Origin of the sequence: Bradyrhizobium yuanmingense (genome assembly GCF_029167105.1) — a bacterium.
Taxonomy (GTDB): Bacteria; Pseudomonadota; Alphaproteobacteria; order Rhizobiales; family Xanthobacteraceae; genus Bradyrhizobium; species Bradyrhizobium yuanmingense_A.
Genome location: NZ_JARFML010000006.1, coordinates 229,584 through 281,394, shown reverse-complemented (window position 1 = coordinate 281,394; position 51,811 = coordinate 229,584). Strand labels below are relative to the sequence as shown.

Annotated in this window: 55 protein-coding genes (1 of these 55 running past the window's edge); 18 read left to right on the top strand and 37 right to left on the bottom strand. The window is 64.8% G+C overall.

All coding sequences use genetic code 11. The features are described 5' to 3' along the window. Nucleotides 1–198 precede the first annotated feature (198 nt). From P0R31_RS10860 to P0R31_RS10840, 5 genes are all read right to left on the bottom strand, one after another. A complete protein-coding gene (locus P0R31_RS10860) occupies nucleotides 199–1,107 on the bottom strand; it encodes an amino acid ABC transporter substrate-binding protein (protein ID WP_275514061.1) in 909 nt (302 codons plus the stop codon). Between the two features lie 136 nt (nucleotides 1,108–1,243). After that, nucleotides 1,244–2,677, bottom strand: a complete 1,434-nt coding sequence (locus tag P0R31_RS10855; RefSeq protein WP_275514060.1) for an amidohydrolase family protein — start codon at nucleotides 2,675–2,677, stop codon at nucleotides 1,244–1,246. A gap of 16 nt (nucleotides 2,678–2,693) precedes the next feature. Next, nucleotides 2,694–3,719, bottom strand: a complete 1,026-nt coding sequence (locus tag P0R31_RS10850; RefSeq protein WP_275514059.1) for an ABC transporter substrate-binding protein — start codon at nucleotides 3,717–3,719, stop codon at nucleotides 2,694–2,696. A gap of 39 nt (nucleotides 3,720–3,758) precedes the next feature. Further along, nucleotides 3,759–4,535: an ABC transporter permease gene (locus tag P0R31_RS10845; RefSeq protein WP_036001283.1), complete on the bottom strand. Its 777-nt coding sequence runs from the start codon at nucleotides 4,533–4,535 to the stop codon at nucleotides 3,759–3,761. Further along, nucleotides 4,535–5,398, bottom strand: coding sequence for an ABC transporter ATP-binding protein (locus tag P0R31_RS10840; RefSeq protein ID WP_430516820.1), 864 nt, complete (start codon nucleotides 5,396–5,398; stop codon nucleotides 4,535–4,537). Before P0R31_RS10840 ends, P0R31_RS10845 begins: the two co-directional genes overlap by 1 nt. A gap of 187 nt (nucleotides 5,399–5,585) precedes the next feature. Between P0R31_RS10840 and P0R31_RS10835 the strand changes: the two genes are divergently transcribed. Further along, nucleotides 5,586–6,344: a GntR family transcriptional regulator gene (locus P0R31_RS10835; RefSeq protein ID WP_275514057.1), complete on the top strand. Its 759-nt coding sequence runs from the start codon at nucleotides 5,586–5,588 to the stop codon at nucleotides 6,342–6,344. Here the strand turns inward: P0R31_RS10835 and P0R31_RS10830 are convergent. Continuing rightward, nucleotides 6,341–6,757: a nuclear transport factor 2 family protein gene (locus tag P0R31_RS10830; RefSeq protein ID WP_275514056.1), complete on the bottom strand. Its 417-nt coding sequence runs from the start codon at nucleotides 6,755–6,757 to the stop codon at nucleotides 6,341–6,343. The genes P0R31_RS10835 and P0R31_RS10830 overlap by 4 nt on opposite strands. A 149-nt stretch (nucleotides 6,758–6,906) precedes the next feature. Here P0R31_RS10830 and P0R31_RS10825 point away from each other — a divergent pair, with 149 nt between their 5' ends. Next, nucleotides 6,907–8,142, top strand: a complete 1,236-nt coding sequence (locus P0R31_RS10825; protein ID WP_275514055.1) for an amidohydrolase family protein — start codon at nucleotides 6,907–6,909, stop codon at nucleotides 8,140–8,142. A gap of 196 nt (nucleotides 8,143–8,338) precedes the next feature. Continuing rightward, on the top strand, nucleotides 8,339–8,662 hold the full coding sequence (locus tag P0R31_RS10820) for a hypothetical protein (protein WP_343299306.1): 324 nt from the start codon (nucleotides 8,339–8,341) through the stop codon (nucleotides 8,660–8,662). On the opposite strand, the gene P0R31_RS10815 is transcribed toward P0R31_RS10820, so the two are convergent. From P0R31_RS10815 to P0R31_RS10790, 6 genes are all read right to left on the bottom strand, one after another. Further along, on the bottom strand, nucleotides 8,663–9,586 hold the full coding sequence (locus tag P0R31_RS10815) for a DUF1932 domain-containing protein (protein WP_275514054.1): 924 nt from the start codon (nucleotides 9,584–9,586) through the stop codon (nucleotides 8,663–8,665). Further along, nucleotides 9,586–10,464: a hypothetical protein gene (locus tag P0R31_RS10810; RefSeq protein WP_275514053.1), complete on the bottom strand. Its 879-nt coding sequence runs from the start codon at nucleotides 10,462–10,464 to the stop codon at nucleotides 9,586–9,588. Before P0R31_RS10810 ends, P0R31_RS10815 begins: the two co-directional genes overlap by 1 nt. Continuing rightward, nucleotides 10,461–11,174 carry a PIG-L deacetylase family protein gene (locus P0R31_RS10805; protein ID WP_275514052.1) on the bottom strand — a complete coding sequence of 238 codons (714 nt, stop codon included), beginning with the start codon at nucleotides 11,172–11,174 and terminating at the stop codon, nucleotides 10,461–10,463. The genes P0R31_RS10810 and P0R31_RS10805 overlap by 4 nt, the downstream gene beginning before the upstream one ends. Nucleotides 11,175–11,253: 79 nt before the next feature. After that, the gene (locus P0R31_RS10800) at nucleotides 11,254–12,138 is read right to left on the bottom strand and encodes an amidohydrolase family protein (RefSeq protein ID WP_275514051.1); all 885 of its coding nucleotides are present in this window, start codon (nucleotides 12,136–12,138) and stop codon (nucleotides 11,254–11,256) included. 31 nt (nucleotides 12,139–12,169) lie between these two features. Continuing rightward, nucleotides 12,170–12,880, bottom strand: coding sequence for a TetR/AcrR family transcriptional regulator (locus P0R31_RS10795; RefSeq protein ID WP_275514050.1), 711 nt, complete (start codon nucleotides 12,878–12,880; stop codon nucleotides 12,170–12,172). 84 nt (nucleotides 12,881–12,964) lie between these two features. Next, the gene (locus tag P0R31_RS10790) at nucleotides 12,965–14,107 is read right to left on the bottom strand and encodes a mechanosensitive ion channel family protein (protein ID WP_275514049.1); all 1,143 of its coding nucleotides are present in this window, start codon (nucleotides 14,105–14,107) and stop codon (nucleotides 12,965–12,967) included. Between the two features lie 128 nt (nucleotides 14,108–14,235). On the opposite strand from P0R31_RS10790, the gene P0R31_RS10785 reads away from it, so the two are divergent. Further along, a complete protein-coding gene (locus P0R31_RS10785) occupies nucleotides 14,236–15,486 on the top strand; it encodes a DUF763 domain-containing protein (protein ID WP_275514048.1) in 1,251 nt (416 codons plus the stop codon). A gap of 35 nt (nucleotides 15,487–15,521) precedes the next feature. Here P0R31_RS10785 and P0R31_RS10780 read toward each other — a convergent pair whose 3' ends face one another. The 7 genes from P0R31_RS10780 to P0R31_RS10750 form a co-directional block, all read right to left on the bottom strand. After that, the gene (locus P0R31_RS10780) at nucleotides 15,522–15,764 is read right to left on the bottom strand and encodes a hypothetical protein (RefSeq protein ID WP_036001316.1); all 243 of its coding nucleotides are present in this window, start codon (nucleotides 15,762–15,764) and stop codon (nucleotides 15,522–15,524) included. A gap of 33 nt (nucleotides 15,765–15,797) precedes the next feature. Continuing rightward, nucleotides 15,798–16,061 carry a hypothetical protein gene (locus P0R31_RS10775; RefSeq protein ID WP_275514047.1) on the bottom strand — a complete coding sequence of 88 codons (264 nt, stop codon included), beginning with the start codon at nucleotides 16,059–16,061 and terminating at the stop codon, nucleotides 15,798–15,800. 15 nt (nucleotides 16,062–16,076) lie between these two features. Beyond that, entirely contained in the window at nucleotides 16,077–16,277 is a 201-nt protein-coding gene (locus P0R31_RS10770) for a hypothetical protein (protein ID WP_025035632.1), read from the bottom strand. Between the two features lie 14 nt (nucleotides 16,278–16,291). Next, nucleotides 16,292–16,477 carry a hypothetical protein gene (locus P0R31_RS10765; protein ID WP_275514072.1) on the bottom strand — a complete coding sequence of 62 codons (186 nt, stop codon included), beginning with the start codon at nucleotides 16,475–16,477 and terminating at the stop codon, nucleotides 16,292–16,294. A 148-nt stretch (nucleotides 16,478–16,625) separates the two neighbouring features. After that, nucleotides 16,626–17,897, bottom strand: coding sequence for a cytochrome P450 (locus tag P0R31_RS10760; protein WP_275514046.1), 1,272 nt, complete (start codon nucleotides 17,895–17,897; stop codon nucleotides 16,626–16,628). A gap of 99 nt (nucleotides 17,898–17,996) precedes the next feature. Then, nucleotides 17,997–18,317 (bottom strand): hypothetical protein, encoded by a 321-nt coding sequence (locus P0R31_RS10755; protein WP_275514045.1) that lies wholly within the window; start codon nucleotides 18,315–18,317, stop codon nucleotides 17,997–17,999. A 189-nt stretch (nucleotides 18,318–18,506) separates the two neighbouring features. Continuing rightward, nucleotides 18,507–19,280, bottom strand: a complete 774-nt coding sequence (locus P0R31_RS10750) for a ferredoxin--NADP reductase (protein WP_275514044.1) — start codon at nucleotides 19,278–19,280, stop codon at nucleotides 18,507–18,509. Between the two features lie 153 nt (nucleotides 19,281–19,433). Between P0R31_RS10750 and P0R31_RS10745 the strand changes: the two genes are divergently transcribed. Together P0R31_RS10745 and P0R31_RS10740 are read left to right on the top strand one after the other, a co-directional pair. Next, nucleotides 19,434–20,630, top strand: coding sequence for an amidohydrolase family protein (locus P0R31_RS10745; protein ID WP_197946970.1), 1,197 nt, complete (start codon nucleotides 19,434–19,436; stop codon nucleotides 20,628–20,630). A gap of 124 nt (nucleotides 20,631–20,754) precedes the next feature. Continuing rightward, nucleotides 20,755–21,456, top strand: coding sequence for a hypothetical protein (locus P0R31_RS10740; protein WP_275514043.1), 702 nt, complete (start codon nucleotides 20,755–20,757; stop codon nucleotides 21,454–21,456). 4 nt (nucleotides 21,457–21,460) lie between these two features. Here P0R31_RS10740 and P0R31_RS10735 read toward each other — a convergent pair whose 3' ends face one another. From P0R31_RS10735 to P0R31_RS10695, 9 genes are all read right to left on the bottom strand, one after another. Next, complete coding sequence (locus P0R31_RS10735; protein ID WP_275514071.1) at nucleotides 21,461–21,850, bottom strand: hypothetical protein; 390 nt, start codon at nucleotides 21,848–21,850, stop codon at nucleotides 21,461–21,463. A 162-nt stretch (nucleotides 21,851–22,012) separates the two neighbouring features. Further along, complete coding sequence (locus tag P0R31_RS10730) at nucleotides 22,013–22,468, bottom strand: MarR family winged helix-turn-helix transcriptional regulator (RefSeq protein WP_036001344.1); 456 nt, start codon at nucleotides 22,466–22,468, stop codon at nucleotides 22,013–22,015. Nucleotides 22,469–22,492: 24 nt separating this feature from the next. Then, nucleotides 22,493–23,197: an ABC transporter ATP-binding protein gene (locus P0R31_RS10725; RefSeq protein ID WP_057028850.1), complete on the bottom strand. Its 705-nt coding sequence runs from the start codon at nucleotides 23,195–23,197 to the stop codon at nucleotides 22,493–22,495. Beyond that, nucleotides 23,194–23,985 (bottom strand): ABC transporter ATP-binding protein, encoded by a 792-nt coding sequence (locus P0R31_RS10720; RefSeq protein WP_275514042.1) that lies wholly within the window; start codon nucleotides 23,983–23,985, stop codon nucleotides 23,194–23,196. Before P0R31_RS10720 ends, P0R31_RS10725 begins: the two co-directional genes overlap by 4 nt. Further along, entirely contained in the window at nucleotides 23,982–25,871 is a 1,890-nt protein-coding gene (locus P0R31_RS10715) for an ABC transporter permease (protein ID WP_275514041.1), read from the bottom strand. Before P0R31_RS10715 ends, P0R31_RS10720 begins: the two co-directional genes overlap by 4 nt. A gap of 171 nt (nucleotides 25,872–26,042) precedes the next feature. After that, nucleotides 26,043–27,245 (bottom strand): ABC transporter substrate-binding protein, encoded by a 1,203-nt coding sequence (locus tag P0R31_RS10710; RefSeq protein ID WP_275514040.1) that lies wholly within the window; start codon nucleotides 27,243–27,245, stop codon nucleotides 26,043–26,045. A 32-nt stretch (nucleotides 27,246–27,277) separates the two neighbouring features. Beyond that, complete coding sequence (locus P0R31_RS10705; RefSeq protein ID WP_275514039.1) at nucleotides 27,278–27,862, bottom strand: amino acid synthesis family protein; 585 nt, start codon at nucleotides 27,860–27,862, stop codon at nucleotides 27,278–27,280. 15 nt (nucleotides 27,863–27,877) lie between these two features. Then, complete coding sequence (locus tag P0R31_RS10700; protein WP_275514038.1) at nucleotides 27,878–28,774, bottom strand: UPF0280 family protein; 897 nt, start codon at nucleotides 28,772–28,774, stop codon at nucleotides 27,878–27,880. Then, nucleotides 28,771–30,228, bottom strand: a complete 1,458-nt coding sequence (locus tag P0R31_RS10695; protein WP_275514070.1) for a 6-hydroxynicotinate reductase — start codon at nucleotides 30,226–30,228, stop codon at nucleotides 28,771–28,773. The genes P0R31_RS10700 and P0R31_RS10695 overlap by 4 nt, the downstream gene beginning before the upstream one ends. Nucleotides 30,229–30,493: 265 nt before the next feature. On the opposite strand from P0R31_RS10695, the gene P0R31_RS10690 reads away from it, so the two are divergent. Further along, on the top strand, nucleotides 30,494–30,976 hold the full coding sequence (locus tag P0R31_RS10690; RefSeq protein ID WP_275514037.1) for a (2Fe-2S)-binding protein: 483 nt from the start codon (nucleotides 30,494–30,496) through the stop codon (nucleotides 30,974–30,976). Then, nucleotides 30,976–34,503, top strand: coding sequence for a molybdopterin cofactor-binding domain-containing protein (locus tag P0R31_RS10685; RefSeq protein ID WP_275514036.1), 3,528 nt, complete (start codon nucleotides 30,976–30,978; stop codon nucleotides 34,501–34,503). Before P0R31_RS10690 ends, P0R31_RS10685 begins: the two co-directional genes overlap by 1 nt. A gap of 137 nt (nucleotides 34,504–34,640) precedes the next feature. On the opposite strand, the gene P0R31_RS10680 is transcribed toward P0R31_RS10685, so the two are convergent. After that, on the bottom strand, nucleotides 34,641–35,609 hold the full coding sequence (locus P0R31_RS10680; RefSeq protein ID WP_275514035.1) for a catechol 2,3-dioxygenase: 969 nt from the start codon (nucleotides 35,607–35,609) through the stop codon (nucleotides 34,641–34,643). 365 nt (nucleotides 35,610–35,974) lie between these two features. On the opposite strand from P0R31_RS10680, the gene P0R31_RS10675 reads away from it, so the two are divergent. The 3 genes from P0R31_RS10675 to P0R31_RS10665 all read left to right on the top strand — a co-directional run bounded on the left by P0R31_RS10675 (nucleotide 35,975) and on the right by P0R31_RS10665 (nucleotide 39,024). After that, nucleotides 35,975–37,714: an ATP-binding protein gene (locus P0R31_RS10675; protein ID WP_271547203.1), complete on the top strand. Its 1,740-nt coding sequence runs from the start codon at nucleotides 35,975–35,977 to the stop codon at nucleotides 37,712–37,714. A 214-nt stretch (nucleotides 37,715–37,928) separates the two neighbouring features. Then, nucleotides 37,929–38,510, top strand: a complete 582-nt coding sequence (locus tag P0R31_RS10670; RefSeq protein ID WP_275514034.1) for a peroxidase-related enzyme — start codon at nucleotides 37,929–37,931, stop codon at nucleotides 38,508–38,510. 10 nt (nucleotides 38,511–38,520) lie between these two features. Continuing rightward, nucleotides 38,521–39,024 (top strand): MgtC/SapB family protein, encoded by a 504-nt coding sequence (locus P0R31_RS10665; RefSeq protein ID WP_275514033.1) that lies wholly within the window; start codon nucleotides 38,521–38,523, stop codon nucleotides 39,022–39,024. On the opposite strand, the gene P0R31_RS10660 is transcribed toward P0R31_RS10665, so the two are convergent. The 3 genes from P0R31_RS10660 to P0R31_RS10650 form a co-directional block, all read right to left on the bottom strand. Then, nucleotides 39,021–41,573: a cation-translocating P-type ATPase gene (locus tag P0R31_RS10660; RefSeq protein ID WP_275514032.1), complete on the bottom strand. Its 2,553-nt coding sequence runs from the start codon at nucleotides 41,571–41,573 to the stop codon at nucleotides 39,021–39,023. The genes P0R31_RS10665 and P0R31_RS10660 overlap by 4 nt on opposite strands. Beyond that, nucleotides 41,570–41,737, bottom strand: a complete 168-nt coding sequence (locus tag P0R31_RS10655; RefSeq protein ID WP_167361653.1) for a hypothetical protein — start codon at nucleotides 41,735–41,737, stop codon at nucleotides 41,570–41,572. The genes P0R31_RS10660 and P0R31_RS10655 overlap by 4 nt, the downstream gene beginning before the upstream one ends. Before the next feature lie 234 nt (nucleotides 41,738–41,971). Beyond that, entirely contained in the window at nucleotides 41,972–42,115 is a 144-nt protein-coding gene (locus P0R31_RS10650) for a hypothetical protein (RefSeq protein ID WP_167361652.1), read from the bottom strand. Between the two features lie 262 nt (nucleotides 42,116–42,377). Between P0R31_RS10650 and P0R31_RS10645 the strand changes: the two genes are divergently transcribed. Further along, on the top strand, nucleotides 42,378–42,533 hold the full coding sequence (locus tag P0R31_RS10645; RefSeq protein ID WP_165637160.1) for a hypothetical protein: 156 nt from the start codon (nucleotides 42,378–42,380) through the stop codon (nucleotides 42,531–42,533). Nucleotides 42,534–42,544: 11 nt separating this feature from the next. Here P0R31_RS10645 and P0R31_RS10640 read toward each other — a convergent pair whose 3' ends face one another. Beyond that, complete coding sequence (locus P0R31_RS10640) at nucleotides 42,545–43,174, bottom strand: ParB-like protein (RefSeq protein ID WP_275514031.1); 630 nt, start codon at nucleotides 43,172–43,174, stop codon at nucleotides 42,545–42,547. Between the two features lie 324 nt (nucleotides 43,175–43,498). Between P0R31_RS10640 and P0R31_RS10635 the strand changes: the two genes are divergently transcribed. From P0R31_RS10635 to P0R31_RS10610, 6 genes are all read left to right on the top strand, one after another. Continuing rightward, the gene (locus tag P0R31_RS10635) at nucleotides 43,499–43,840 is read left to right on the top strand and encodes a hypothetical protein (protein WP_275514030.1); all 342 of its coding nucleotides are present in this window, start codon (nucleotides 43,499–43,501) and stop codon (nucleotides 43,838–43,840) included. Between the two features lie 234 nt (nucleotides 43,841–44,074). Then, nucleotides 44,075–44,362 carry an acyl carrier protein gene (locus P0R31_RS10630; RefSeq protein WP_007592476.1) on the top strand — a complete coding sequence of 96 codons (288 nt, stop codon included), beginning with the start codon at nucleotides 44,075–44,077 and terminating at the stop codon, nucleotides 44,360–44,362. 10 nt (nucleotides 44,363–44,372) lie between these two features. Then, the gene (locus tag P0R31_RS10625) at nucleotides 44,373–44,843 is read left to right on the top strand and encodes a 3-hydroxyacyl-ACP dehydratase FabZ family protein (protein ID WP_275500172.1); all 471 of its coding nucleotides are present in this window, start codon (nucleotides 44,373–44,375) and stop codon (nucleotides 44,841–44,843) included. Beyond that, complete coding sequence (locus P0R31_RS10620; RefSeq protein WP_275514029.1) at nucleotides 44,840–46,045, top strand: beta-ketoacyl-ACP synthase; 1,206 nt, start codon at nucleotides 44,840–44,842, stop codon at nucleotides 46,043–46,045. Before P0R31_RS10625 ends, P0R31_RS10620 begins: the two co-directional genes overlap by 4 nt. Before the next feature lie 21 nt (nucleotides 46,046–46,066). Next, nucleotides 46,067–47,344 (top strand): beta-ketoacyl-ACP synthase, encoded by a 1,278-nt coding sequence (locus P0R31_RS10615; protein ID WP_036001392.1) that lies wholly within the window; start codon nucleotides 46,067–46,069, stop codon nucleotides 47,342–47,344. Between the two features lie 8 nt (nucleotides 47,345–47,352). Further along, nucleotides 47,353–48,285, top strand: a complete 933-nt coding sequence (locus P0R31_RS10610; protein ID WP_275514028.1) for a lipid A biosynthesis lauroyl acyltransferase — start codon at nucleotides 47,353–47,355, stop codon at nucleotides 48,283–48,285. A gap of 99 nt (nucleotides 48,286–48,384) precedes the next feature. Here P0R31_RS10610 and P0R31_RS10605 read toward each other — a convergent pair whose 3' ends face one another. The 4 genes from P0R31_RS10605 to P0R31_RS10590 form a co-directional block, all read right to left on the bottom strand. Beyond that, entirely contained in the window at nucleotides 48,385–49,491 is a 1,107-nt protein-coding gene (locus tag P0R31_RS10605) for a polyamine ABC transporter substrate-binding protein (RefSeq protein ID WP_275514027.1), read from the bottom strand. 6 nt (nucleotides 49,492–49,497) lie between these two features. Beyond that, nucleotides 49,498–50,679, bottom strand: a complete 1,182-nt coding sequence (locus P0R31_RS10600) for an aminotransferase (protein WP_275514026.1) — start codon at nucleotides 50,677–50,679, stop codon at nucleotides 49,498–49,500. Nucleotides 50,680–50,686: 7 nt separating this feature from the next. Then, entirely contained in the window at nucleotides 50,687–51,013 is a 327-nt protein-coding gene (locus P0R31_RS10595) for a rhodanese-like domain-containing protein (RefSeq protein WP_275514025.1), read from the bottom strand. Nucleotides 51,014–51,171: 158 nt separating this feature from the next. Further along, nucleotides 51,172–51,811, bottom strand: the 3' end of a protein-coding gene (locus tag P0R31_RS10590) for a potassium transporter Kup (RefSeq protein WP_275514024.1). The gene runs 1,295 nt beyond the window's last position; only the last 640 of its 1,935 coding nucleotides appear in the window; its start codon lies off the right edge, out of view — the gene reads right to left on this strand; its stop codon occupies nucleotides 51,172–51,174.

Sequence of the window (51,811 nt, the reverse complement as noted above, 5' to 3'; positions counted from 1 at the left end):
GCCTCCATCGCGTTCAATATGAGGCGGTGGGCCACGATCACCGCCTGAACTGCCCGCCGAGGGTGGCAATTACAAACTCGGACCGCAATCCACGCGACTGCGGCCCTCTATCCTGACGTCTTCGGCCTCAAAAAGCAGTAGCGCAACAGGCCCACAGGGGGAGAGGGCGAAGAAACGCGCAGCGCAGGCGACCTCGCCTCAGTTCACCACATAGACATCAGGATCGGCGCTGGAGCTCGGCTTCTTGAAGGCGTTGCGCAAGGCTGATGACATCGGGACGTTGTAGTTGAGGCCGTTCGGCGGCGTCGGCGATTGCAGCCATTTCTTGTAGAGCACCTCGATCTCGGGGCTGGCATAAAGCTCCGCGGTGGCGCGATCGACGAGCGCCTTGAACGGCGCATCCTCTCGCCGCAGCATGATGCCGTAGGGCTCGGGCTTGGAGAACGCCTCGTCGCTGATCATGTAAGCTTGCGGTTCCTTCGACCGCGCGATCGCCACCGCGAGCTGGACGTCGTCGAGCGCGTAGGCCTGGGCGCGGTCGGTCTCCAGCAGCAGGAACGCCTCGGCCTGGTCCTTGGCCGGCATGATGTTGATGCCGAGATTGCGCTCGGTGTTGACCTTGGCGAGCTGCGTCAGGTTCACAGATCCCGCGACCGCCGTGACCGCCTTGCCCTTGAGATCGTCGATGGTCTTGATGCTCGCTGCCTTCCTGGCCGCGAACCGCGTCGCGCTGAGGAAATGCGTGTTGGTGAAGGCGACCTGCTTCTGGCGGTCGGCATTGTTGGTGGTCGCCGAGCAATGCAGGTCGAGCGTGCCGTTGACCATCAAGGGAATCCGGTTCGACGACGTCACCGCGAGCGTCTCGACTGAAATGTCTGATATGCCGAGTTGCTTCTTCACGGCTTCGACGATACGGAGGCAGATGTCCATGGCAAAGCCGACCGGCTTCTGGTTGCCGTCGAGATAGCTGAACGGGACGGAGGCCTCCTGATAGCCCAGCGTGATCTTCTTGGTCTCCTTGACCTTCTGAAGCGTGCCCGTGAGCTCTTCGGCCGAAGCTGTGCCGGCAAGACATGTCAGGGCCAGGAGAATGGTCGGTAGGCGCATCAGGGGCTCCTCGAAGGGGATTGGTGTCGAGCTGTCGAGGAGCTGATAGCCTAGAGGTCGGTCATGCGCCAGACGAGGCTGCGTCTACCAGCTATCGCTGTTTGATATACATTCCGTCGCGACGCCCATCGGCGCGTCACTCGCAGGTCAGCTGCTGCTCGAACCAGCCGCTCAGCCGATCCGACAGGGACGGCCACATCCGCCGAAAGCTGTCGAGCTTGCCGACATTGGCGCGGTACATCGCCCGCAATTCCCGCTCGACGGCCGGCAGGTCGACGCCCGTGCAGACCCCGTCCCGCGCGATCGTCCTGCCGGCGACGACCACCTCCTTCACCAGCGACGCATTGCCGCGCGCAAACAGCAGCGCCATGGGATCGACCGGCATGATCTGGTCTCGATCGAGCCGGTCAAGATCGATCGCGACGTAGTCGGCGGGATTGCCCACCGCGAGCTCGCCATTCCCGGGCGCCCCGGTCGCATGGCGTCCGTTGCGGATGGCGAGCGAAAACATCTCGGCCGGCGTCCATGTCGCCTTGAAGCCGAGGCCGCCATGGACCATCTGCACCAGCCGCATCTCGCGCAAAATGTCGTCATCCTCGTCCAGCGCCAGGCCGTCGACGCCAACCGTGATGGCGCAGCCGCATCTGTGCGCGGCAGCGATCGGGGCGAGGCCCGAGCGCAGATGCATGTTCGAGCTGAAATTGGTGACGATGCGCGCGCCGGAGGCTGCGATCATCTCGAGCTCTTCGGAACGGGCGTGAATGCAATGCGCCAGCGTCAGCCGCTCGGAGAGAAAGCCGACATCGCGAAGCCAACGCACCATGTCCGGAAAATTCCGATCGGCCCAAGCGCGCTGGTACATTGTTTCCAGCAGGTGCATGTGAATGCGGCGACCGGTCCGTGCGGAGTTCTCCGCGACGGCCTCCAGCAGCGGCTTCGAGCACCATTGCACACCGGCCGGCCCGAGCTGCACGTCGACCATCGGTCCGGCGATGGCTGCGGCAATTGCGTCGGTCAGCTCGATATACGCCTTCGGCGACATCGGCGCGCGAACGAAGAGATCCGCGATGGCCTTGCGATCGTCCCCGGCAAGCCCCGACAGCACCGGCGCGGCATCACCGTAGACGATGGGATTCTGGTCGCGCACCGCCATTGCAAACGCCATGCGAATCCCGACGTCGGATGCGGCTTTCGCGATGGCCTTGGCCTCGTCCAGCAGCGGCATCGTCCCGCTCGGACGCGTGTAATGGACCATCATCGCCGCGCAGCCTGCCTTGGCGGAACGGGCCAATGCCGAGACGGCGGTCAGATAGGGATCGATCGGCGAGCCCAGTGCGGTGCGCAGAATCCAGCTTTCCAGGGGCATGCCGACCGCGCCGAAGGACGACGCCGTGGCGCGGGCATGATCATGGGCGTTGACGAAGGCGGGGATGACGAAGGAGCGAGGCGCCGGCCCCGCTCCTTCCGAGATTTCGGTGATGACGCCGTCGTCGTGCCGCAGCACGACGTTCTCGCTGACGCCACGGTCAGGGCCACGGAACAGGCTGGTTGCCGAGATCTCCGTGGCCATGGCTGTTCCTCCAAGTTCAGTTGGCAGTGTACACCAGCTCCCGCTCCGCGCGCGGCGGCAGGAATTCGCGCGAGAACACCTCCGCCGGCGTCGGCGCACGGGCGAGCTGATAGCCCTCGACCACGATGCCGATCGCGCGCGTCATGCGGTCGTCCTTGATGTCGCCGATGCCGATCTCCTTCATCTCCGGCGAGACGATCAGCTTTTCGAAGGAATATTGCAGCCGGCGCTTCTCCACCTCGGCGTTGATGAGGTTGTCGTAGTTCAGCGCCGCCTTCATGCCGGCATTCTGGTCCTTGGCGATCGCGATCGCACCCTTGTTGATGGCGCGCACCAGGCCCGCGACGGCCTTCGGATTCGAGGCGATCAGCTTGCGGGAGACCATCACGCCGTTGGAGTAGAGATCGAGGCCGTATTCGCCGAACGAGAACCATTTGAAGTCCTTGTCCGGATCCTGGCGGTTGAGCACCAGATTGAAATAGCTGGTGATGTTGAAGACGAGGGCCGCATCGATGTCGCCCTTGAGCAGCATCGGCTCCTGCAGGTTCGGCGCCATGTTGGAGATCTTGATCTTCTCGCCGTCGAGCCCGTTCTTGCGGGTGAACACCGGCAACAAGCGCGTCGTCGGCGTGCCCTGCGCACCGCCGAGCGTACGGCCTTCGAAATCCTTGATGGTGTTGATGCCGCTGCTCTTCTTGGCGACGATGGCGAACGGCGGCTGGTTCCACATCATGTAGACCATGACGGGCGCCTCTTGCGGCTTGGTCGAGGCGTTCTGGATGATGGCGTTGACGTCGCCGAACCCGGCGTCATAGGCGCCGGACATCACGCGCGTGACTGTGGCGCCGGAGCCCTCCCCCTGATCGATGACGACGTTGAGGCCTTCTTCCTTGAAGAAGCCGTTGTCCTTGGCATAGAAGAAGGCGGCGTCGCTGCCCTGGGTTTTCCAGCCTAGCGTGAACTTGATCGTGGTCTCCTGCGCGGTAGCGGCGCCTGCGGACAGCGCCAATCCAAGCAGCGCGGCGGTTAACTTCCTCAACATCGAGACCTCCTCAGCTTCGTTGCGTGACGGTTCAAGAAATCAGGTGGCGATCACGTCGTTCTTGCGCGTGGCCCAGCCGGTGACCTGCCCTTCGATCAGCGAGAACACGACGTAGAGCGCGACGCCGAGCCCGGCGAGCACGAACAAGCCCGCGAACACCAGCGGCACGTTGAAATTGGAGGACGCGGTCATCATGACGTTGCCGATGCCGCGGTTGGAGGCGACGGTCTCCGACAGCACTGCGCCGACGAAGGCGTAGGAGATCGCAACCTTGAGCGATGCAAAAAAGAACGGCATGGTCCTGGGCAGACCGACGTTCCAGAGGATGTCGAGCTTGCTGGCGCCGAGCGCCTTCAAGACGTCCTCGAGCTCGGGCTCGGTGGTGGCAAGTCCGGTCGCGATATTGACCACGATCGGGAAGAAGCAGATCGACAGCGCAGTCAGCACCGCCGGCACCGTGCCGGAGCCGAACCACAGCACGAAGATCGGCACCACCGCGACCTTGGGGATCGAGGAGAAGCCGATCAAGAGCGGGTAGCAGGTGTCGTAGGCCGTCTTCGACACGCCGATGATCGCGCCGAGGGCAACGCCGAGCGCGACGCCAAGCACGAAGCCGAGCATGGTGGTGGCGAGCGTCTGCACGATATGCGGCCACAGCACCGGGAAGCGCTGGACCAGCGTCACGAACACCTGCGAGGGCCGCGGCAGCACCAGGTCGGACATGCCGGTCATCAGGCAGAACAGCTCCCAGGCGACGAAGAACAGCACGATCAGCCCCGCCGACCACGCTTTCTGCCTGACATCGATCCCGAACATCAGTCTGCTCCCTGCTGGGCCGCGCTGCGCGCATCCTCGATGAAAGCGCGCAGCTTCTGGTTCAGCGCGACGAAATCCGGCTCGAAGGTCATCGCCACGGTGCGCGGCCGCGCGAAGTCGACGCGGCTGTCGTCGAGGATCCGGCCGGGGCGCGCGCTCATCACGCAGATGCGGCTGGCAAGGAAGCCGGCTTCGCGCAGATCGTGCGTGACCAGTAGCACCGTCGGCTTGTGCGTCATCCAGAGGTTCTGGAGGATCGCCCAAAGCTCCTCGCGCGTGAACTGGTCGAGCGCACCGAAGGGCTCATCCAGCAGCAGCATGCGCGGTTCATGGATCAGCGCGCGGCAAAGATTGGCGCGCTGGAGCATGCCGCCGGAGAGCTGCCAGGGATAGCGGTTGCCGAACCCTTTGAGGCCGACCTGCTCCAGCAGGGCATTGGCCTTGTCGCGGAATTCGGTCTTGCGCAGCTTGCGGAACTTCGAGCGGAACGGCTCGACGATCTTCAGCGGCAGCATGATGTTCCGCTCGATCGTCATCCACGGCAGCATGGTCGGATTCTGAAAGGCCATGCCGACCCGCATCGCCCGGGCCGCCACCTCGCGGCCGCCGACGATGACGACGCCGCTGGTCGGCTGCACCAAGCCGCTGACGAGACGCAATATGGTCGATTTGCCGCATCCGGATGGGCCGACCAATGCGACAAACTCGCCGTCGGCGATCTTGAGCGTGGTCTTCGACAAAGCAGGCACGGCGCGGTCGCCGCGTCCGAAGGTCACCGAGGCCTCGGACAGCTCGATGGCGGTCGTCGCAGAGCCTTCGGGAACGGGCTGGCCGTCGAACTGGGCGTTGGGTTGCATGCGCATCACAGGGAAAGTGCATGCAAGCTGGATGCCAGCGGTCGAGGCCCGCGAAATCAATGGCCTAGCCGTAACCCGCGCCAAACCGCAGGATTCGATTTAGGCAGTCGGGAAGCCAAACTGCATGCAATTGGAGCGCTGAATCGACGGGAGCCTGTGCTAAAGAGAGATGTCACTCCCATGGGATTCGCCGATGGCGGCGCGCGCCAGCAGCAAGACTTCTGAATCGTCGGACAAGGTCAGCGTGATCTGTCGCGCGCTCCGGCGCGCCATCATCGAGCAGGCGCTGGAGCCCGGCGCCAAGCTGCCGGAAGATGCGCTTGGCGAGCGTTTCGGTGTCAGCCGCACCATTGCCCGCCATGCGCTGGGCCAACTCGCGGCCGAGGGCCTGGTCGAGCTCCGCCGCAACCGGATCGCCGTGGTGGCGACGCCGAGTTGGCAGGAGGCGCGCGATGCCTTCGACATCCGTATCGAACTCGAACGCCTCGTCGTGCGCCAGCTCGCGGGCAAGCTGACCAAGGCGCAGATCGCCGAGCTGAACGCCCATGTCGATGCCGAGGATCGCGCCCGCGGCGGCGCGGATGCGGTGTCGATCCGGCTCGCGACCGAATTCCACATCCTGCTCGCCCACATGACGAACAGCCCGATCCTGGTGCGCTATGTCAGCGAGGTCGCCTATCGCTGCTGCCTGACGCTGTCGCTATACAGCCGGCCGCATTCCACCGAATGCGCCATCAACGAGCACCGCGCCATCATCGCGGCGCTGGCAAAGGGCGATGCGGCCAAGGTGATGGAATTGATGCATCATCACCTGGATTCCGTGGCCAATCGTGCGCTGGTCGCCCCCACTCCGCAGCGCGGCCGCGATCTACTCGACATCCTCGCCCCTTATGCGGACGAGGTGACGAGCAATCGCGTGGTCAAGCTGCCGAAAATCGCGCGAAGGGGCTAAGCCTCGATTCCGCGCTGAACGAGGATGCGCTCGGCGCTGTCGTTCCAGACGTCCATCTTCACGATCTGCCCGTCCCTCACGACGAAGCGATCGACGTAGCGGTTGCCCTCGAACGGCGTGCCGTCCATCCATTCGCCATAGAGCGTGCCGACGCTGTAGACAACGGTCTCGTCCGCGCCCGCGCAGACGTCGAAGCGGTCCATCTTCTTCTTGACCCAGCGATAGCGCTTCGCGTTGAAGCCGGTCGGCCCGCGCGGATGGTCGAACGCGCGCCCGCCGGTGAACGTGATCACCGTGCCAGGCTTCATATAGGCCGCCGCGGCGTCGGGATCCGGTATCATCGAAGCGGTGAGATAAGCTTCGACGATCTCGGCGTCGGTCATCGGGCTTTCGGCTTTTGCGGGAGTAGACATCGCGGGGCCTCTCGGGGAGAAGCTATTCTACAATCGGCGCCCAAAAGTGCATGCACATTTTTTGGACAATCTGACCCGAGCACTGCACACAATCTGGAGCTGCCCGCTCCCATGGCTTCGGCTAGGCTGCCACAGCTGTATCCAACGCCATGACCGCCCAAGCCACCTTCGACCTGATCTTCCGCACCGCGCTGTTGCGCTCTTCCGCCGCACCGGTCGATATCGGGGTGAAGGACGGCCGCATCGCCGCGATCGCGCCAAAGCTGGCCTGCGAAGCCGTCGAGGTCGACGTAGACGGCCTCCTCGCACTGCCCGGCTTCGTCGACACCCACATCCATCTCGACAAGGCCTGCCTGCTCGGCCGCTGCGGCCACGATCACGGCAGCGTCTCGGAGGCGATCCGCGCCGTCGCCGGGATGAAGAAGGATTTCACAATCGAGGACGTCTACGCGCGCGGCGCCAGAGTGCTCGAACGCGCCATCGTCAACGGCACGACGCGCATGCGCACGCATGTCGAGATCGACCCCCGCATCGGCCTCCGCGGCTTCGAGGCGGTCAAGGCGCTGAAGCGCGATTACGCCTGGGCGATCGATCTCGAGCTCTGCGTCTTCCCGCAGGAAGGCCTCACCAACGATCCCGGAGCCGAGGAGCTGCTGATCCAGGCGCTTCGCGAGGGTGGTGAAGCCATCGGCGGCTGCCCCTACATGGACACCGACCCGAATGCGCACCTCGCGCGAATCTTCGATCTCGCCCAGGAATTCGACGTCAATGTCGACCTCCATCTCGACTTCGACCTCGATCCCTCCTGGTGGCACCTCGACGAGGTCTGCCGCCAGACCGAGCAGCGGAATTACGGCGGACGCGTCGCGATCGGCCATGCCACGAAACTGTCGGCCTTGCCCCCCGAACGGATGAAGGCGGCCACTGCGCAACTGGCAAGGTCAGGCGTTGCGGTCACCGTCCTGCCCGCGACCGATCTCTATCTGATGGGGCGCGAGGCCACGCACAACGCGCCGCGCGGGCTGACCCTCGCCCACAAGCTTGCTGGCGAGGGCGTGCTCTGCTCGGTCGCGACCAACAACGTGCTCAATCCCTTCACGCCGTTCGGCGATGCCTCGCTGCTGCGGATGGCGAACTTCTATGCCAACGTCGCGCACGCCTCGGTCAGCGACTTCGACACCTGCCTGGACCTCGTGACCGAGCTGCCGGCCCGGCTGATGAACCTCGCCGACTACGGCATCGAGGTCGGCAATCCCGCCGATCTGATCGTGCTCGATACCAAGGACAGCCGATTCGCCATCGCCGAGCTGCCTGACGTCCTGATGGGCTTCAAGCGCGGCCGGCAGACATTCGCGCGGCCGCGGCCGACCCTGTTCAAGAGCTGAGAGCGTTTCGCGGCCGATATTCCGGGAATCGCGCGCAGATCCCGGTCGGCCACAGAGCCACGGCAGTTCGATTTTACCGCCGGTTCGCGCCCACCCGAGTTCGGTAGAATCCCGGACCGTAGCCCAACGCATTGCGAGGCAGGCCGCGCCGGCATAACTACGACGTGCACTGACAATCTGCGTTCAGTGGGGAAGTATGAGTCTGTTCAGCGCATTCAGCAGCTTCGATGATGCCGCCCAGGCCCGAACGCCGACCGATACGGCGGTGAAGCGGCTGGACGGCATCGGCCACGTTCTCTCCGGCCTCGACATCTCGGGCATCCAGACGCAGGCCGACGTGAACCGTACGCTCTGGACGCTCGATGCCGCCAGCAAGTGCGTTCGCGCCGTGCTGGCGGAGTTCCGCACCCAGCCGGCCACCGAGCAGCTCGTCCGTAAATCCCGCAATCTGATCGACCTCATCGAACGCGCGCGTGACCAGGTCGGGAGCTTCGAATCCCGCGACCCGGTCCTGAGCTGACTATTTCGTCCGATTGATCTTCGCCAGAATCCGGTCCGCCTCGGTGCGCCAGTCCGCACTGCGGGCGAACTCCCCGCTGCCTCTCAACCCGAACAGCCCCTCATCGGCGAGATCGGCCATCCAGGCCTGCCGCTCGGCCGTGCCTTGCGCCGACCACGGCGTCAGCCCCGCCTCGCGCACGGTCTCGGCAACCTCCCGCACCTCCTCGGCCCGGCGGCGGCCGTGCTCGATCACGCGCTGGAAGCAATAGGCGCCCAGCTCCTCCCAATCGATCCCGGGGAACGTTTCCGCAAGCGAAGGCAGCACCGCATCCTCGACACCATAGGCGCGCGCTGTCGTGAAGCTCTCGATGACCATCGCCTCAAGGCCCTTGATCATGATGCTGCGGCACATCTTTACCGCGGAGGACACGCCGAGCTTGTCGCTGGCAACCTTGGCCGCGAAACCGATCGTATTCAGCAGCGGCTCGAGCTCCCTCGCGCCGGGTCCGCCGAGCAGCAAAGGCACCTTGATACGATAAGGCGGCACCGAGGTCATCACCGCGCCCTCGACATAGCGCCCGGCGGCACCATCGATCAGCGTCGCCGCGCGCTGCTTGGCGCCAGGAGAGGCCGAGTTGAAATCGAGGAACCAGGTGCCCTGATTGATCGCAGCCGCACAGGCCTTTGCGACCGGCACGGCCTGGCTCGCCGTGACGGCGGAGATGATGAAATCGGATTTCGCGGCCAGCTCTGCGTGGGAAGTTGCAAGAGCGACACCGAATTTCGCCGCATGCCCTTGCAGCAACGCGCCCTGCTCGCCTCCGAGCTTGATGTCGTAGGCTGAGACCTTGATGTCCTGCTGGCGCAAATCCTCGGCCAAAATCCTGCCGACCTCGCCATAGCCGACCAACCCGATCTGCCAGCGCCTGGGATCACCTGCCATCAGTTCAGCCCTCGTGTCGTCGCGTCGAAGAGCTCATCGACCGTATAGCGGCGCGGAATCAGCGCCTGCTGGAATGCGTAGTCGATGATCAGCTCGAGCGGTTTTCTGTTGGCCTCGATCCCGAACGGAACGAGGTCCGGCGTTGCCGTCGGTCCCGTCTGCGCCTTGTTCCGCTTGAGCAGATCATAGACGCCGGCGACCACGTCGGGGCGCGATTTCGCCAGGCTCTCGGTCACGACCACGAGATGGTTGATCGGGACCACGCCGCGCCGCGAATACCATCTGGCGGCCTCCGCGGCCGGTTGGGGAAACAGCGGCTTCAGCTTGGGATCATCGGAGGTCTCGCCGAGGACGGCATCGAGCTCGCCGTCGAGCAGCATCTGCAGGATCTTCTTGTCCTTCGGCGCGCGCTCGGTGGTGTCGACATACTCGGCCACATGCGGATTCTCGAAGGTGATCCAGCGAATCCTGTCGAGATCGACGCCGTAATCGTTGGCGAGGATACCCCTGATCCAGGCGCCCGTCGTGGTTGTGAAGGAGCGGATACCGACGCGCTTGCCTTCGAGATCGGTGGGCCCGAGCATCCCATGCGCGGGATTATAGAGAGCGTAGGAATGCTGGAAGCGGCCGAGCATGGTCGCCGGCAGCAGCACCAGCGGCTTGCCGTGCGCTTTCGCCATCAAATAGGTGACGATCGCCATCTCGCAGACGTCAAAGGCCTGCTCGCGCACCATCGGCTTGAACGCCGTGTTGGTCGGCGTGTATTCGATGAAATCGAGATCGAACAGGTCGGAACGGAGCGCCCCGCTCTTCACCGCCTGCACATGGTGGTGACTGCCGAGCACGGCCTTCAGCTTGATGTTGTGGACCGGCTTCATGCCAGTTCGTCCGCAACCGTCGGAAACAGGCGCTGATAGGCCTCGCCATAGGTCATGGGAACACCGGTGTTGCGGCTGCCCTGGATGCCGCGGTTCAGCGCGACGCGCTCGTAGTAGCCCCAGAGATGCTTTTGCGCAGCGAGAATCTGGAACGCCTCGTATTTCTCCTTCCAGACCTCGTCGATCTTGAGAATGGTGTCGGGCTTGTAGTTACACTGCTCGGGCTGGTGCGGCTCGAACAGGAACACCGGCGGCGCCGAATATTTGTACTGCGCGCCGGGCTTGTGGCCCATGGCCTGCGCGACCACACGCGTTTCCTGCGCGAAATGCGCCGCGTTCGGATGGTCGAAATTATAGGGGTCTTCCAGCGCATGCGTCAGGACGAAGCTCGGATTGAGCTCGCGATAGATGTCCACCATGCGGTCGAAATGCGCCTCGGTGAGCTTCAGCGGATAGTCACCGCAATCGAAGAACTCGATTTCGGCACCCAGCAGCCGGGCTGCCCGCTCCGCTTCGTCCTTGCGGCCGGCCTTGACTGATTCCAGCGTCGCGCCCTTCTCCTTCCAGGCGAACTGGCTCTCGCCGCGCTCGCCGAAGGACAGGCACACGATCTTCATCCGATAGCCCTTCTTCGCGTGCAGTGCGATGGCGCCGCCGGCGCGCCAGACGAAATCGCCGGGATGGGCGGTGACGACGAGGCCTGTTTTCATGAGCTACTCCTTTTCGTTCGTATCCATCCGCCGGCGCCCGCAATGCATCTCGGAGCAGCGTGCCGGTCGCGATGACGTGTCACGCGTCGAACCCGAACAGGCGCGCGGGATTGTCGACCAGAATCTTCGTCTGTACCTCCGGCTCCGGCGCGAACAGCGGAATCAGATCGACGAGATCGCCGTCGTTCGGCATCACCTTGACGTTGGGATGCGGCCAGTCCGTACCCCAGATGACACGATCCGGCGCGGTCTCGACGATCTTTCGCGCGAACGGCACCGCATCGGTGAACGGCGGACCGATAGAGGACACCCGCTCCGAGCCACAGATCTTCACCCAGCACTTCTCGTCGCGCTGCATCAGCTCGATCAGGATCTTGAACGGCAGCTGGTCGAGCCCGTCGGCCGCCTTCACCCGGCCCATATGGTCGATGGTGTAGCTCAGCGGCAGCCTTGTCAGCATGTCGGCGTATTCGGGCAGATCGATCGCATCGAAATGCAGATCGACGTGCCAGCCGAGCGGCGTGACCATCGCGACGATGCGGTCGAATACGCGCTTGTCGGGGACGCCGCCGAGATGGCGGACGAAATTGAAGCGGCAGCCGCGAAAACCGCCCTCGTGCAGCACCCGCAGGTCGGGCTCCGTGATGGTGCCATCGATATTGGCGACGGCCCGGTAGGCGCCGTTGCTCTGCGCGATCGCATCGAGCGCCACCCTGTTGTCGGTGCCGTGGACGCTGGCATTGACGATGACGGCGCGCTCCACGCCGAGCTTGGCATGCAGCGCGCGAAAATCCTCCAGCGGCGCATCCGGCGGCGTGTACGAACGTTCCGGCGCGTAGGGATATTTCGCGCCGGGCCCGAAGATGTGGCAATGCGCGTCACACGACAGCTTCGGCAGCCTGAACTTCGGCGCGCGCGTGTTCGGATCGGGCGGCGGAATGGTCGGTGTGTACATCATCGTCATGAGGTGAACCGCCGAAGCGAGACCGCTTGCTTCACGCCTTGCTGCCGACGACCGGCCGCCGCCGCGCCGGCGCGGCCTGGTCCAGCGCCGGCGCCTGGAAGGCGGCGACGGTCGCCTGCACCAATTGCTCGATGGCGCAAGCGGCATCGCTGCCGTCGGCCTCGCCGCGCGACAGGCGCGACACGCGCTCCGGCGTCACCAGCGAATAATAGAGTGCGCCGAGCAGGAAATGGCTGCGCCAGACGATGTCCGTGCGCGGAATGTGCGGCAGGCTCTCGTGGACCGCGTCGATGAAGGCGTGGCTGGTGTCGTCGAAGGTCTGCGCGATGATCTTTCGCGCCACCTCGTTGCCTTCCGCCGACATCACCGCGCGCAGCCGCGTGAAGCGCGCCCCGCCGCCGGCGAGATCGCTGCCGGAGGTGAAGGCCGGCACCACATAGGCGCGAACGATCGCCTCCAGCCGGTCCTGGAGATCGCGCACGCGCTTTGCGGCCGCGAGCAGCTCGGAACGGCGCAGATTCATCGGCCCGCAATGGCGCCGGTAGATCTCCAGCAGCAAGCCGTCCTTGGTCTTGAAATGATAGGTCACGCTGCCCGGATTGGCCCCGGCGGCTTGCGCAATGTCCCGCACCGATACGGCATTGAAGCCGTTGGTGGCGAACAGCTCCTCCGCGGCGGCGAGGATCGCCTCGCGCATGTTCGGCTTGCGGGCCGCTTCCTTGCTGGTGGGCTTGCGTACCATGAGATTTGTACTATCGTACAAAAGATCAGGTCTCGTCAACAAGGACGTGGTCATGGCGGGACGGCGCAGGCACGTTAGCGCCGTTCAGTGACTGGCGCTCGCCCGTATCTTCTCCGGCGGTGCGGGACGCAGTCCGAGATCGCCCTCTCCGTCTCCCGACGGGATCAGGATGGCGCGGTCGCGCGGCAGCGCCTCCGGCATCTCGTCGCGGATGAAGGCGATGAGCTTCTCCCTGATCTCGCAGCGCAGGTCCCACGACTGCGGTGCGTTCCTGGCACTGACCAGCGCCCGAAGCTCGATGGTGCGCGAATCGGCATCGATCACCTGGAGATTCACCACCTCCCCGTCCCACAGCTTCGACTGCTTCACCGCCTCCTCCAGCCAGCGTCGGATGCGGGGGACGTCGGCGCGATAGTCGACATGCAGCGCGACGACGCCGATGAGGGACGCGGTGTCGCGCGTCCAGTTCTGGAACGGCTTTTCGATGAAATAGGACAGCGGCACCACCATGCGGCGCCAATCCCACAGCCGGATCACGACATAGGTCGAGGCGATGTCCTCGATCCAGCCCCATTCGTTCTCGATGATCACGGCATCCTCGATGCGGATCGGCTGGGTGATCGCGATCTGGAGGCCGGCGATCAGATTGCTCAGCAGCGGGCGCGCGGCAAGGCCGACGATGATACCGGCGGCACCTGCGGAGGCGAATAGGCTGACTCCGTATTGCTTCACGGAGTCGAACGTCATCAGCGCGGCGGAGACCGTGATGATGACGATGATGGTGTCGGTGACGCGCTTGAACACGCGCACCTGCGTGACGTGCTTGCGCGCGACGAAATTCTCGGTGACATCGCGAAAGTTCTGCAAGTAGCGCGCCGCGCTCATGTCGACGACCCGGATCGAGATCCAGCCGATCAGCGCGATAAAGGCCACGACGAACAGCCGCGTCAGGGGCGTGCGGATCGTATCGTCGAGCGGCGCCAGCGGCAGCACCATTGCGACGGCGGCAAGGCAAAGCGCCATTTGCGCGGGCCCCGCCGTGCGCTCGATGAACACGCTCAAGAGCGGAAGCCGCGTTCCGAAAGCGCGGTTGAGCAGCCATGTGGCGACCCGGTAGACGAGCAGGGCAAGAAGGATCGCGCCGGCAACCAGGGTGAGGCCGATGAACCATGACGGTATCCAGCCCAACATCCCTTCGATGTCGGCCATGAGGGCCTGCCAACTCATTGCTGTCCCCTTCAGTGCAGTCGCGCAACCCGCTCAACGCCAGCCGCTCAGCTTGGCTCCCCCCGTTCGGTGCAACGCAGCATTCCGCTGATGCATCCGTGACCCAACTGCGCTAGGTTGAGGCACTCATGACTCGACGAACCGGCAGCGCCGATCTTCCTCTTCACACCGGGCGGGTTCCGCCCTGGCTGGTAAGTCGCATGTCCTCGCTCGGGGCGATCGTCACCCAGGCGATCGTGCATCATTACGGCCGCGACGCGTTTCTGCAGCGCCTGTCGCATCCATTCTGGTTCCAGTCGTTTGGCGCCGTGATGGGAATGGACTGGCACTCCTCCGGAATCACCACCTCCGTGATCGGCGCGCTGAAGCGCGGGCTCGGACCGCTCCAGGACGAGCTCGGGATTTACATCTGTGGCGGTCGCGGTCAGCATTCGCGCAAGACGCCGGACGAGCTGTTGCAACTCGGCGACCGCGTCGGATTCGACGGCATCAAGCTGACCCGGGCCAGCCGTCTGGTCGCCAAGGTCGATAGCGCCGCGGTCCAGGACGGCTTTGACCTTTACCTGCACGGCTTCTTCGTCACCACTGAAGGCAAATGGACGGTGGTGCAGCAGGGCATGAACGGCGACAAGCGGCAGGCACGACGCTATCACTGGCACTCCGAGGCGCTGAAAAGCTTTGTCGATACGCCGCACAGCGCAATCGACGGGCCGCAGCAGGGGGAGATCGTCAATCTCACCGATCATCGCGCCGATCTGTCTCGGACGGCACAGCTCGAGCTGCTCTCCGACCTCGGCCCGGATCGCATCGTCTCCGAATTCGAGAGGCTCGCGGGGACCCCGTCCACGCCGGCGCAAGGCATGCTGCCGCATCTGATCATGCCTGCGCATCATGATGTGCGGCCGAAGGACGTGTTCGCGCGCCGCCTGCACGGCACGCTCGCCGCTGCAGCCGAACGCGGCCCGATGGATTTTCCGGAGCTGCTGCTGACGCCGGGCGTCGGCGCGCGCACGGTGCGCTCGCTGGCCATGGTCGCGGAGGTCGTGCACGGCGCGCCCTATCGTTTCACCGACCCCGCGCGTTTCTCGCTCGCACATGGCGGCAAGGACCGGCATCCCTACCCGGTTCCGATCAAGGTCTATGACGAGACCATCCGGGTGCTGAAGGGCGCGATCCAGAGCGCGAAGCTCGGGCGCGACGAAGAGATGCAGGCGATCAAGCGCCTCGACGACCAGGCACGGCGGTTGGAGCGGACCGCGCGCGGCCCTTCAGTCGATGCTTTCATCGCCGGTGAGCGTGCGGCCTCGCCGGAGCTCGACGGACGTTCGGTGTTCGGCTGGGAGCGTGACCTTGCACCCACAAAAAAGCGGACCGGCTGAACACCGGTCCGCAAGTTGGCGGAAGGAACGCCCTCTCAGGTCTCGTCGGCCTCCGGCTTCTCATCGAGCCGGTTTGCTGCGTGGTCCTGATATTGTTCGGTCTGGATGGACTTGCCGTCCATGCCACGAATGTCCGAATGCTGTTTCTTGTCTCGGTTGGACAGGACCATGTTGTCGCCGATCATCTCCTTCGGCACGTCGGTCAATGCGCCAGTGCCGTCGCCCTTGCCATGCATGCCCGATCTGAAGTGCGTCTTGCTGCCATGCCCACCAGGCATCAGTCTCTCCTCTTGCAGTGGTCTTTCTGAAGATTAGTGCTTCTGTTGTGCCGTCGTCGGTTTGGGCGGCTTGTGGCCGCTCTGGCCGGGATCGTTGTGCTTGTTGTGATCGCTCTCCTGGTTGAGGCCGCCGCGGCTCACTGGAAACTCGCTGTGACGAGCTTCCGGCCGCGCGCGATGAGCGGCAGCATTCTCGACGTTGCGGCCAGACGCCTGATCGAGCTCCCTCGCATCGGGAACATCAGGCTTGCGTTCCAGAATGCGCACCTGCTGCTCGTGGGTCTTCTTGCCTTGCATGCTGATCTCCAATCGTCACCTGCCCCCGCCCTTTCCGGCCTCGTCGTGCCTGTGATGGGAATCATGCTCTCCACCGCCGCCGGAAACCCGGCTGTGACTGCGCTGCGGATCGTCCGCCGGCGGCTTCTTTACCTGAAGCGGTGCCTTCGCGTTCTCATGCGAGGCGCCGGGTCCGCCCTGACGAATGCTGTTCGGTGTCTTTGTGGATGTCGACATGAATGTCGTCCTCCTCAGCGATCTTGCTGATAGCCTTGATTGGTCGTGTTCTGCTTGATGTTGCCCTGCTGTCCCTGCTGGTCCGGATTCTGTATACGCTCCTGACCGTGCGGCATCTGATCGGCGGACATTTGCTTGCGATCGCCGGTTCCCTTGCGGCTCTGATTGTCCGGTGGAACAGGTGGCATCTTGCTGGCCATGATCTTGTCTCCCGTTAAGACGTCGATCTGCGACATGCGCCCCAAGGAACTCCCCTCCGCGCCATGTCGGGAGGACAACAGCACGAACGGCACACCGTTCCTGGCCGATCACAACAGGCGAAGATTTTCCGAAAGGGCGCCGCCGACGTCAGTTCGCCGCGGTGAGGGAACGATCGTCCCTCGTTCCGCTGCGCGCAGTCGTCTCTGTTCCGCGGCCCTCTGCCGTGACAGGAAGCTTCGCGATCGCGCGCAAGCCCGGCCGCTTGCGCCAGCGGATTTCAGCGGCATCGACGGCAAGACTCAATTTCGGCCAACGCGCGAACAGCGCCTCCAGCGCGCGGGCCGCCTCGATGCGCGCGAGCTGATGGCCGAGGCAGAAGTGGATTCCCGTGCCGAATGAGATATGGCGGTTCGGCTTGCGTTCGAGATCGAGGGTCTCGGAACGATCATGTACCGCGGGATCCATGTTCGCAGCGGCGAGCATCACCATGACGCGATCGCCCTTCTTCAGGCGCACGCCCTCGACCTCGACATCGCGCCGCACGTAGCGTGGCTTGGAGAATTGCACAGGCGAGACAAAGCGCAGGAACTCCTCGACCGCGAGCCCGACACGGCTCCAATCCTGTTCCAGCCAGTCGCGCAGCTCGGGATTCCTGAGCAGCTCGTAGACGGAACCGCTGATGAGATGGGTGGTGGTTTCCGATCCCGCCCCGAGCAACAGAAACACCATTGAGACCATTTCATCCGGCGTGATCTGGCCGCCTTCGCGCTCGACCTGAATCAGCTCGGCAATCAGGCCCTCGCCGCCGTGCACGCGCGCGATCTGCAACTGCTGCTCGAGGTAGGCGCGCATCTTGCGCACCGCGAACAGCAGGCGGAAGAAGCTGACTACATTCGTCAGCGAGGATATCGCGTTCGCCCAGGCGATGAACTTTGGACGATCTGCGAGCGGCAGGCCGAGCAGCTCCGAGATCACCGCGAGCGGCAAGATGCGCGCATAGCGCTCGACCAGATCGGCCGGGGATCCTTGCGCGAACAGCTCGTCGGCCAGGCCGTCAGCGATGGCCCGGATGCGCGGCTCCATCGCAACGATCGCGCGGCGGCGAAACGCTTCGTCGACGATGCTGCGCAGCCGCGTGTGATCCGGCTCGTCCATCGTCAGCATGTTGTTGGCGATGGTCCTGACGAACCTCGGCATCCACCAGCGCAAGCCCGCGATATCGCCATCCTCCTTGCGCAAGGTGAAGGTCGCGCCGTCCTTCAGGACCTGCGCGGTGGCGTCATGGGTCGTGGTGATCCAGACATTGCCAATGATGGGAAACCGCGTCGCGACCACGGGTGCGGACATGCGCAACGTCGCGATCGCCTTGGGCGGATCGCGAAAGAAGGCCTCGCTGGTGAAATCGAGGCGCGCTGTCATGGCACCCCCGGCGCGATCAGTGGCGTATCACCGAGATGGTGCGCGGCGCGGCCGGCGCAAGGGCGCGTGCTCCTCGGCCGCAGGCGTGGCGAGCCGCGCCTATCCGCGCCCGGAGGAGCGCTGGCCGGTCTTGCGCTGTTGGGTGTAGGCGTCCCAATGGCTCCAGCTGCCGTTGCTGAGGCTCTGCAGGTCGGTTGCGAGTGGACGGCGCGTCCGTTTGTCGTGATCGGCGATGGCACGCTCCGACTGTGCGATCTTCCGCTTGAGTTCCGCGATCGTCTTCTGCGTCTGGCCGTTGCGCTTCGAGGTGGCGATCTCGCCCATCGTGAAGCGCGCGGTCTCCAGCGCCTTCAGCTCGGCGCGGTTCTTCTTCAACTGAACCCGGTGCCAGGCGATGTTGCTGTCGCTGTCCGCAACCATGTGGGAACTCCGCTGATTCGGTCCCACATAGTATCGTGCGCCGAATTGGCACCGCAACGCCCCGGCGGTGGCGAAAATGCGATCTTCTCGCGCAGAAATTCCGAATCTGGAGCCCCGGAACGGGCTCTAGATTCTTATTTGGACGCGTTTTCTTGACGCGAACCGGTATCCACTTCGCTCGAAAACGCTTCAGCGCTCGGCGAACGCCTTCTCGACCACGAACTGGGCCGGTTCGCCGTGATTGCCCTCGACGAAGCCGCGCTCGCCTAAGAGGACGCGGGTGTCCGCCACCAGGGCCGGGCTGCCGCAGATCATGACGCGGTCGTGGGCGGCGTCCAGCACCGGAAGGCCGATGTCGGTGAAAAGCTTGCCCGAGGTGACGAGGTCCGTGATGCGGCCACGGTTGCGGAAGGGATCGCGCGTCACGGTCGGGTAGTAGATCAGCTGTTTCTGGATGTACTCGCCGAGCAATTCGTCCTTCGGCAGATGCTCGGTGATCATCTCGCCATACGCGAGTTCCTTGACGTGCCGGCAGCCGTGCAGCAGCACCACCTTCTCGAACCGCTCATAGGTCTCGGGATCCTTGATCACGCTCAGGAACGGCGCAAGGCCCGTACCCGTGCCGATGAGGTAGAGGTTGCGGCCCTCTTCCAGGTTGTCGATCACTAGCGTGCCGGTGGCCTTGCGGCTGACGATGATCTCGTCGCCTTCCTTCAAATGCTGGAGGCGCGAAGTCAGCGGGCCGTCCGGCACCTTGATCGAGAAGAACTCCAGCGTGTCCTCGTAATTGGCGCTGGCGACGCTGTAGGCCCGCAGCAGCGGCTTCTCGCCGACCTTGAGCCCGATCATGGTAAATTCGCCGTTGCGGAAGCGGAAGGTCGGGGTGCGGGTGGTCTTGAAGGAGAACAGCGTATCGGTCCAGTGGTGGACGCTCAAAACGCTTTCTTGATTGAAATTGCTCATCTCACCTTCCTGTCGCGTCGATTGCGGTTCCGAGGCCGGCAGCTGCGTCGTTTGTACACGATCATTCGTATACTAATGAATAATCCGGCTTGATCCCGCGGTCAAGGCTGCCCAAGATCGGAAGCGTTGCAGTAGGAATAAGGAGCCCCTTCCATGGCGCATGACGCACCCCAGGCCACCGGACCCTCCAAGCTGGTGATCCGCAATATCGGCCTGATCCTGTCCGGCGCTTTGGAAAAGCCGATCCTGGACGGCGACACCATCGTCGCCGAGAACGGTAAGATCAGCGCGATCGGCCGCTTCAAGGACGTCAATACCGAAGGCGCCACCACCATCGTCGACGCCAACGGCACCACAGTGGCGCCGGGCCTGATCGACAGCCACGTCCACCCTGTCGCCGGCGACTGGACGCCGCGTCAGAACCAGATCAACTGGATCGACAGCTATCTCCACGGCGGCGTCACCACCATGATCTCCGCCGGCGAGGTGCACATGCCCGGCCGCCCCCGCGACGTCGTCGGCCTCAAGGCCATGGCCGTGTTCGCCCAGCGCGCATTCTGGACCTTGCGTCCCGGCGGCGTGAAGGTTCACGCCGGCGCGCCGGTGATCGAATGCGAGATGGTGGAAGAAGACTTCAAGGAGATGGCGGCGAACGGCGTCAAGCTGCTCGGCGAGGTCGGCCTCGGCGGCGTCAAGGACGGCCCGACGGCGCGGAAAATGGTCGGCTGGGCGCGCAAATACGGTATCCAGAGCACCATCCACACCGGCGGCCCGTCGATCCCCGGCTCCGGGCTGATCGACAAGGACGTGGTGCTGGAGGCCGACACCGACGTGGTCGGCCACATCAATGGCGGCCACACCGCCCTGCCCGACGACCAGATCCGCTGCATCTGCGAGGGTTGCAAGCGCGGTCTCGAGCTCGTGCACAATGGCAATGAGCGCTCGGCGCTGTTCACGCTGCGCACCGCCCGCGAGATGGGCGACCTGCACCGCGTCATCCTCGGCACCGACGCACCCGCCGGCTCCGGCGTGCAGCCGCTCGGCATTCTGCGCATGGTCTCGATGCTGTCCTCGCTCGGCGACCTCCCGGCCGAGATCGCATTCTGCCTTGCCACCGGCAACACCGCGCGGATGCGTCAGCTCGATTGCGGCCTGATCGAGGTCGGCCGCTCCGCCGACTTCGTCATCATGGACAAGGCCCAGCACTCGCCGGGCAAGAACATCCTGGAGAGCGTCCAGCTCGGCGACCTCCCCGGCATCGGCATGACCATCATCGACGGCATCGTGCGCACCCAGCGCAGCCGCAACACGCCGCCGGCCGGCAAGGTGCCGGAGGTGGTGGCGAAGTGATGCGGCCCGAGCGGCCCGCCGCTCCGCATTGTCCCTCGAAGGCATTGAACAAGTCGCAAGCCTGTTGCGTCTAACGCAGGCAGCCCTCGGCGGCGGCAGTTCATTGTTGACCATCGAGCGAGACATGAAGAACTCATCACGGATCGCCGTCGGCGTCGCTGGCGCGGTGGCGGGCTATATCGCGATCTTTGTGCTGTTCTCCCTGCTCGGTGCCGACGACCGGGCAGATCCGATCACATCGGGTCTGCTGGGACTGTTCGTCTACTCGCCCATGGGCGCGATCGCCGGCGCGGTTCTCGCCAATTGGCTCGTGACGCGTTCAGGCAAAGATGCAGGGCAGGACGCAGGCGTCGGCGGCGTCGCGCGGAACAGCTTGAAGTCGCTCGGCATGCTCGCCCTGCTCTGCACCGCCGGCCTCGGCGCCTACATTGCGTACGCATACGCGACCGCAACGCCCTGGCTCAACCGCAACGGCGCCAATCCCCTGCTCGTGTTCGAGGTGCGCTTTCCGGCAGGGATTACAGTGCCGACATCAGCGCAGGGCATCACCATCGAATTGCAGACTGACCTCAACACCATGCCGGGCGAAGTCAGTCCGGCCGCGTTCTATCGCGACGGCGACCAGGCGGTTATCGCCGGCGAAGTCGAGCTGGCGTTTCGAACCTCGCACCGGCAGCTCGCCGTCAACATCCAGGGCCAGCCGAGCCGGATCTATCCGAGCGACTTGACGGCCCGGGCGCCGCATACGCCGGAATTCGGAACGTGGCGGCGGCTTGGTGACGGCAGCGAAATCCGCTACCGCGCCAAATGGCCGGGAAAGACGTGAGAGATCAGCGCTTCTTCGCAATCTCACAGCGCACATAGGTCTGGCGCTTGGCCCGCCCAACTGGACCGTTGTCCATCACCAGCCTGCCATCCGCAGCGACAGAGACGCGAGGATTGGAGCGAGATTTTTCGCCCTCGCCTTCGCAGGCCAGCTTCATTTTCCAGCCGAGCCTGCCGTCGGCCGTGATCTCGCTGGCGCGGCACCGCGTCTCGTACCAGTAGAGGCGATTGCCGCCCTCGATGCTCATGCGGTTGGGACTGTCGTCGTCGCGACAGTCCTTTTTGGTCGAGGCCCAGAAGCCTTCGTAAGGCTGCGCCGCCAAGGCGGCAGCGCTTGCGCCGACGAGCACGGCACCAAAACTCAAGACAACCGCAATGCGTCTCGCAACTCTCATGACCAAAACCTCGATAACCCCTTCATCGAGGTTAGTCGCCAGTTCCGGCACCTTGTTCAACTGCGCTAGGGTGGGCAAAAGGCGCGAAGCGCCGTGCCCACGATTTTTGCGACTCGAAAAAGGATGGCGGGCAGGGTTCGCCTTGCCCGCCCTACGAAACCTTCACCTGAGCTTGTTGAGCAGCATCATCAGCGTCTCGCGCTCTTTCGCCTCGAGCGGCGCCAGCGTCTCGCGGGTGATCGCCAGCGCGTTCGGCGCCAGCTTTTCGGCAAGCTGCTGTCCGGCGCGGGTCAGGCTCACCAGCAGGCGGCGGCCGTCCTCGGGATCCTGGCTCGTCTCGGTGAGGCCGCGCGCGGTGAGACGATCGATCACGCCCTTGATGGTCGCGACGTCCATCGCCGTCAGGCGCCCGAGCTGATTCTGCGAGCACGGCCCGGTCTCGGCCAATTTCGACAGCGCCGCCCATTGCGTCGGCGTCAGATTGGTGCCGATGTCGCGGGCGAAGATCGAGCTGTGGCGCTGCCAGACCTGGCGCAGGATGAAGCCGACCTGTTCGTCGAGCACGTAAGGCGGTTTCGCCGGTTTGACACTTTTCTTTGCCGCAACGCTTCTCGCCATCCGTTCGCAGCCCTTCCCCTTGCCTCACAACGACAGATGCGCGTCGCGGATATCCGGGCGCGCGTCGAGCTCGGCCATGGTGCCGCCGAAGCAGATGCGGCCGCGCTCGATGATGTAGGCGCGATCCGAAATCAGCCGCGCGAAATGCAGATTTTGCTCGGAGACGACGATGCTGACGCCTTCCTTCTTCATGGTCAGGATGGCATCGACCATCTGCTCCACGATCTTCGGCGACAGGCCCTCCGACGGCTCGTCCAGCAGCACCAGCGAGGGATTGCCCATCAGCGTGCGCGCGATGGTGAGCATCTGCTGCTCGCCGCCGCTCATTCGTCCGCCCGGGCGGTTCTTCATCTCGCCCAGGTTTGGAAACAGCGCGAACAGCTTTTCGCGCGTCCAGTGCGGCGCGTTCGGACGCTTCGGCTGGCGGCCGACTTCGAGGTTTTCCTCGACGGTCAGGTCCGTGAAGATGCGCCGCTCCTCCGGCACGTAGCCGAGGCCCTCGCGCACGATCTCGTGCGTCGGTTTCGTCGAGACGTCCTTGCCCTCGAACGTGATGCGGCCGGAGCGCTGCGCGACGAGGCCGACGATCGAGCGGAACGTCGTCGACTTGCCGGCGCCGTTGCGTCCCAGCAGTGCCACGACCTCGCCCTCGCCGACCTCGAAGCCGATGTCGAACAGGATATGCGCCGGACCATAATGGCTGTTGAGGTCCTGCACCGTGAGCTTCATGTGGAGGCTCCCTCGCGGTGGCGGGAATCGTAGACCAGGCCCTCGCCGAGATAGACCGCCTGTACCTGGGGATTGCCGCGCACTTCCGCCGGCGAGCCCTCCGCGATCAACGTCCCGCGGTTGAGCACGAGGATGCGGTCGGCATGCTCGAACACCACGTCCATGTCGTGCTCGGTGAAGAGAACGCCGATGGATTTTTCCCGGGCAATGCGCGCGGTCAGCCGCATCAGTTCGACGCGCTCGCGCGGTGCCATGCCGGCCGTCGGCTCGTCCATCAGCAGCAGTTTGGGCTGGTTGGCGAGCGCAACCGCAAGCTCGAGCCGCTTGAGATCGCCATAGGCAAGCTCGCCGCAGGGACGGTCCGCATAGCCGCCCATGCCGACCAGCTCGAGCAGGCGGCCGGCCTCGCCGCGATCGAACTTCGGCGCCGAGCCGAACAGATTGAACAGCTGCTTGCCGTGCGAGATCAGCGCGACCTGCACGTTCTCGCGCACGGTCATGGTGGCGAAGGTCGCGGTGATCTGGAATGTGCGGCCGACGCCGAGCCGCCAGACCTCCCGCGGCTTCCGGCCGGTGATCTCCTCGCCCAGCAGGCGAACGTGCCCGCTGTCAGGCATGTTCTGGCCGTTGAGCATATCGAAGCAGGTGCTTTTGCCTGCGCCGTTCGGCCCGATCAGCGCCAGGATCTCGCCGGCCCGCAACGAGAACGAGACGCCGCGCACGGCATGGATGCCGCCATAGGATTTGGTCAGGCCTTCGACCGCGAGAAGTGGAGGTGCGACGCTCATTCGGCAGACTCGATCGGCTTGGCGAGCAAGGGTGATCCCGGCGGCGAGGCTTTCTTGCGGCGCTGCGCCAGCATCTCCAGCGTGCCGACGATGCCCTTGGGGAAGACGACGACGATCAGCATGATGAAGCCCCCGAGCACGAGCTTCGACAGATCGGTCTGGCTCACCAGCCAGATGTTCAAAGCCTTGTAGACGATGGCGCCGATCACCGCGCCCGACACCGTCTCGACGCCGCCGAGCAGCACCATCACCAGCGCGTCGACCGACAGCGAGATGCCGAGATTGTCGGGGAACACGCTGCCCTTGAGGTAGGCGAACAGTGCGCCGCCGATGCCGGCGGTCGTGCCGGCAATCACGAAGGCGGTCCACTGGATCCGCTTGGCATCGATGCCGATGGCTTCGCTGCGCAGACCTGAGTCGCGCGTGGCACGAAGCGCGTAGCCGAACGGCGAGAACACCATGGCCCGCAGCGCGACGGTCACCAGCGCCGCGACGCCGAGCGAAAGCCAATAGAAGCGCGACGGACTTGCCGCCCAGCTCGATGGCCAGAGGCCGAGAATGCCGTTGTCGCCGCCGGTCACGTTCACCCACTGGAACGCGATCGACCAGACGATCTGCGCGAAGGCGAGCGTCAGCATCGCGAAATAGACGCCGGAGAGCTGCACCGCGAAGAAGCCGAACACCGCCGCGCCCATGCAGCCGAGCAGCGGCCCGAGCAGCAGGCAGACGATCATCGGCAGTCCCGCCATCTTGGCGAGGAAGGCGATGCCATAGGCGCCCAGGCCGAAATAGGCGGCGTGCCCGAACGATGCGAGGCCGCCGACCGACATCAGGAAGTGAAGGCTGACGGCGAAGATCACGAAAATCGCGATCTCCGAGCCCACGGTCAGCAGATAGTTGCCGGCGAACAGCGGCAGCATCGCTGCGACGATCAGCGCCGCAAGCGCCATCAGCCGCTCGTTCGAGGTCAGCGGCCGCCAGGGATTGACGGTGAGACCCGGCGTCTTGCGCGCGGCCGCCTCCGGCTTGCCGAACAGGCCCCAGGGACGCACGATCAGCACCACCGCCATCACCAGGAAAACCAGGATGATGGAGATCTTCGGGAAGATCAGGATGCCGAAGGCATTCAGCTCGGAGACCAGCACCGCCGCGACGAAAGCGCCGACGATGCTGCCGAGGCCGCCGATCACGACCACGACGAAGACCTCGACGATGATCCGCAGATCCATGGCGTGATGCACCGCATCGCGCGGGATCTGAAGCGCGCCGCCGAGCGCTGCGAGGAAGACGCCGACGGCGAACACGCTCGTGAACAGCCATTTTTGATTGACGCCGAGGGCTGCCACCATGTCGCGGTCCTGCGTCGCCGCGCGCACCAGCACGCCCCAGCGCGTGCGCTGGAACAGCAGCCAGAGAATGCCGAGCACGACGGGTCCGAGCACGATCAGGAACAGGTCGTAGCTCGGAATGTTCTGGCCGAAGAAATCGATGGCGCCCCTGAAGCCCGGCGCGCGGCGGCCGACGAGATCGTCCGGCCCCCAGATCAGCACGACGAGATCCTCGACCATCAAGGTCAGGCCGAAGGTCGCGAGCAGCTGAAACAGCTCGGGCGCATGATAGATGCGTCGGAGCAGCACCATCTCGACGATGACGCCGATCAGCGCCACCGCGAACGCGGCCAGCACGATGCCGCCCCAGAAGCCGAACGCGCCGGACAGGCGCTCGGTCAGCGTGAAGGCGATGTAGGCGCCGATCATGTAGAAGGCGCCATGCGCGAAATTCACGATCCGGGTCACGCCGAAGATGATCGACAGGCCCGAGGCCACCAGGAACAGCGACGCTGCGCTGGCGAGACCGGTCAGAAACTGTACGACGTAAAAGGCCATCGGCGGTCCGGGTTAGGTCTGAATTTCACCTCTCCCCGCTCTTGCGGGGAGAGGTCGGATCGCCCTTGCGATCCGGGTGAGGGGCTCTCTCCACGAGCGCGGGGCGTGGAGAGAGCCCCTCACCCCGACCCTCTCCCCGCGAAGAGCGGGAGAGGGAGAGATAGAGAACGATCAATCCTTCGGGCGCAGCTTCGCGACTTCGGCATCGCTGGGCAGATAGTCCGCGCCCTTCTTGTAGGACGAATCCACCATCACGCCCTTGCCGTCCTTAAGTGCGGTCTTGCCGACGAAGGCCCCGAGCGTCGACTGGTGGTCGATCTTGCGGAAGGTGATCTCGCCGAACGGCGATGGCATGGACAGCCCTTCCGCAGCGGCAATCAGCTTCTCCGGATCGGTCGAGCCGGCCTTGGCGAGAATCGCGGCCGATGCCTTGATGGTCTGATAGCCGACGATCGAACCGAGCCGCGGATAATCATTGTACTTCGCCTGATACGCTTTCAGGAACGCATCATGCTCGGGCGTCTTGATCGAGTACCAGGGATAGCCGGTGACGATCCAGCCCTCCGGCGTCTCGTCCTTGAGCGGGTCGAGATATTCGGGCTCGCCGGTCAGGAAGGAGACGACCTCGCGCCCCTTGAACAGGCCGCGGGTGTTGCCTTCGCGCACGAGCTTGACGAGATCCGCGCCGAACGTGACATTGAGGATCGCTTCCGGGTTGGCGGCGGCAACCGCCTGCACCACCGGGCCGGCGTCGATCTTGCCCTGCGGCGGCCATTGCTCGTCGACCCACTGGATGTCCGGGCGCTTCTCCGACATCAGCTTCTTGAACACCGCGACCGCCGACTGGCCGTACTCGTAGTTCGGCGCGATCGTCGCCCAGCGCTTGGCCGGCAGCTTGCTGGCGGCTTCCACCAGCATCGCCGCCTGCATATAGTTGGAGGGACGCAGGCGGAAAGTGTACTTGTTGCCCTTGGACCAGGTGATGGCGTCCGTGAGCGGCTCGGCCGCGAGGAAGAACACCTTCTTCTGGTTGGCGAAGTCAGAGACCGCAAGACCGATGTTCGACAGGAACGTGCCGGCGAGCATCGCGACGCCCTCGCTCGAGACGAGCTCGTTGGCCGCGGTCTGCGCGTCCGCCGGCTTGCCGCCATCGTCCTTGGAGATGACGACGAGCTTCTTGCCGTTGATGCCGCCGGCCGCGTTGACTTCCTCGACTGCAAGCTGCCAGCCCTTGCGATAGGGCTCGGTGAACGCCGGCAGCAACGAATAGCTGTTGATCTCGCCGATCTTGATGTCCTGCGCCAGGGCCGAATGAGCCATGCCGCCTGCCAGAAGCGCGAAGGCCGCGCCGACGAAAGTATTTCTTGCTCGCATCCCAACCTCCAGTTTGAACTCGCTTACGACTTCTATCTCAGACCGTCTTCGCCCTTGATCTCAGCAACCGTCAGCCCGCCGACGCGCGGCAGCGGACGGCCGCTGTCGGTGACGGCGACCGCGACCATGATCTCGTTGGCACGCGGCGCATCGTTGACCTGCACTTCCATGCCGTCGAAATGGCTGCGCACGAAGGCCGCGTCCTTGTGCCCGAGCGGAATGTCCAGCGTCGTGCCCGGACCGCTGCGCTTCTTCGAGGAGGGAATCAGCGCCGCGCCCTTGCCCAGAACCTTGCGCACCGGCGCGCCCATCTTGGGGTGGAGGATCGCGGCGGCATGCTCCAGCTCGCCGTTCTCGCCGACGGCCGCGGCCTTGCCGTAGCTATGTGCCTTGGCGCCATCGATGCCGAGCGCCGCCACCGCGCGCTTCGACAGGAGCTCGCCCAACTCCTCGCCGATCGCGATCAGCGGCGAAAGATCCTCGACATATTTTCCGGCGAAAGGATTTTCGATCACGGCGATCGCGGCGGCACGCCGGGTCGGCGGCGACACCTGGCGTCCCATCTCCATCTGCGTCTCTTCGACGACGGTGACGATCTTGCGGATGATCGCGCTCATGTTTCGCTTCCCTGTTCAGGCATGGACCGCGTTCTCCAGCACACGCGGGCGCGATCGTTGCTCTTCTATATCCTTTGTTCCGATGACAAGCATATCACCACAAAGCCGCAGCACGGCACCTTCGATCAGTCCGCGATCGAACAATTGCCGTGCACATTCCGCGCCAGATTCAAGCGCGGCTGCGATCTCATCGTGAGACAGCTCGCCGACACCGCGCGTCACAAGGCGTGCGCCCAGATCGCTGTCGGGCTGAAGCTCGTTCGCCGGCCTTCGGATAATGGCGGGATGCCCGGGCAGATCGACGGCGTTGGCGATCACGGTCGCGGCCGCATCGGCCTGCGAAGCGGTTGCGGCCAGCACGGTCACGGCATCGGCGATCCCGAGCGAAAAGCTGCGGCCGTGCCGGCCGCTGGTCGCAACGCCCCGCACCGGGTCGTCCGCATCGATCCGCAGCCTCCGCATCACGCCGTCGCGGTCGGGCCGATCCATCAGGCCGACCGAAAAATGCTCGCCCACACTGAGATGCAGCGCAATGTCGCCGCCATTGTTGACGTAAGCCCGATCGAGCGCCGCAGCGCGCAGCACCGCGGCCAGAATCTCCTCCGCGACGCTGCCGGCAACGGCCGCCATCGGCGTGATGAAGCAATCGGCGGCATAAGGCGCGACAGCAGCGTGCATGCGGCGGGCGACAACGCCCTTTAGCGACGTGCGCGTCTCAGCGGCGGAGCGCAATTGCGGCAGCTCCGCGCAAAGCTCGTCGAGCAATCCAGTGAACCGCAGCGCCGCAGCCTCATAGGCGGACCGCACCGCATCCGTGCGTCCCCTCGCCTCCACGATCAGATCGATCGGTCCATCCTGCAAATGCAGCCGCCGGCCATCAGACAGCAATGCGATTTGCGGGAGCCTGGTCATGTGCGGAGCCCCGGAATCGGGTTCTGCCAGGGCAATTGGCGGACATCGTCGCCGCTTTGCACCTCGGAGAGCGGCTTCACATAGTCCATGTGGCCACCGAGCGCAGCATAGTCGGACAGCTTCATGGTGAATTCGATCGGCGCGACCAGGGCCGGTGTCGGCACATAGCCGAACGCGCCTGACGGCATCTGCGTCACGTCGACCATGTAGGTGATGCCGCCGCCGGGCCAGACGTAGACCGGCGCGCCGCCGCTGGTGACGCGCGTCAGCGCATCCTTCACCGAGCGCGTCAGCCGGACCGGATTGTCGGTGACGCCGGCGCGCAAGGAGCCGCCCGCGCCCGCCATGAACAACACCGTGCACAAGGCGGGCTCGCAATTTTCCTGGATGCGCTCGACCGAAAACTTCAGGTCATCAGGCATCTCGGTCTCGACCGGCTTCAAGGCCTCGTCGAGCACGTAATAGGACGAATGCTCGCCGGTGGTGGAGACCATCAGCATGGTCAGGCCGGGCTTCGCTTCCTTGGCATCGAACGGCCCGAGGATCGACAAGGGATCGGAGATGTTGGTGCCGCCCCAGCCCGTGCCGGGATCGGCCACCTGAAAATAGCGGCCGGGCGTCGAGCGGCGGCCCTTCATCTTGATGCCGGTGTCGGCGATGTCGAGCAGCTTGCCGGCCTGATGCTCGCTGAGCACGCCGGTGATGTGGTCGTCGACCACGACGACTTCATCGACCTTGCCGTGCCATTGCTTGGCGAACATGCCGATCGTCGCCGAGCCGCAGCCGACGCGCATGCGCTCTTCCTTCACGCCGTTGACGATCGGCGGCTGGCCGGCCTGCACTACCACGGTGGCGCCGCCATCGATGGTGAGCTCCACCGCCTTGCAATTGGCGAGGTCCATCAGCGTGTCGCAGGTGACGCGGCCCTCCTTCTTGGAGCCGCCGGTGAGGTGATGCACGCCGCCGAGCGACAGCATTTGCGAGCCGTATTCGCTGGTCGTGACATGGCCGACCGCCTCGCCCTGCGCGCGCACGGTCGCGGTCTCCGGGCCGAGATAGCGGTCGGTGTCGATCTTCACCTTGATGCCGCAATAGGAGAAGATGCCTTCGGTAACGACGGTCACCATGTCGACGCCGTCGACCTCCGCGGAAACGATGAACGGCGCCGGCTTGTAGTCGGGATAGGTCGTGCCTGCGCCGATCGCCGTCACGAAAGTCGAGGGCTCATGGACGATCTTGCCGTCCCAGTCCTCGGTGCGGCTGAACGGGACCAGCTTGCCGCCATGAGAGACGGTGCGCTCCAGGATGACGTGCGGATCGACGCGGACCAGCTTGCCGTCGTGATTGGCATAGCGATCGCAGGCACCCGCCGCGCCCGGCTTGATGTAGCACATCACCGGACAAGCATCGCAGCGGATCTTGTCGATGACGGCGCTCGTCGTTTCTGTCACCATGTCGGAGTCGGCGGACATCGCAGTTATCATTCGTATACGAACGATGTTGCGCGCGCTGCCCCGCGGCTGTCAAGCGGCGGTGCAGCGCAAAAGATGCCACTGCCGCATAAAACCTCATTTGCCTATCCGCCCTGTCCACAAAGAAGGCACCCGCGCTGCAGTGCGGCATGCACGGCTTGCACGTTTGTGTACAAACGGTATCGTCGCGGCGTCCGATTTTCGCGATTGCATGATCTTGGATATCGTCTTGGGCTTGGGAACGAGGATGACGCAGACACCGATCCGCCTCACCGTGAACGGCAGGATCCACGAGGTCACGGCAGCGCGGGACACGCCGCTGCTCTACGTGCTGCGCAATGATCTCACGCTGAACGGCCCGAAATACGGCTGCGGCTTGGGGGAATGCGGCACCTGTACTGTCCTGATCGACGGACTGGCGGCACGCTCCTGCGTGATTCCGGTGAGCGGCTGCGCCGGGCGCGACATCGTGACGCTCGAAGGCCTCGGCACAAGCGACAAGCCCGACGTCGTGCAGCAGGCCTTCATCGACGAGCAGGCCGCACAATGCGGCTATTGTCTCAACGGCATGATCATGACCACCAAGGCGTTGCTCGCGATCAACCCGCGGCCGACCGAGCAGGAGGCGCTGGCGGCGCTGCGCTACAATCTCTGCCGCTGCGGCACGCATGTCGAGATCCTCCGCGCGGTGATGCGCGCATCCGGCCAACTCACCGAGGCCGCAGATTGATGGCCTCCTTTATTTCGCAAGGAGCTGAGCGCGCGGGTTCGCTCGTCGTCGCGCGCAGCGTGGACGAGGTCACGTCGGAGACCTTCGTCCGCATCACCGCGGACGGTTCGGTCACGGCGTATAACGGCCATGTCGATCTCGGCACCGGCATCCGCACTGCGCTGGGCCAGATCGTCGCCGAAGAGCTCGACGTCTCCTTTGCCCGCGTCGTCGTCGTGCTCGGCGACACGGCATTGGTGCCGAACCAGGGCGCGACGATCGCGAGTGAAACCATCCAGATCACGGCCGTCCCGCTGCGGAAGGCCGCGGCGCAAGCGCGGCACTTTCTGATCGCGCGCGCCGCGAAACGCCTGGATTTGCCCGAAGCCGAGCTCAAGATCGAGGACGGACTCGTTCGCGGCCACAACAACCGCAGCATCAGCTATGGCGAGCTCATTGGCGACGAGGCGATCCGCCTCGAGCTGGCCGATGACGTGCAGGTCAAGCCGGTCGGCGATTACGCCATCGTCGGCCAGTCGGTGCCGCGCATCGATCTACCTGCTAAAGCCACGGGCGAGCTGACTTTCGTGCACGACATCCGAGTATCAGGGATGGTGCATGGCCGCGTGGTGCGGCCGCCCTATGCTGGCGTCGATGCCGGACCGTTCGTCGGCACCAGCCTCATTGCGGTCGACGAATCCTCCGTGCGCGACATTCCCGGCCTTGTCGCCGTCGTGCGGATTGGCGATTTCGTCGGCGTCGTCGCCGAGCGCGAGGAGAATGCGATCCGTGCGGCAGAGCAGCTCAAGGTGAGCTGGAAGCCGACGCCGACGCTTACCGATCTTGGCGATGTCGAGACCGCCCTGCGCGCCAATCCCTCGACGCCGCGCACGCTGATCGACAAGGGCGAGGTCGACAAGGCGATATCGGGCGCGGCCAAGCCGATGCAGCGCACTTACGTCTGGCCGTATCAGATGCACGCCTCGATCGGCCCCTCCTGCGCCGTCGCCGACTTCCAGGACGGCAACATCCGCGTCTGGTCAGGCACGCAGAACCCGCACGTGCTGCGCAGCGACCTCGCGCTGCTGATCGAGCGCCCCGAGAGCGAGATCGAGGTGATCCGGCTGGAGGCCGCCGGCTGCTACGGACGCAACTGCGCCGACGACGTCACGGCCGATGCGCTCCTGCTGTCGCGCGCCGTCGGCCGTCCGGTCCGCGTGCAGCTGACGCGTGAGCAGGAGCACGCCTGGGAGCCCAAAGGCACCGCGCAGCTCATCGACGTCAATGGCGGCCTCGACGCTGACGGCAGCATCGCCGCTTACGATCTGGCCACGCGCTACCCCTCGAACGCCGCCCCGACGCTGGCGCTGCTGCTGACCGGTCGCATCTCCCCCGAGCCCACCGTGCTCCAGATGGGCGACCGCACCGCGATCCCGCCCTACGATTACGAGCATATGCGCGTCATCGCCCACGACACGCCGCCGATCGTGCGGGCCTCCTGGTTCCGCGGCGTCTCGGCATTGCCGAACACCTTTGCGCATGAATCCTATATCGACGAGGCCGCAACCGAAGCCGGCGTCGATCCCATCGAATATCGCCTGCGCTACCTGAAGGATCAGCGCGCTGTCGATCTCGTCAGTGCGGTGGCCGAGCGCGCGGGCTGGACGCCGCGGCCGGTCCGCGAGGAAAAGGAGGGCGATGTCGTGCATGGGCGCGGCTTTGCCTACGCGCTCTACGTCCACAGCAAGTTTCCGGGCTATGGCGCGGCGTGGTCGGCTTGGGTTGCCGACGTCGCGGTGAACAAGACGACCGGCGACGTCAGCGTGACGCGCGTCGTCGCGGGGCAGGATTCCGGGTTGATGATCAACCCGGACGGCGTGCGCCACCAGATCCAGGGCAACGTCATCCAGTCCACCAGCCGCGCGCTGATGGAAGAGGTATCGTTCGAGCGCGGCACGGTGGCCGCGCGCGAATGGGGCGCCTATCCCATCATCCCCTTCCCCGACGTACCCAAGATCGACGTCTTGCTGCTGCCGCGGCAGGACCAGCCGCCGCTCGGCGTCGGCGAGTCCGCCTCGGTGCCGAGCGCAGCGGCGATCGCGAACGCCATCTTCGATGCCACCGGCGTGCGTTTTCGCGAGCCGCCGTTCACGCCCGAGCGCATCCTCAAGGGATTGCACGGCGAAGCAGGGGCGACACCGCAGTCCCTGGCAGCACCCGCAACCCCGCGTCCTTCTCGCATCGGGGAGAACCCGTTCGCCAGGCGCGCCGGCATCTTTGCAACGATCGCAGCCGTCTGCACCGCCGCGATCGGTATCGGCGCGGCGCTCCTTCCCGGCCGCGCCATCGCGCCGATCACCCGGCCGGATGCATCGGTCTATTCCGCAGCGACAATCGCCCGCGGCGCACAGCTCGCCGCGCTCGGCAATTGCGCGGAATGCCACACCGCCGTCGGCGGCGTTCCCAACGCCGGCGGACGCGCCTTGGAAACGCCGTTCGGCACGATCTACGCGACCAACATCACGCCCGACGTCGAGACCGGGATCGGGGCCTGGTCCTATCCCGCCTTCGAGCGCGCCATGCGCGACGGCTTGCATCGCGACGGACGGCAGCTCTATCCCGCCTTCCCCTACACGCATTTTGCAAAGACCAGCGATGCCGATCTGCAGGCGCTCTACGCTTACCTGATGGCGCAGCCTGCGGTGCGCGCGACGACGCCGGCCAACAAACTCACCTTCCCGTTCAACCTGCGCCCGCTGCTCGCCGGGTGGAATGCGCTGTTCCACCAGAACACGGAATTCAAGCCCAATCCCGCCAAGTCCGAGCAATGGAATCGCGGCGCCTATCTGGTCGCGAGCCTCGGCCACTGCAGCGCCTGCCATTCGCCGCGCAACGCGCTCGGCGCCGAGCAGCGCAATGCCTATCTGGCCGGCGGCTTCGCCGAAGGCTGGGAAGCGCCGGCGCTGACCTCGCTCTCGCACGCGCCGATCCCGTGGAGCGAGGATGAGCTCTACGCCTATTTGCGCACCGGCCATTCGCAGTACCACGGCGTTGCCGCCGGCCCGATGGCGCCTGTTGTCCGGGACCTCAAGGCTCTGCCCGACCAGGACATCCGTGCGATGGCGGTCTATCTCAACTCCTTCAATGACGCCGCGCTCGACCAACAGGCGCAGGATGCGCTCGCCACCGCGCTCGAGAGCACGACCCGGGTCACCGTCGCATCGTCGACCGGTGCGCGGCTCTATCAAGGCGCCTGTGCGGTCTGCCACGAGGTCGGCGGCCTGCCGCTGTTCGGCAGCCGCCCGTCGCTCGCGCTCAACAGCAACCTGCACAGCAGAACGGCTGACAATCTCGTGCAGGTGATCCTGCATGGCATTGCCGAGCCCGTGTCGAGCGATCTCGGCTACATGCCCGCGTTTGGGAATAGCATGAGCGACGCGCAGATCGAGGAACTCGTCAGCTTCCTGCGCCGGCAGTTCGCACCCAGCAAGCCGGCCTGGACCGGCGTGCGCGAGACGATCGCAAGGGTGCGAAGTTCAACCCACTAACGTCATTCCGGGGCCCGAGCATAGCGAGGGAGCCCGGAATCCATACCCACCAGCTGGGGTTATGGATTCTCAGATGCGCAATTGCGCATCATAGCTCGCCGCTTCGCGTCGCCCGGAATGACACTGCGGTGAATACGCTACCCGTGCTTCTTCACCTCCACCGGCGGCGTGCCGTGGGTGTGGAACGACTCGATCGTCTTCAATCCCCAGGCCTGGCCCTTCTTGCGCTCCTCCTCGGTCCACACGATCGGCTTCCAGTCGGGCGCGAGAATGAGACGCGCGCCGGCATTGGCGACCTCGACGCGGTTGCCCCCGGGCTCGTAGACATAGAGGAAGAAGGTCTGCTGGATCGCGTGCTTGTGCGGGCCGGTCTCGATGTGCACGCCGTTCTCGAGAAAAATGTCCGCGGCGCGCAGAATCTCCTCGCGGCTGTCAAGCGCGTAGGTGACGTGGTGGAAGCGGCCCGGCACGCCCGAATGATCGAGCGAATAGGCGAAGTCGTAGCTCTTGTTCGACATCGTCAGCCACATCGCCGCCTCACGACCGTCGTTGAGCACGATCTGCTCGGTGAGGCGGCAGCCGAGATAGGTCTCGAAGAACTCGCGGTTGGCCTTGATGTCGACGGCAAGGCAATTGAGATGGTCGAGGCGGCGCACATTGACGCCGCGGGCGGGAAAGCGCTGCGCCTGGTTCTTCAGCGCAGGCTTGAGCTCAGGCGGCGCCTGATACCATTCGGTCTCGTAATAGAGCTCGACGATGTGGCCATCGGGGTCGCGGCAACGGAAAGTCGGCCCCTGCCCCATGTCGCCGTCGATCCAGCCGATATCGAAGCCGGATCCTCTTAGCGCCGCAACACGGCGCTCCAGCGCCTGCTGGCTGCGCGCACGCAGCGCCATGTGGCCCATGCCCGAGGTCTTCGACGCCGTGAGCTTGAGCGAATAGCGCTCGTAATCGTCCCAGCCGCGCAAATAGACCGACTCGCCCTTCTGGCCGCTGACGGTCATGCCCATCACATCGACGAAGAATTTCAGGCTCTCGTCGGGCTTCGGCGTCAGCAGCTCCATGTGGCCGAGATGGGCGAGATCGAGGATCGGTTCGGGCTGCATGTTTTCCTCCTGAGCAGCGCCGGGCTTTCTGCGCGGCGCCTTATTTGTACTAATGTACAAATCATTAGGTCCAGTCAACAAAGCAACCGACGTCCCTTGCGGCGATCGGCGCCCGACCGCCGTCCTCCGGACGAGGCGGGCAGCCTGCCCGAATGGTAAACTCTTCCTTAAGCACCACCTCACCTGAAGGGCCCGGAACGCAGCATTTTCCAGGTGATTTCGCCCTCAAGCAGGCATTGGCGACGAGGCTCCGGACCGAATTACCGCGGATTTAACGGAGCCGCCGCATCCGGCGTTTAACCGTTTGTGCAGCGACAGCCGCGCATAGTCCGGCAAATCCCTCGCTCTTGCCAGGTTCATTCATCGTGACATCCTTTGGACGCGTGATTTCGGTTCGCGGATCGCTCGCCCGGGTCGGGCTTCTGGCGGAAAGCCGGATGCCGATCTCGGAGGTGCGGGCCACCGTCGGCCGTTTCGTCAGCATTCGCTGCGCCAGCTCGGTCATCGTTGCGATGATCACGGAGGTCTCCTGCGAGAACCTGTCGAGCTCGGACAATTACATCGCCATCGCCTCGGTCGACCTGCTCGGCGAGATTCTCAATGCCGCGGACAAGGCCAAATTTCAGCGCGGCGTCACCAACTATCCGACCATCGGCGATGCCGTCGACCTGATCACGAGCCAGGAGCTGCGCACGATCTACGCGCCGACCGGCTCGGACCAGATCAATGTCGGCTTCCTGCAGCAGGATCGCTCGGTCGTCGCCTATGTCGACGTCGAGGAAATGCTGTCCAAGCACTTTGCCGTGCTGGGATCGACCGGCGTCGGTAAATCGACCGGCGTCTCGCTGCTGCTCAACGAGATCCTGAAGGCGCGGCCGAACCTGCGCATCTTCCTGCTCGACGTGCACAACGAGTATGGCCGCTGCTTCGGCGACCGCGCGCTGGTGCTCAACCCGCGGAACCTGAAGCTGCCGTTCTGGCTGTTCAACTTCGAGGAAATCGTCGACGTGCTGTTCGGCGGCCGCGCCGGCGTGCCGGAAGAGCTCGACATCCTCGCCGAAGTGATCCCGCTCGCCAAAGGCGTCTACACCCAGTACCAGAACGCCGACCGCATCGGCCTCAAGCGCATCGATCCCAAGCAGATCGGCTACACCGTCGATACGCCGGTGCCCTATCGCCTGGTCGACCTGCTGTCGCTGATCGACGAGCGCATGGGCAAGCTCGAGAACCGCTCCTCGCGCATCATCTATCACAAGCTGATCTCGCGCATCGAGGCGGTGCGCAACGACCCTCGCTACGCCTTCATGTTCGACAACGCCAATGTCGGCGGCGACACCATGGCCGAGGTCATCAGCCATCTGTTCCGCCTGCCCGCCAACGGCAAGCCGATGACGGTGATGCAGCTCGCCGGCTTCCCAGCCGAGGTGATCGATTCCGTCGTGTCCGTGCTCTGCCGCATGGCCTTCGACTTCGGCCTGTGGAGCGACGGCGTCTCGCCGCTGCTGTTCGTCTGCGAAGAGGCGCACCGCTACGCCTCCGCCGACCGCAACATCGGCTTCGGCCCGACCCGCAAGGCGGTATCGCGCATCGCCAAGGAAGGCCGCAAATACGGCGTCTATCTCGGCCTCATCACCCAGCGCCCCGCCGAGCTCGACGCCACCATCATCTCCCAGTGCAACACGCTGTTCACGATGCGTCTCGCCAACGACCGCGACCAGGCGCTGCTGCGCGCCGCGGTGTCGGATGCCGCCGCGAACCTGCTCTCCTTCGTGCCGTCGCTCGGCACCCGCGAGGTGCTGGCGTTCGGCGAAGGCGTGGCGCTGCCGACGCGGCTGCGCTTCAAGGAGGTGCCGCCGCACCAATTGCCGCGCGGCGAGGCCACCATCTCGAGCGTGCCCTCCGTCACCTCCGGCCACGACATGCATTTCGTCAGCGCCGTGCTCGAACGCTGGCGCGGCGCCACCTCGCAGCGCGACGTGCCGAACGACCCCGTGTTCTCGGCACCGCCCGCGAAGACGATGTCCAGCGTCGAAGCCCCGATGCTGCAGCCGTCGATGGGCCTCGACCCGGACCGTTTCTCGCTGCTGAAGAAGCCGCTGCGGTAAGGCCTCGCTCCATCCACATCGTCATTGCGAGCGCAGCGAAGCAACCCAGAGTCTTTCCGCCGGTAGATTCTGGATTGCTTCGCTGCGCTCGCAATGACGGAGGATGGAACATCGTTTCCACCTGACACCTTCGTCGCGGCCACTTCGGACCGGCGGATTGAGCCCGCCACCCGCATCGACTATGGTTTCCGCCTAAAAGCCGGAATCCATGCCCATGACAAAGACCGCCGCGCAACGCTTTCCCGCCCCCGCCCTCGACACCCTGCCCCACGACATCCGTAAGCGCCTCCTTGCGGTGCAAGAGAAGAGCGGCTTCGTCCCGAACGTGTTCCTGACCCTGGCCTATCGTCCCGACGAGTTCCGCGCCTTCTTCGCCTATCACGACGCGTTGATGGAGAAAGACGGCGGCCTCACCAAGGCCGAGCGCGAGATGATCGTGGTGGCGACGTCGGCGGCCAACCAGTGCCAATATTGCGTGATCGCCCATGGCGCGATTCTGCGCATCCGCGCCAAGAACCCTGTGATCGCCGACCAGGTCGCGATCAACTACCGCAAGGCCGACATCACGCCGCGGCAGAAGGCGATGCTCGATTTCGCCATGAAGGTCTCGGCTGACGCGCAGCGGATTTCCGAGGACGATTTCGCCGCGCTTAGTCCCCACGGCTTCAGCGACGATGACGTCTGGGACATCGCCGCGATCTCCGCCTTCTTCGCGCTGTCGAACCGGCTGGCGAATTTCACGGGCATGCGGCCGAACGAGGAGTTCTATCTGATGGGCCGCCTGCCGAAGACGTAATCGAGGCGCCATGACCGAGCTCGATTGGCCCGAAATCCTGCTGCGCCTCGGCACGGCCACGCTTGCCGGCGGCGCGATCGGCCTCAACCGCGACCTGCACGGCAAGCCGATCGGGCTGAAGACGCTCGGCATCGTCGGGCTCTCCACCGCAAGCGTGGTTCTGCTCGCATTGCAGCTCGCCGAACCGGCCAGGGTCGTCGACGCCGCCAGCCGTGTCATCCAGGGCATCCTCACCGGCATCGGCTTTCTCGGCGCCGGCGTCATCGTGCACCAAAGCACCGGGTTTCGCGTTCGAGGCCTCACCAGCGCCGCCTGCACTTTCCTTGCCGCCTGCCTCGGCATCGTCTGCGGCGCCGGACAATGGAAGATCGTCGTCGTCGCCCTGGCGCTGGCCTTCGTGCTGCTCACGATTGGCCGTCGCCTCGAGCGCCGGCTGCATCGCATGCTTGGCGGCAAGGAAGATCCGCAGCGTACGGACATCTCACCGAGCTCGGGTCGGCGGGAGAGCGATTAGAATCGCAACCGCCGGCCCCAAAACGGCTTCAGCAGTTCGAGCGCCGTGAGCACCAATAGTCCGGCGCCGAGCGTGATCATCAAATCGTCAACATGCAGCGGACCGAAGCGAAACAGACCGGAGGCCGGCGGCCAGAACAAGGCTGTGGCGAGCACGAGTGCAATCAAGAGGAATATCCAGAGCAATGCCGCGTTCGGGCGAAAGAAAGCAGACAAGAACGATGCGCTGAAGGATCGATTGACCAGCACCAGCGCGAGGACGCAGACGACGAGCGCAATGAATGCGAGGGTGCGAGCCTCCTCGGGCGGAAGGCCGGAACGAAGCGCTGCGACGAAGATCACGGCGATCAAGGCGAAGGCCATCGCGCCCCGCAGAACGCTCCAGGCGATCAGGGGCCACGAGAACAGCTCCGCATCGGCATGCCGCGGCGGACGCTTCATGACGTCGCGCTCCTCCCGCTCGGCCTCGAACACCAGCGAGCAGACGGGATCGATGATCAGCTCGAGAAAGGCAATGTGCACCGGGCCGAGCACCAGCGGCAGCCCGAACACGAGGGGAAGCAGCGCAAGACCCGCGATCGGCACGTGGACGGCAAAGATGAAGGTCATGGCCTTGCGCAGATTGTCGTAGATCCGGCGACCGAGGCGGATGGATGCGACGATGGAGCTGAAGTCGTCGTCGAGCAGGACGATCGAGGATGCCTCGCGAGCGACGTCGGTGCCGCGGTCACCCATCGCGATTCCGATATGGGCGGCCTTCAGCGACGGCGCGTCGTTGACGCCGTCGCCCGTCATCGCAACGATCTCGCCGCTGCGCTTCAGCGCCTGGACGATCCGCAGTTTCTGCTCCGGCAGAACCCGCGCGAAGATGTTCACCTTGCTGACGAGTGCCTCGAGCTCGCTGTCGTCCGCGAGCTTGACCTGCTCCCCGGTCGCGACCTCATTGACGTCGAGCCCGGCTTGCCCGGCGATCGCCATGGCGGTCGCCGGATAGTCGCCCGTGATCATGACGACGCGGATGCCGGCCGAACGGCATTCGCGAACCGCCTCCGGAACATGAGGCCGCAACGGATCGGCAAGCCCGACCAGGCCAACGAAGCGAAATACGAAAGCCTCCTGGGATGCCGGCAGAGAAGCCTCATCGCAAACGGCAACGGCCATCCCCAGCACCCGAAGCCCGTCCTTCGCCATTGCCCCGACGGCAGCTTGCACGGCCTCGCGATCGGCTTCGTTCAGCCTGCACAGGCGCGCAATCGCCTCCGGCGCGCCCTTGGCGCATGCGAGGAGCTCCGCTACCGCGGGTGTCCGCCAAACCTGGGTCATGGCGAGCAGCTCGGGGCGCAGACCATAGGTACGCACCAGCGTCCGCCCGCCATCCGTCGCATCGCCATCCCGCAGCACACCACGCGCGAACGCATGCAGCGCCTTCTCCATCGGATCGAACGGCTCCGGAGAGCTTGCCAGCGCCCCGCAGCGCGCCAGCTCTGCGAATTCGGGCCCGACCTGATCCGGTCCGGACGCCTCCGCACGCAGGCGCGCGCCGTCCAGCAGGCGCAGTTCGGCGACCGACATCTGGTTCTGCGTCAGCGTTCCGGTCTTGTCGGTGCACAGGACTGTTGCTGAGCCGAGAACCTCGATGGCGGCGGCTCGCCGCGTCAGGACGCGGGCTTGGGAAATCCGCCACGCGCCCATTGCCATGAACACCGTGAGCACGACGCTGAATTCTTCTGGAAGCATCGACATGCCGATGGCGATGCCTGCCAGCAGCGCCTGCAGCCAGTCGCCGCGCGAGACGCCGTAGAGCACAATCGCGGCCAGGCTGATGATGGCGCCGCCGAGAAAGCAAAGCCGCACCAGCCTTGCGGTCTGTTGCTGAAGCCGCGGCGGCTCGGCCTGCAGGCCGCGAAGCGACAGCCCGATCTTCCCGATCTCGCTGCGCGGCCCGGTGGCCTCGACCAGCGCCAGCCCCTCACCGCGCACGACGAGCGAACCGGAATACACGAATGGCTGATCCTCGCCGCCGGGCCGGTGAGCGGCTACTTTGATCTTGTCGGCGGTCTTCTTGCGGACGGGCACCGACTCGCCGGTCAGCAGGGACTCGTCGATCTGCAAGTCCCGCGCTTCGACGAGCGCGGCGTCGGCGGGTACGCGATCGCCTTCACCGAGGACGAGAAGGTCGCCCTGCACGACCTCGCGGCCGGCAATTCGCCGGCGCGCACCGTCACGCACCACCAGCGCCCGCGGGCTGGTCAGGTCGCGCAAGGCTTCCAGCACGCGCTCGGTCCGGGTTTCCTGCACCACCGTGATCACGATGGACATCGCCCCGAACGCCAGCAGGATCACCGCCTCCTTGAGATCGCCGAGCACGAGGTAGATCAGCCCGCCGCAGAGCAGCAGCAGGAGCATCGGCTCGCGCAGCACTTCCACCACGATGCGCAGCGGACTGCGTCGTTCCGGCCGGGGCAGTTCGTTGGGGCCGTCTGCCGCGAGCCTCGCCCTCGCCTCGGTCGCACTCAGACCGGCCGCACCTCCGCGTTGCACCTCGCTCACGGTTTCCGCCGCAGGCTCCAGAAGCTGCCGGCACCGACGATTGCGGTGGCCAGCAGCACGGCGACGAAAGTCTGGATGATGGTGAAGTTCAGCGCGTCGCGCGCGACGAACAGCGCCGTGATCGCGCCGGCGAGGACAAAGAGGATGCGAAAGATGACGCTCATGGCCGTGCCTCCAAGATCTGCTTGACAAGATCTGCATGACTTGGAGCCCGGGCCCCTCCCATCGGGGCACGACGCTGTCGCTGCAACCATGCAGGCAGACCTTAGCCGGTCAGGGCGAGGCAGGTTTGCGACAGGTCAAGCCTGACCCGGCCGTCATCGGTCGGCGACTGCGACGTGATGTCCGCCCAGCAGCGAACAGCCGCTGCATCGCTCACGGCTGCGAGACGTATGCGGCTAGCGCTTCGCCATCAGCTCGAGCGCCGGAGCAAAGCGCTCCGCGAACGTCAACGTCTTGGCGTGGTGGACTGCGGCAAAGGATGCAGAGATTCCCGCCGAAGCGACCGCGAGCAAGCCAACTACGAAAGCCAGACGGCGCATGTTCGCCTCCTGTGTGAGCTCGACTACGCCATAGAGATGGGACCGCTCTGTTTCAGGACGGTTTCGTGGGCGGGGAAATTGATTTCGCTCAAGCGGCTGTGATGAGATCCGGCTTATCTGGGCGCAATCCGTAACCAACTAACAAAGGTAGACGTGTTTTGCAGCGCCGGCCGTATCGGGAATTTAATACCCGCGAGCGCTATCCTAGGCTCTGCGGCGACGAGCAACATTCGTGAAATGGGAGTCATCGAGGACTACGCAAATGAAGATCGTGATCCAGAAGCTCAATGGCCTGTGGCACCTCATCGTCGGATCGAGCCAGATCCGAACGCCGTTCCTGGACACCCAGGACCGCGCGCTGGTGGTCACTTACGCGCGCCGCGCCTATCCAGGCGCCAGGATCTTCCAGCGCGACTGATGTGAATACTCTTAGTCGTCGTCCGCCGGGCCGCACCAGCCGGGCAGATAGATCGCATTCTTGCTTCTGGCCGCGGCCATCCCCTTCTCGACCGCCTTGTCGAAATCGGCCTCCACCGCCTTGCGCGAGACCTGCCGGCGCAGGAAGTCGGCCCACAGGAATTCGGAGAACGGTGTGGTGTCCTTGGCGAAGCCGCCCATGCGGCGCAGTTCGCCGGCAAGACTGCGGAACGGATCGTCCTTGAGGTCGGCGACGGATTTCGGCAGGTCGCGGAACGAGCGCCGCTCGCCCTTGGCGTCGTAAGGATAGACCCAGCGCTTGTTGTCCATGACGCCCCAGAACGCCTCGCGCTCCACCATCCTGAGATCGCCGACGACGGTCACCAGCACCTCCTTGACGCCTTCATCGTGCAGTGCGCGGCCGAGGTGATGATGATCGATCACGTAGTAGCGCGCGTCGGGACCGTAAACGACGGGGATCATGTGCTTGCCGAGCAGATCCGCCTGCTTCCTCTTGCCATGCTCGCGCCAGCGCTTCCGCTTCTCCTTGACCTCGCGCATGCCGACCGTCATCTGCGTCGGCCGGAGCGACAGGATCGGAACCGGATGCACTCTCGGCTCGCGCGCGTTGGTCGTGGTCATGATCGAAGGCCCCTGGCATGCAACGAACGGTTCGGGTTCCCGTGACTATGCCACGGGCCCCGCGGTGGCAAAATCCGTTCGGAAGACGCGCAGATCACAAGTCGATACCGGCCGGTAAAAAAGACGTCCTCAATAGCTGTCGCTATGACCGCGTTGCAGCGCAACGCTCGCGACGGACACGGTGGCCCGTTGCTGGATCGCGGCACACCGGTCCATGCGCAAATAGTACGACCGCACAAATGCATCCTGGCATTGTGAAGATTTACTGCAGCGCGTGCCTCACCTATGCTATCTAGATCGCTGCTTCGGAGTGATCCCCGCCCAATGAACAACCAGCGGCCCATAAGCTCTGATGAGGAGCACCGGGTGCTCCAGTTCAGGCCGCGCACGCCGTCTGCCCCAAGGGTCCAGCGCGGCAATGGCTCCGTGCAACCGCTTCGCCTCACGCCCGAACGGTTGGACCTGTCGCGCTACGAGCAGCCGCGTGCCGAGCCCGACAATTACCGGCAGCGCATGCTTGCCAACATCGCAGCGCTCGCCTTCACCATCGCGCTGACGGCGATCGGGATCTGGCTCGCGGTCAGCATCGCCGACCTGCGCCGCACCCAGGATTGCGTGCTGATGGGCCGCCGCGACTGCGTCAAGATCACGACACCGCATATTTAAGGCCCGGCCCGGCACGGACCTCATGGCGGACGGACCCAGCCGGCATCCCCAGCCACGTCCGGTGCTGTCCCCGGAGGCCTGCCCGGCTCCATTGAACTCAAGGCGGCGCTCCGATATACGGGCTTTCGACCCGGCCAGAGGGGGGTTTGAGGGCGTCATCAGGGGCGCGATGCCCAGCCACCGTGCCACTCTGGACAATCTGACAAATACCTTCAATATATCAAAGGCTTAGTGATGTCTTCCACATTCGATCAGGTCGCCACGATCATCGCTGAAACCTGCGACATCCCGCGCGACACGATCACGCCAGATAGCCATGCCATCGATGACCTCGGCATCGACAGCCTCGATTTCCTCGATATCGCCTTCGCGATCGACAAGCAGTTCGGCATCAAGCTGCCGCTGGAGAAGTGGACTCAGGAGGTCAACGACGGCAAGGCGACCACCGAGCAATATTTCGTGCTGAAGAACCTGTGCGCCCGCATCGACGAACTGGTTGCGGCCAAGGGCGCGAGCGCCTAAGGGCGCAGTCATGCAACTCGAATACTTCCACATGATCGATCGCATCGTCGACCTCAAGGTCGACGAGAAGACGATCGTCGTCGAAGCGCAGGTCCCGCAGGAAAGCACCATCTTCGAGGGCCACTTCCCTGGTTATCCCTTGATGCCCGGCGTGCTCCTGATCGAATCGATGGCGCAGGCCTCGGGCTGGCTTCAACTCGGCGTGTTCAGGTTCGAACGCATGCCGATCCTGGCCGCAGTGAAGGAGGCCAAGGTCCGCGGCTCGGTCTTCCCCGGCGACCTCATGAGCATCGAGGCGAGCCTCACCCATGAAGGCTCCGGCTATGCCATGACCGAGGCCAAGATCCGGGTCGGCGGCAAGCTGCGCGCGAATTCGGCCCTCACCTTCACGCTGATTCCCTTCCCCAATGCGGATATGCGCTCCCACATGGACGCCATCGCCAAGCGCGTCGGATTTCCGCAACAGGCCATATCGTCATGACTGACACTCCCGCTTTGAAGCCGGGCCAGACCGAGGTCTGGATCACCGGCATTGGGCTCGCTACCTCGCTCGGCGAGGGCCTCGACGCCAACTGGGCCGCGCTTTCCGAGAAGCGCATCAATGTCGACGAGAAGGGCTTTGCGCCCTACATCGTGCATCCCTTGATGCCCGTATCCTTCGACAGCCAGATCCCGAAGAAGGGCGACCAGCGCCAGATGGAAGCCTGGCAGCGCATCGGCACCTATGCCGCCGGCCTCGCGCTCGATTCCGCCGGCATCAAAGGCAACAAGGACATCCTGTCGAAAATCGACATGGTCGTCGCCGCCGGCGGCGGAGAGCGCGACATCAACGTCGACAGCGGCATTCTCACCGCCGAGGCCAAGGGCGCCAACGCGCCGGGCTTCCTCAACGAACGGCTCATGAGCGATCTGAGGCCGACGCTGTTCCTGGCCCAGCTCTCCAACCTGCTCGCCGGCAACATCGCCATCGTGCACGGTCTGGGTGGCACCTCGCGCACCTTCATGGGCGAAGAGGTCGCCGGCGCCGATGCCGCCCGCATCGCGCTCGCGCGCATCGCCTCGGGTGAGAGCGACATCGCGCTGGTCGGCGGCTCGTACAACGGCGAGCGCAAGGACTTGCTCGTCCTCTACGAATTCGGCGATTTCAACCTGAAGGACAAGTTCGCGCCCGTCTGGGCCCGCAAGGACCATCCCGGCTTCGCGCTCGGTTCGGCCGGCGCCTTCCTGGTGCTGGAATCGAAGGCGCATGCGGAAGCGCGCGGCGCCAAGCCGTTCGCAAAGCTGTCGAGCGTCGTCGCCGACCTCGCCAAACGCAAGCAGCCCGGCGACATGACCGCGACGCTCGAGAAGCTGTGGGCCAAGCTGCCCAGGCGCGAGGGCAAGGGCGCGATCATCACCGGGGCGACCGGGGCGGAGCCTGCGACCTCGGACGAGCGCGACTTCCTGAAGAACCATGCCGACTTTCCGGTGCGCTCGACCGGCACGGTGTTCGGCCACGCGATGGAAACGCAATTTCCGCTCGGCATTGCCCTTGCCGCATTGTCGATCTCGCGCGGCGCGCTGTTCCCGCCGAACGATTCCACGGGGACCGAGATTGAAATGCAGGGCGCGCCCACCCAGATCGTGGTGGTGGGAGCCGGACACTGGCGCGGCGAAGGCATGGCGCTGGTCGAGGCGGTTTAATCAGCTCAAGCGGGGATCGACATGACTGCACCACGCGACAAACTCGGGCGTCCCGTCGTCGTCGTCACCGGCATGGGCATCATGACCTCGCTCGGCGCCGGCAAATCCGACAATTGGGCAAAGCTCGTCGCCGGCGAATCCGGTATCCGCACCATCACGCGTTTTCCGATCGACGGCCTCAAGACCACGATGGCCGGTACGGTCGATTTCGTCAGCGCCGATCCGTTCTCTTCCACCGCCCTGTCCGAGCGGATGGCCGAGCTGGTGACGCAGGAAGCGCTGGAGCAGGCCGGCATCGGCGCCAAGGCCGATTTCCCGGGTCCGCTTTTCCTCGCGGTGGCGCCGGTCGAGGTCGAATGGCCGCAGCGCCGCGAGCTCGGTCGCGCCGTCGGCCAGCAGGACATCACCTATGACGATCTGCTCCGCATTTCCGGCGGCGGCAAGTTTAGCGCCTACCATCATCGCTTTATGTTCGGCTCGGTTGCCGCCTATCTCGCCGAGACCTTCGGCACCAAGGGCTCGCCGATCTCGCTGTCGACGGCCTGCGCGTCCGGAGCCACCTCGATCCAGCTCGGCGTCGAGGCGATCCGCCGCGGCGAGACGGACGCAGCGCTCTGCGTCGCGACCGACGGCACCGTGAACCCGGAAGCGCTGGTGCGCTTCTCGCTGCTCTCGGCACTGTCGACCCAGAACGATCCGCCGCAGGCGGCCTCCCGTCCCTTCTCCAAGAACCGCGACGGTTTTGTCATGGCGGAAGGCGCCGGCGCGCTGGTGCTGGAGAGCTATGAAGCCGCCACCGCGCGCGGCGCAAAAATTCTCGGCGTGATCGCCGGCTGCGGCGAACTCACCGATTCGTTCCACCGCACCCGCTCCTCGCCCGACGGCAAGCCGATCATCGGCTGCATGAACAAGACGCTGGCCGATGCCGGCATGACGCCGGACCAGATCGACCACATCAACGCGCACGGCACCGCGACGCCCGAGAACGACAAGATGGAGTTCAACACGACGTCGGCCGTGTTCGGCGAGCTCGCGCAGAAGATTCCGGTCACCTCCAACAAGTCGATGGTCGGCCATACCATCTCGGCCGCCGGCGCGGTGGAGGCGATCTTCTCGCTGCTCACGCTCGAGCATCAGCGCATTCCGCCGACGATCAACTACGACAATCCGGATCCCACGATCCTGTTCGACGTCGTCGGCAACAAGGCGCGCGATGCGCGCGTGACCGCGGTGATGTCGAACTCGTTCGGCTTCGGCGGCCAGAACGCTTCGCTGATCCTGACCCGCGAACCGGCCTGACCGGACGCATGGCGCTGCTTCCTGCGAGCACGAAGGCCCGCGCGCGGGAGGCTGCCAAATCGCTCGGCGGCAGCCTGATCGGCGCCGCGACCGTCGCGATGCTGCGCACCACACGCTATTTCGATCCGGCCAAGACCTCGGACTTCTTCGCGCGTGCCGTGAAGCTGATCGGGCCGCGCCTGCGCGAGCACCGCATCGGCCGCGCCAACCTCGCCGCCGCCTTCCCCGAGAAGTCACCGGAGGAGATCGAACGGATCCTGATGGGCGTCTGGGACAATCTCGGCCGCGTCGGCGCCGAGTTCGCCCATATCGACCAGGTCTGGGACTACGCCCGCGATGTCCCGGAGAAGAGTCGCATGGAGATTTCCCCGCGCAGCATCGAGCTGTTCGACCAGATCCGCGACGACGGCAAGCCGGCGCTGATCTTCGCCGCACACCTTGCGAACTGGGAATTGCCGGCGCTTGCCGCGGTCGCGCATGGCCTGGACACCGCGATTCTCTATCGCCGCCCGAACATCGCCTCGGCCGATCGCATCATCCAGGAGATGCGCCAGGTCAACATGGGCACGCTGATCCCGGCCGGCCGCGACGCGCCATTGCGGCTCGCGCAAGCGCTAAAGGACGGCAAGCACGTCGCCATGCTGATCGACCAATATCTGACGGCCGGCGTCGAGGTCACGTTCTTCGGCCGCAAGACCCGCGCCAATCCGATGCTGGCGCGCCTCTTGCGCCAGGTCGAATGCCCGATCCACGGCGTGCGCATCATCCGCCTGCCCGGCGGCCGCTTCCGCGGCGAGCTGACCGAAGAGATCCAGCCGGTGCGCGATGCCGACGGCAGGATCGACATCCAGGGCACGACGCAGGCGATCACGAGCGTGGTGGAAAGCTGGGTGCGAGAACATCCCGAGCAGTGGCTATGGCTGCATAGAAGGTGGCGGTAAATACTCCGTCATTGCGAGCGCAGCGAAGCAATCCAGAGTCGTGCCACGGAGGCAGTCTGGATTGCTTCGTCGCTTCGCTCCTCGCAATGACAGGCGCTACTATCGCCCCGTCTTCACCTTGGTCCAGAGCCGGTTGATGATCCGCTGCGTCGCCGGCTCGCGCGCCGTGATGACGAACAGTTTTGCGAGCGTCGCGTCGTCCGGATAGATGTTCTTGTCGTTCAGGATTTTGGGGTCGACCAGTTTCTGGCTGGCGAGGTTGCCGCTCGCGTAGGACAGGAAGTCCGAGTTCTTGGCGGCAACGTCCGGGCGATAGAGATAGTTGATCAGCTCGTGGGCTTCCTTGACGTTCTTCGCATCCGCGGGGATCGCGAGATTGTCGAAGAACATCTGCGCTCCCTCCTTCGGAATGGTGTAGCCGATCTCGACGCCGCTTTTGGCTTCCGCGGCGCGGGCGCGGGCCTGCATGATGTCACCGGACCAGCCGACCACGAAGCAGATCTCACCGGTGGCGAGCGCGCTCAGATATTCGGAGGAGTGAAACTTGCGCACGGAGGGGCGGATTTTCGCCACGGCATCGGCGGCCTTTTCCAGGTCCGCCTGCTTGGTCGAGTTCGGATCGAGCCCGATATAGCTCAGCGCCGCCGGGAAGATGTCGTCGGCGGAGTCGAGCATGTGGATGCCGCAGTCCTTGAACTTGGCGAGGTTCTCCGGCTTGAAGACGATGTCCCAGCTGTCGATCTTCGCATCAGCCCCAAGGATCTGCTTCACCTTGGCGACGTTGTAGCCGATGCCCGTCGTGCCCCACATGTAGTTGGCGGCGTAGACATTGCCGGGGTCGTAGGTGGCGAGGCGCTGCGTCACCACCGGCCAGGCATTGGCGAGGTTCGGGAGCTTCGACTTGTCGAGCTTCTGGAAGATGTTGGCCTTGATCTGGCGCTGCAGGAAATAAGCGGTGGGCACCACGACGTCATAACCGGACTTGCCGGCCATCAGGCGCGTCTCCAGCGTCTCGTTGGCGTCAAAGGTGTCGTACACGACCTTGATGCCGGTCTCCTTGGTGAAGGCCTCAAGGACATCAGGCGCCATGTAGTTGGACCAGTTGTAGAAGTTGACGACCCGCTCCTCGGCCCGGGCGGGAGCGGAGAGCAACGTCAGTGCCGCAGCGATCGCGAAACCAAGCCTGGGGCGGCCGACGTTCGTCATCTCGATTTACCTCTTGCGTCCACGCACCGCGTCCGACAGCCGCTCCAGCGCGGTGTCCAGCGTCTGGTCCTTCTTGGCAAAGCAGAAGCGCACCACCGAGGTCACGGGGTCCTGCTCGTAGAACGCCGAGACCGGGATCGCCGCCACCTTGTAGTCTTTCACAATCCGCCAGCAGAACTCGGTGTCACTCTCGTTGAGCCCGAGCGGCGACAGGTCGACGGTGAGGAAGTAGGTGCCTTGCGACTTCAGTACCGGGAAGCCGAGGCTCTCCAGCCCCTTGGTCAGGCGGTCCCTGCTTCGCGTCAGATCCTTGCGCATCGACAGAAAGTAGTCGTCGGACTTGCCGAGGCCATAGGCCACGGCGGCCTGCAGGTTCGGCGCGGTGGTGAAAGTCAGGAACTGGTGCACCTTGGCGGCGACGCGCAACAGCTGTGGCGCCGCGCAGACGAAGCCGATCTTCCAGCCCGTCAGCGAGAAGATCTTGCCCGCCGAGCCGACCTTGATGGTGCGCTCGCGCATGCCGGGGATGGTGATCAGCGGGATATGCTGGTGCTCGTCGAAGGTGACGTGCTCCCAGACCTCGTCGCAGATCGCGATGACGTCGAACTCCTGGCAGTAGCGCGCCAAGAGCTCGAGGTCCTCGCGCGGATAGACCACCGCGCTGGGATTCAGGGGGTTGTTGAAGAGCACCGCCTTGGTCTTTGAATTGAACACGCTTTTCAGCATGTCCTCATTCAGCCGCCAGTGCGGCGGCTCGAGCCGGACCAGGCGCGGAATGCCGCCGGCCTGGCGGATGATCGGCAGATAGGAATCGTACACCGGCTGGAAGCAGACCACTTCGTCGCCGGGCTGGACCACCGCGAGGATCGCCGAGGTCAGCGCCTCGGTCCCGCCGGAGGTCACCATCACTTCGCTCATCGGATCGAGCTTGAGGCCGTGCCAATGGCCGTAATGGGTCGCAATCGCCTGGCGCAGCTCCGGCAGGCCCATCATCGAGGGGTACTGGTTGTAGCCGTTCAGCGAGGCCTCGGCCGCGGCGCGGCGGATGTCCTCGGGGCCGGGATCATCCGGAAAACCCTGGCCGAGATTGATCGCATTGTTGTCGCGCGCGGCCTGCGACATCGCCTCGAAGATGGTGACGGGAAGGTCGGCGAAGACCTTGTTCAGCGAAGAGCTCTTGGTCGTCATTGCGCGGTTAGCCACCGACCTTGCTGGGAAGCCCGGCCGCCTTCCAGCCCAGCATGCCGCCGGCCAGATGCTTGTCGTAAGGCAGGCCCGCCGCCTGTGCCGCCAGCGAGGCGGTCACCGAACGCTTGCCCGAGCGGCAGGCGAACACGACCTGCTTTCCTTGCGGATCGGGGATCGCCTTGGGATCGAAGGTCGAGAGCGGAACCACGACCCCGTAAGGGTAAGCCTCGGCCTCGACCTCGTTCGGCTCACGGACGTCGACGAGCAGATAACGCCCTTCCACGACACCCTTGGCGACCTCGTCCGGGGTCAGATCCTGCACTTGATTTGCCACATCATCCTCCAACGTCGCGGGCCGCATGCCGGGGCGATCCCGGCCGGCGGCAACCTCGCCTCTCGGGAGACGAAAATCAAGCGCCACAAAGGCTTGAGCCGCGCGGCGCAAGTTAAAGCTAAATCGCAGCGACTTGAAGTCCGCTTTGAATCCCCGTCCTAGATCGTCACCTGTGTGCCGACCTCGACCACACGGCCGGACGGGATCTGGAAATAGTCGGTGGCGTCGTTCGCGGAGCGGCTGAGCGAGATGAACAGCCGGTCCTGCCAGCGCGGCATGCCGGAATGGGCGGCGGGCTTGAGCGCCCTGCGCGACAGGAAGAACGAGGTCGACATGATGTCGAACTGCCAGCCCAGCTTGCGGGCGATCGCGAGCGCCTTCGGCACGTTGGGCGATTCCATGAAGCCGAACTTCAGCGTCACCTTGGAGAAGGTCGGTGAAATCTGCTCCAGCCTCACCCGTTCGGCCGGATCGATCCGCGGGGTTTGCGCGGTCTCGATGGTGAGAATGACGTTCTTCTCGTGCAGCACCTTGTAGTGTTTCAGACTATGCATCAGCGCGGTCGGCGCGCTGAGCGGGTCCGAGGTCAGGAACACCGCAGTGCCAGGCACCCGCTGCGGCGGCCGCTTCTCCAGCATCGCCACGAGATCGGCGAGCGGAAACTCGAGCTTGCGCGACTTTTCAAACAGCAGCCGGCTGCCGCGCCGCCACGTGTACATCAGGATGATCATGAGCGCGCCGAGCGCCAGTGGCACCCAGCCGCCCTCGAACACCTTCAACAGGTTCGCGCTCAGGAAG

What these genes read in the sequence shown, in the direction of transcription:
- P0R31_RS10700 (WP_275514038.1), bottom strand. Translation starts at nt 28,774, where the DNA reads ATGACCAGGCTCCCGCAAATCGCATTGCTGTCTGATGGCCGGCGGCTG.
- P0R31_RS10855 (WP_275514060.1), bottom strand. Translation starts at nt 2,677, where the DNA reads ATGGCCACGGAGATCTCGGCAACCAGCCTGTTCCGTGGCCCTGACCGT.
- P0R31_RS10835 (WP_275514057.1), top strand. Translation starts at nt 5,586, where the DNA reads ATGGCGGCGCGCGCCAGCAGCAAGACTTCTGAATCGTCGGACAAGGTC.
- P0R31_RS10770 (WP_025035632.1), bottom strand. Translation starts at nt 16,277, where the DNA reads ATGTCGACATCCACAAAGACACCGAACAGCATTCGTCAGGGCGGACCC.
- P0R31_RS10690 (WP_275514037.1), top strand. Translation starts at nt 30,494, where the DNA reads ATGACGCAGACACCGATCCGCCTCACCGTGAACGGCAGGATCCACGAG.
- P0R31_RS10845 (WP_036001283.1), bottom strand. Translation starts at nt 4,535, where the DNA reads ATGTTCGGGATCGATGTCAGGCAGAAAGCGTGGTCGGCGGGGCTGATC.
- P0R31_RS10635 (WP_275514030.1), top strand. Translation starts at nt 43,499, where the DNA reads ATGAACAACCAGCGGCCCATAAGCTCTGATGAGGAGCACCGGGTGCTC.
- P0R31_RS10800 (WP_275514051.1), bottom strand. Translation starts at nt 12,138, where the DNA reads ATGACGATGATGTACACACCGACCATTCCGCCGCCCGATCCGAACACG.
- P0R31_RS10630 (WP_007592476.1), top strand. Translation starts at nt 44,075, where the DNA reads ATGTCTTCCACATTCGATCAGGTCGCCACGATCATCGCTGAAACCTGC.
- P0R31_RS10840 (WP_430516820.1), bottom strand. Translation starts at nt 5,398, where the DNA reads ATGCGCATGCAACCCAACGCCCAGTTCGACGGCCAGCCCGTTCCCGAA.
- P0R31_RS10605 (WP_275514027.1), bottom strand. Translation starts at nt 49,491, where the DNA reads ATGACGAACGTCGGCCGCCCCAGGCTTGGTTTCGCGATCGCTGCGGCA.
- P0R31_RS10735 (WP_275514071.1), bottom strand. Translation starts at nt 21,850, where the DNA reads ATGAGAGTTGCGAGACGCATTGCGGTTGTCTTGAGTTTTGGTGCCGTG.
- P0R31_RS10790 (WP_275514049.1), bottom strand. Translation starts at nt 14,107, where the DNA reads ATGAGTTGGCAGGCCCTCATGGCCGACATCGAAGGGATGTTGGGCTGG.
- P0R31_RS10755 (WP_275514045.1), bottom strand. Translation starts at nt 18,317, where the DNA reads ATGGTTGCGGACAGCGACAGCAACATCGCCTGGCACCGGGTTCAGTTG.
- P0R31_RS10695 (WP_275514070.1), bottom strand. Translation starts at nt 30,228, where the DNA reads ATGGTGACAGAAACGACGAGCGCCGTCATCGACAAGATCCGCTGCGAT.
- P0R31_RS10680 (WP_275514035.1), bottom strand. Translation starts at nt 35,609, where the DNA reads ATGCAGCCCGAACCGATCCTCGATCTCGCCCATCTCGGCCACATGGAG.
- P0R31_RS10615 (WP_036001392.1), top strand. Translation starts at nt 46,067, where the DNA reads ATGACTGCACCACGCGACAAACTCGGGCGTCCCGTCGTCGTCGTCACC.
- P0R31_RS10785 (WP_275514048.1), top strand. Translation starts at nt 14,236, where the DNA reads ATGACTCGACGAACCGGCAGCGCCGATCTTCCTCTTCACACCGGGCGG.
- P0R31_RS10820 (WP_343299306.1), top strand. Translation starts at nt 8,339, where the DNA reads ATGAGTCTGTTCAGCGCATTCAGCAGCTTCGATGATGCCGCCCAGGCC.
- P0R31_RS10645 (WP_165637160.1), top strand. Translation starts at nt 42,378, where the DNA reads ATGAAGATCGTGATCCAGAAGCTCAATGGCCTGTGGCACCTCATCGTC.
- P0R31_RS10725 (WP_057028850.1), bottom strand. Translation starts at nt 23,197, where the DNA reads ATGAAGCTCACGGTGCAGGACCTCAACAGCCATTATGGTCCGGCGCAT.
- P0R31_RS10670 (WP_275514034.1), top strand. Translation starts at nt 37,929, where the DNA reads ATGACAAAGACCGCCGCGCAACGCTTTCCCGCCCCCGCCCTCGACACC.
- P0R31_RS10860 (WP_275514061.1), bottom strand. Translation starts at nt 1,107, where the DNA reads ATGCGCCTACCGACCATTCTCCTGGCCCTGACATGTCTTGCCGGCACA.
- P0R31_RS10815 (WP_275514054.1), bottom strand. Translation starts at nt 9,586, where the DNA reads ATGGCAGGTGATCCCAGGCGCTGGCAGATCGGGTTGGTCGGCTATGGC.
- P0R31_RS10825 (WP_275514055.1), top strand. Translation starts at nt 6,907, where the DNA reads ATGACCGCCCAAGCCACCTTCGACCTGATCTTCCGCACCGCGCTGTTG.
- P0R31_RS10805 (WP_275514052.1), bottom strand. Translation starts at nt 11,174, where the DNA reads ATGAAAACAGGCCTCGTCGTCACCGCCCATCCCGGCGATTTCGTCTGG.
- P0R31_RS10655 (WP_167361653.1), bottom strand. Translation starts at nt 41,737, where the DNA reads ATGAGCGTCATCTTTCGCATCCTCTTTGTCCTCGCCGGCGCGATCACG.
- P0R31_RS10750 (WP_275514044.1), bottom strand. Translation starts at nt 19,280, where the DNA reads ATGAGCAATTTCAATCAAGAAAGCGTTTTGAGCGTCCACCACTGGACC.
- P0R31_RS10705 (WP_275514039.1), bottom strand. Translation starts at nt 27,862, where the DNA reads ATGAGCGCGATCATCCGCAAGATCGTCACCGTCGTCGAAGAGACGCAG.
- P0R31_RS10620 (WP_275514029.1), top strand. Translation starts at nt 44,840, where the DNA reads ATGACTGACACTCCCGCTTTGAAGCCGGGCCAGACCGAGGTCTGGATC.
- P0R31_RS10740 (WP_275514043.1), top strand. Translation starts at nt 20,755, where the DNA reads ATGAAGAACTCATCACGGATCGCCGTCGGCGTCGCTGGCGCGGTGGCG.
- P0R31_RS10685 (WP_275514036.1), top strand. Translation starts at nt 30,976, where the DNA reads ATGGCCTCCTTTATTTCGCAAGGAGCTGAGCGCGCGGGTTCGCTCGTC.
- P0R31_RS10715 (WP_275514041.1), bottom strand. Translation starts at nt 25,871, where the DNA reads ATGGCCTTTTACGTCGTACAGTTTCTGACCGGTCTCGCCAGCGCAGCG.
- P0R31_RS10795 (WP_275514050.1), bottom strand. Translation starts at nt 12,880, where the DNA reads ATGGTACGCAAGCCCACCAGCAAGGAAGCGGCCCGCAAGCCGAACATG.
- P0R31_RS10730 (WP_036001344.1), bottom strand. Translation starts at nt 22,468, where the DNA reads ATGGCGAGAAGCGTTGCGGCAAAGAAAAGTGTCAAACCGGCGAAACCG.
- P0R31_RS10775 (WP_275514047.1), bottom strand. Translation starts at nt 16,061, where the DNA reads ATGCAAGGCAAGAAGACCCACGAGCAGCAGGTGCGCATTCTGGAACGC.
- P0R31_RS10760 (WP_275514046.1), bottom strand. Translation starts at nt 17,897, where the DNA reads ATGACAGCGCGCCTCGATTTCACCAGCGAGGCCTTCTTTCGCGATCCG.
- P0R31_RS10600 (WP_275514026.1), bottom strand. Translation starts at nt 50,679, where the DNA reads ATGACGACCAAGAGCTCTTCGCTGAACAAGGTCTTCGCCGACCTTCCC.
- P0R31_RS10830 (WP_275514056.1), bottom strand. Translation starts at nt 6,757, where the DNA reads ATGTCTACTCCCGCAAAAGCCGAAAGCCCGATGACCGACGCCGAGATC.
- P0R31_RS10780 (WP_036001316.1), bottom strand. Translation starts at nt 15,764, where the DNA reads ATGCCTGGTGGGCATGGCAGCAAGACGCACTTCAGATCGGGCATGCAT.
- P0R31_RS10610 (WP_275514028.1), top strand. Translation starts at nt 47,353, where the DNA reads ATGGCGCTGCTTCCTGCGAGCACGAAGGCCCGCGCGCGGGAGGCTGCC.
- P0R31_RS10745 (WP_197946970.1), top strand. Translation starts at nt 19,434, where the DNA reads ATGGCGCATGACGCACCCCAGGCCACCGGACCCTCCAAGCTGGTGATC.
- P0R31_RS10850 (WP_275514059.1), bottom strand. Translation starts at nt 3,719, where the DNA reads ATGTTGAGGAAGTTAACCGCCGCGCTGCTTGGATTGGCGCTGTCCGCA.
- P0R31_RS10810 (WP_275514053.1), bottom strand. Translation starts at nt 10,464, where the DNA reads ATGAAGCCGGTCCACAACATCAAGCTGAAGGCCGTGCTCGGCAGTCAC.
- P0R31_RS10665 (WP_275514033.1), top strand. Translation starts at nt 38,521, where the DNA reads ATGACCGAGCTCGATTGGCCCGAAATCCTGCTGCGCCTCGGCACGGCC.
- P0R31_RS10720 (WP_275514042.1), bottom strand. Translation starts at nt 23,985, where the DNA reads ATGAGCGTCGCACCTCCACTTCTCGCGGTCGAAGGCCTGACCAAATCC.
- P0R31_RS10650 (WP_167361652.1), bottom strand. Translation starts at nt 42,115, where the DNA reads ATGCGCCGTCTGGCTTTCGTAGTTGGCTTGCTCGCGGTCGCTTCGGCG.
- P0R31_RS10640 (WP_275514031.1), bottom strand. Translation starts at nt 43,174, where the DNA reads ATGACCACGACCAACGCGCGCGAGCCGAGAGTGCATCCGGTTCCGATC.
- P0R31_RS10765 (WP_275514072.1), bottom strand. Translation starts at nt 16,477, where the DNA reads ATGGCCAGCAAGATGCCACCTGTTCCACCGGACAATCAGAGCCGCAAG.
- P0R31_RS10710 (WP_275514040.1), bottom strand. Translation starts at nt 27,245, where the DNA reads ATGCGAGCAAGAAATACTTTCGTCGGCGCGGCCTTCGCGCTTCTGGCA.
- P0R31_RS10625 (WP_275500172.1), top strand. Translation starts at nt 44,373, where the DNA reads ATGCAACTCGAATACTTCCACATGATCGATCGCATCGTCGACCTCAAG.